The organism is Pedobacter sp. MC2016-24, assembly GCF_015223055.1.
Lineage (GTDB): Bacteria > Bacteroidota > Bacteroidia > Sphingobacteriales > Sphingobacteriaceae > Pedobacter.
Window position 1 is genome coordinate 1 of the sequence record NZ_JADFBX010000018.1, and the last position, 57671, is coordinate 57671.

The window sequence follows — 57671 nt, forward strand, 5'->3', positions numbered from 1 at the left end:
CTTTTTAAAATAACTCTGAACTTGAGGAAGTTCATTACGAGTAACTGGAATTATTGCAATTTTACGCCCAAATTCCTCTTGTAAAGAATCCATTCCGGGAAGCTCTTTTACACAAGGAGCACAGTGGGTATTCCAGAAATCAAGAATAACTAGTTTACCCCTGAAGTCAGAAAACTTAGCTGTTTTTGATTTGTAATTCATTAATTTACCTATCGACATTTCGGCAGGAACAATGTCATTTTTGATAAGCGTTTTTACTTTACTTTGAGCAAATAAAAATTGTGTTATTGCAACCTGGGCAATAAGCAGAAGTAAAAATTTTAGTTTCATTTATGTGTTGTATTTAATACCCCGGATTAGGCGTTAAGTTTGGATTATTATTAAGCTCAATTAATGGTATTGGATATAACGCAGCCGTTGGTTTCCAGGCAGATTTGACTAGACTCAAAATCTGATCAGCTCTTTTTGTTCTTTTGAGATCAAACCAACGATGCCCAAATTCAACACATAATTCTATGCGTTTTTCCTTTTCAATTGCCAGTAATAATTCCTCCTTTGAAACTTGAGTGTTGTCTAGTAAACCCGCGCGTCTTCTTGTTACATTGAGATCATCTCTTCCTTCAGTTAACTTTCCTTGCATTACACGAGCTTCTGCTCTGATTAGATATTGCTCAGCCAAACGAAGAACAATTAGACACTCCGGCTGAAGGTTAACAGATGAACTTAACTTTTTATACTTGTAAGGATAAAAATATGGTGTATTCTTAATTGTTTTTACACTTATCCAATTCATTTTCCTTTGATCACTAGGCTCAAATGCAGATATGAAATCATCTGTAAATGAACAATTAGGCAAACTAACAGGATTAGTATTTGCAATAAAGGTTTGTGCTAAATTTGTATATCCATTAACATTTGCTATTTGAAATATTGTCTCTTTACTAGATTTTAAGAATAAATTGGATAAAGTTTCTATTTGGTATACAGATGCATTATTAATCACATTTGTCGCTTGTATCTCTGCATTTCCGTATTCCTGTTTGTACAAGTAAACTCGCGCGAGTAGAGCATTAGCTGCACTTCTATTCACACGAGAGCGATCAGGCCCAAGATAAGAATCATCCAGTAAAAACTGAGCATCTTTTAGGTCAGTTATAATTTGTTTATAAACTAAATCTATAGAGGTCCTAGCGGCAATTGATGTAATTCTTACATCGGTGGCAGTAATCAAAGGAACATCACCATAAAAATTAACCAGTTCAAAATAATTAAAAGCCCTCATAAACTTGGCCTCCCCCAAAAGCTGATTCTTTTTACCTACACTTAAAAAACTAGTTAATTGTACACCTTCAATGATAGAGTTTGATTGGTAGATCAAATCATATGAATTTTTCCATATAGCTGAATTAAACCCGTCATCAACACCTATCCTATTTGTATTAAAGCTTATAAAACCACCAGCATTATCATTCAATTCATCTGAAGAAAAAGAAGGAAGAAATCCTATACTACCATCAAATTGGTTGCGAAATGTAATATATAGTCCATTAAGTGCCGCATCAACAGAGGCTTCTGAATTAAATACTTTTGATCCGATGATTTCATTAACGGGTGCATCAATTTCTATTAATTTTTTACAGGAATAATTTAAAATAATTAACGCGATTAACATTAGAAATTTCCAAATTTCATTGTTTTTATATAGTTTTTTCATATCGGCAAAAAATTAAAGTGTCAATTGAAGACCTAGAGAGATAACTCTAAGCGTAGGAATATATAGACCTACTCCAGGAATTTCAGGATCGGTTCCTTTATATTTTGTGATCGTAAAAAGGTTCTGACCTTGGGCATAAATTCTCAATTGATTAATCCTTGCCTTTGTCAACCATAAAGATGGAAGGGAGTAACTTAGTGAAAGATTTTTGAGTTTGATATAGGATGCATCGCCCCAAAAGTAATTAGAGGATTTAAAATTGATGTATGCTTCGCCAGCAAGTAAAGATGCTTTAGGAATATCTGTGATGTCTCCTTCCTTTTGCCAACGTTGTAGCGCTTCTTGTGGCATATAGCTATGCAATTCTCCTGGCGCAAAAGCAGGCTTATATCCTTCCTGTTTTACAAATTGAATTAAAAAGGAAAGTTCAAAACTTCCAGTTTTCAAGGTATTAGTTAACGCCCCAAAATAATCTGGCATCGTTTTTCCGATCTTTTGATAGCGATCTTTATAAGAGGTTGGATTCAGAATTTTTTCACCAGTAGAAGAATAGAATAAAAGAGTTCCCGTTTTTGGATCAACTCCTGCAAATAGTGCTCCCTTTTTAATACTTAGCGACTCCCCTACCTGATAAAGGTCTTTATACGATGAAGATTCAAGCCCAGGATATGATATCAATTTATTTTGGATAAATGACAGGTTGAAATTTGTGGACCAAGTAAAGGTTGAACTCTTAATATTTATCGTATTTAGGGAAAATTCTAGTCCTACATTTTGTACAACGGCTGGTAGGTTATAAGTATATTTTGTAAAACCAGTTTGGCTTGGCAGACTATAATTTACCAATTGATTAGCGGTACGATTTCTAAACCAAGAAGTAGTCAGTAGTATCCTGTCTTTAAAAAAGCCAGTCTCTATCCCAAATTCCACTTTCTTATTAAGCTCCCACCTAAAATCAGGATTGGCTAATCTAGCTGGAGTTGTTGAAGTATTTCCGTTATAAGTGCCGTAAAAAGATAGATTATATGACTGTAAATATTGATAGTTACCAGCAGGTTCATTTCCAACTGTTCCGTAACTTGCACGTAATTTACCATAACTTAAAAATGGAAATAGAGAATTTGTAAAAGATTCTTTAGAGAATAACCAGGCTGCACCTACAGCACCGAAATCTCCAAACTGTTTGCCTGGACCGAACCTTGAAGAGCCATCTCGTCGATACGATATATTTAAAATATATTTATCTTGTAAATTATAGTTTAACCTGCCAAAGAGAGAACTATACTTATATTGGCTATAAGTACTTAAATACGTATTGAGAAGTCCTGCCCCAGCCATATTACCAAATAGATTTTCGTCTTTATAATTCTCTCCTTGGATAAAATCACCTTTCGAAATAGTAGATTGGTATGTCCCACCAATTAAAGCTTGCAGTTTCCCACCACCTATGTTTCTATGATAATCGATCTGGGGTTCAATATCAAAAGTAGTCGAAGTATTATTCGCATATTGAGCCTGATTATTGGGATTATTCGCTGGATTTTGGGAAGTTCTCGGATATATACTAAAACCATTTAATGAAATTCTGTTAAAGCCTAAGTTTGTTTCAAAGATTAAATTCTCGAGAATCTTGTAGCCAATGTGACTACTAGCCATAAGCTTATCTGTTTTTGTCGTGCTTTTTTGTTGTAGAAAGGCTAAATAATTAGCCCCTCCATCAAAATTTAACAATCCATTTTCTGTATACAAAGGAAAGTTAGGTAGATTAAAAAATAGGTAAAGGGCGATAGGTTAAATTGTTCCTATCCGAAGTATAATCAGCATTCATCGATATAGAAAGTCTTTCATTAGGCATTTTATGATCTAGATTAAGATGTGCTCCGCCTCTCGTGTATCCTAAATCACCCGGATAAATTGTTCCTTCTTTGTGGTAATTCCCTCCTAACAAAAATGTTGTCCCATCTTTACCACCTGAAATATTACTATTTATATTGGTCATTCTAGCGCTATTGCCTAAAATGATCTTTTGCCAATCTGTATTTTGCTTTTGATCATATTTGAATATTTCTGGTAGAGCATTTTTAATGTCGTTGATGTTATATCCGTCATTTTTGGCTCCTTCTTTTTCCAGCATCACATATTGTTCCGTTGCCAGAAAGTCTTTCATTAAACGGCTGGCTTGTCCAATGCCATAATCAATATTAACATCAAATTTCGTTTTACCTTTCTTTCCTTTTTTCGTGGTAATTAAGACCACTCCGTTTGCCCCTCTAGCACCATATATAGCCGTTGCATCTGCGTCCTTCAACACGTCTATACTTTCAATATCAAACGGAGATATACTATTGAATGGGGTAAAAGATTGAACAGAAGCAGCGTTTAGAAAACTACCTAGTGCTCCCCCAATTTTTACGTCATATAATGCTGTTGCAGAAAAAGGCACCCCATCCACAATATACAATGGATCTCTATTCCCAGCAATCGAATTAATTCCCCTGATCTGAATCTTCGTCTCCGTCCCCGGCAAACCCTGCCCATTCGTCACCAACACTCCCGGCATCCGCCCCTGCAAAGTCTGCAGCGGATTCGCCACCGGCTGTTTTTCAATATCCGCAGCGGTAATCCGACTCGTGTTCCCAGTCGCCAACCTCTGTGTCGTTGTTCCATAACCAATCAACCGTACTTCATCCAGCTGCCCTACAATCTCCTTCAACTTAATATCCCCCTTCTCCGCAGCCTTAACACCAATTTCCAAACTTTCAAAACCAATAAAACTGATTACCAATACATCGTTCTCTTTCAATCCGCTTAAAAAGAAAATACCGCGTTCATTGGTCTTGGTGCTCCGGTTTGTTCCTTTTACGGTTACACTTGCTCCAGCCAGCGGATCGCCATTGTCATTAACCACACGGCCAGAAGCATCATGACGCTGAAATAAATCCAATACAGTTCTAGTTTTGTCCAGAAAGGAAGGCAGTTTCTCCTTTACCACAATTGTTTTTTCCTGGATGTCGAAATTCAGGGGCTGGTTTTCAAATATTTTAGTCAGCACCTCGTTCAGGGCCATGGCGGTAACCTGGATGGTTACGGGTTTAGCCTGGTCTATCATTTTGTCGTTGTACACAAAATCATAACCGGTTTGCTGCCTGATTTCATCAAAAATTGAAGTCAGTTTGGCATTCTGCCTTTTTAAAGTCACCTGCTGCGCAAGGCCTGCCGCGCTAACCTGCAGCAAGGATGCGATTAAGAATACGGTGGTTAAACGCATAATTAGCCATATTTTATGGTATAGCCGTATGGGTATACCAATTGGTGGTATAATATTGTACATTTGTTCGGTTGGTATGGTGCAGTTTGCCTTCTCTTTCCACGGAACAGGCAACTGCGGTTATAAAAACAGTTAATTATTGAATTGGCTGTCGCCAACGTTAACCAGGTCTTATCCGTAAGGTCTGGTTATTTTTTTGATCTGGCTAAGGGCTTCTTCTGTGTTGCATGTTCGTGGTTTTTAAATGGTTTGATGGTATGTGTATTGATAATGGTTTTACCTGGATACATAAATGCGCCTGCCTTCAATTTTAAAATTCAATACTTGTATGGCCTGGAGCACATTGATGACCTGCGAGATGTTCTTAGAACGCGATACTTTACCGGTATAGGTTTCTGTTTGGTCTACATCCGGGGCGTATATGATTTCTACATCGTACCAGCGGGCTACGTTTCTCATGATTTCGGCCAGGGTCTGCCTGGTGAAAACGAAATCTCCGTTTTTCCAGGCGATAGCTTGTTCAATATTTGCCGGACTTACTTTGAGGGTGTTAGCAGTGTTGATGGCTTGTTGGTTTGGGCTTAGCGTTATGGTGTTTTTTCCAGCCGCTACTTTAACCGAACCTTCCAGAAGTGTTGTTCTGGTAGCTGCTTCGTTGGTATAGGCGTTGATATTGAAATGGGTACCCAGCACGGTTACTTGTTGGGTGTTGGTTTCTACGATGAAAGGTTTTGGTGTAGCGAGCGCAAGGTGAGCCACTTCAAAATAAGCTTCTCCGCTAAGCAATATTTTTCGAGTTTTACCAGAAAATTGTTCTGGGAAGGAAATTTTTGAATCGGCGTTTAGCCACACGCGGGTACCATCGGGTAAAGTGAATTGATAGGTACCGCCACGAGGGGTTTGCGCGCTGAGTAATTGATTTTTACCCGCGATGCCTGTAGCCGATGCCTGCTGCTCAGACACTGTGGTTCCATCGGTGTAGGTGAGTTTGGAAGTTGCTATTATTACGCCGGTTTTGGTGTCGCTTAGGGTAATGGTTTTGCCGTTGGCCAGGGTTAAGGTTGCGGTGTTTTTGCCTGGGGCAATGTCTTGAGACCGGGAAACAAGTTCAGGATGATTTTGCAGCTGTCTATTCTTCATATACCGGGCAGAGAAAAACCAGATGCCGAATACAATCGCTGCTACCGCAGCAGCAACTTTCCAGACCATTGGGCTACTGCAAAGGCGAGACCAGAAGTTTGGATTTGGTTTGGTCTGCGCCATAACTTCCTGCCGCATATCGGCTACGAGCTGCTGCAGGTCCAGATCGCTCATTGCTGCGCCTTCCTTGCTGGCTTCATGAATAAACCAATACTGCAGTAAGGCGGCTTCGGCAGGCGAAGCAAGTCCCTGGTTGTATTTGTCTAAAAGTATTTTAGCTTCCTCGTTGGTCATGGCTTAATCAAGGCTTCTTATATTGGCCTGTTTATAAGTAATACCATTGAGATTGACTTTAGTACTATGTCAATTGAAAATATTTTTAATGACGGATATAAATAATCAGCTAGAATCTTCGCAGCAGCGCCATAATGATCAGCGCCCCCGGTGCATGTGGCGCCATTTTTCCCCGTAAAATTTTCAAGGCGCTACTTACCTGGTTCTTTACTGTTTGTTCTGAAATTGCAAGTTGTGCAGCAATTTCCTGGTAAGACATTTCCTGGTTACGGCTCAGCTCAAACACCTCGCGCATTTTTGGTGGCAGTTCTTTGATGTAATGATCTATAAGTAGGTGTAATTCTTTTTCATCCAGCAGTTCAATCGTACTGTTGCTGAGTTCTGTACTAAACTCAGCCAGCGATTTCAGGTAACTGTCCTGTAGTTTACTTCTTTGTATATATTTAAAAACGGTGTTCTGCGCCGCAATATATAAATAGCCACCCAGTTTTGCTTCGGCTTTAATATGAGCAGCTTTACTCCAGATTACCATAAACAACTCCTGCACCAGATCTTTAGATATCTCTGTATCACGCAGCATTTGGTTAACCTGGTAAAATATGATAGATGCATAGCGGTCATAAATAGCCGTAAACGCAGCATGATCACGCTGCTTAAGTAAAACAATTAGTTCCTGGTCGGTATATCCGCTGTAAGCAGCCATAGTAATTGTATATCTGGTTTTATAAAAGTACAGATTATTTTTTATATGTACATATATATAATTACATATATCATAGTTGGTCATGCGTTTACTACCTGATCACTTCTACGGTCTGTTCTCTAGCAGCCAATCAGATTCAGGAGACAAATATCGATATTTTTAAAATGCTAATTTAAAATTATCCGATATTTTTAAAATACTAACTTAAAATTATCGGATATTTTTAAAATAGGACGGTAATTGTGAGAGTTAATGATGAATACGGTATACATGAAACTTTTCCTGTTTTCCAATAAAGTATACGGTATACATGAAACTTTTTGTATTTTTGACTAAAGTATACGATATACATGAAACTTCTTGATAGACCAATATATACAAATAGGGTAATTCCTTTTATAGACAAACAAGTCATTAAAGTACTTATCGGGCAAAGACGTGTAGGAAAAAGCTATGTGATGCTGCAATTGATGAACCACATCAAAAACGCAAATAAAGACGCGAACATCGTATATATCAATATGGAATTAGATGATTATGCCCATATTAAAAGCCACATAGAGTTGAGCGCATATCTGGCAGATCAGTTTATAGAAGGTAAAAGCAATTATTTATTTATCGATGAAGTGCAGGAAATACATGAGTTTGAACGAACGTTACGCAGTTTGTTTGCCAAGGGAACCTGTGACATTTACTGCACCGGTAGTAATGCAAAAATGCTATCTGGAGAATTGGCTACTTTTTTATCAGGCAGATATATCGTATTTCATATTCATAGCTTAAGTTATCTGGAGTTTTTACAATTTCATCAACTCGAAAAATCATTAGATTCTTTATTACTGTACCTAAAATATGGTGGTATGCCTTTCTTGCCCAATATTGGATTGAAAGAAGATTTACCCTATGAATACCTCAGAAATGTTTATTCCACGATTTTGTTAAAAGACGTGGTGGCAAGGGAAAACATCAGGAATATATCCTTCCTGGAAAATCTCGTAACCTATCTTGCAGACAATACTGGCAGCCTATTTTCAGCTGCTAATATTAGCAAATACCTGAAGTCTCAAAAAGTGGATATCTCAACCCAGCTCACCATTAACTACCTGAAAGCTTTGAGTAATACCTTCTTTATCCATAAAGCGGTCAGGTCTGAAATTGGAGGCCTAAAAATATTTGAGATTGGAGAGAAATACTACTTTGAAGATTTAGGATTGCGAAACGCAATTGTTGGCTTTAATCAGCGTGCTGACATACATAAACTGATGGAGAATGCTGTTTACTTATATCTGAGACAACAGAATTATCAGGTTTTTGTTGGAAAATTAGATGACAAAGAGATTGATTTTGTTGCAGATAAAAACGGAAAAAAAGTATATGTACAAGTTTGCCTAACAGCGATGGATGAAAACACAGCCAATAGAGAATTTGGTAATCTGTTGAAAATTGAAGACAATTATCCAAAATATGTAGTTACCCTAAATGATATATTTATAGGCGAAAATAATGGTGGCGTTATTCAAAAAAACTTAGTCGACTTTTTGACGCTTGAACTTTAATGAATAGCTGCCCCAACAATCAGCCTGGCAGTACGCGCTGATGCACCAGCAGTACCCATTTTCATAGAAAGTTCTTTATAATCCTCCAACATCTGATCTCTGCCCCTACCAGATAAAACAGCCTGAAGTTCGGCCGTGATTTTTTCTGTATTGCAATCCTGCTGGATCAGTTCAGTAACTACCTTTTTATCCATAATTAAATTGACCAGCGAAATAAACCTGATTTTAACCAGGGCCCTGGCAATGGCTACGGAGATGGCCCCGCCGCGGTAAACCACCACCTGTGGCACATGAAACAAAGCGGTTTCCAGCGTAGCTGTTCCTGAAGCAACGATAGCGGCTTTAGCAATGTAAAGCAGGTTATAAGTCTGTGCAAAAACCAGGGTTACATTCTCTGTTTTAATAAACTGCCTGTAATAAGCCTCATCAAAAGTGGGCGCTGCGGCAACGATAAAATGATAATTTGGAAAGGCGGCAGTAACACTCAGCATATCGGGCAACAGGCGCTCAATCTCCTGCTTCCTGCTGCCGGGCAATAGCGCAATCACGTCCTTTTCCAAATGATAGGTTACTTTAAATTCAGGATCTGGCCGGAACAGGGCAATCTCATCCAATAAAGGATTGCCCACATAATCGACATCCATACCCCATGTTTTATAGAAATCGACCTCGAAAGGTAGAATGCAATACATGTGGTCAACCACACGTTTGATTTTGAGCACGCGTTTTTGATTCCAGGCCCAAACTTTTGGAGAAATGTAATAACAGACTTTAATGCCCTGTGCCTTGGCAAATTCGGCAATTTTTAAGTTGAAACCAGGAAAATCGATCAGCACCAGTACATCAGGCCGGTAAGCCAGGATGGCGGCCTTGCAGGCTTTCATGTTTTTAAATATCGTGCGCAAATTGAGTACAACTTCTGTAAAGCCCATAAAAGCCATTTCAGCATAGTGTTTGTCCAAAACCCCGCCTTCTGCTTTCATTTTATCGCCACCATAATACCGGAATCCGGCATTGGAGTCTTCCAGTTTAAGTGCCTTCATCAAATTGGCACCATGTAAATCGCCCGAAGCCTCGCCGGCTACTAAATAATATCTCATTATTGATTAATCTTATAAAAAAAGAACGCAAAGGCCCAGATAAAAGTAGCACTTATAATCCCCCTTCCTACGTTTTCTTTATTTAATTTAAAGAAGTAATGTAATAAAACGGCATTTACCGCTATACAGCCGATCAACAGCAGGTCGGCCTTGGCCAAAAAAGCAAATTGATGCATCAGGTACCAGGCAGCACAAAGCAATACCCCAGGTATAAGCATACCCAATCCCAATCCGGCAAATACCGAATTTCCAACACGCGCCAGCGGATTCTGCATCTGTATTAACCCAATGAAGGCCCATCGGGACCCGCGGTTTTACCTAAATTAACGCTTTCAGCATCTGCGCCCCCTAAAGCACCAAAATCCCAGGTATTCAATTGGGTAATGGCATGGTGGGCGGTAAGGTCAAACTGAACGGGTACAACAGATACGAAACCATGATCTAAAGCCCATACATCGGTATCTTGTCCTTTATCGTTATTTTGAAAAACACCGGTTAACCAGTAATAAGGACGGCCATGAGGATCAGTCCGCTGGTCAAATTCTTCAGCCCATTTGGCATTTGCCTGCCTGCATATTTTGATGCCTTTTATATCGGCACCCTTAGGGAAATTTACATTCAACAGGGTTGCCTGTGGTAAACCATGGGCCAATACCTGTTCAGAAATGAGTTTAATGAATTTTTTACAATGGCTGAAATCTGCTTCCTGGGAGAAATCATCCAGTGAAAAACCAATGGAAGGAATGCCTTCAATGGCACCTTCAACAGCGGCCGACATGGTACCTGAATAAATCACATTGATGGAATTGTTCAACCCATGATTGATACCAGAAACACATAAATCAGGCTTTTTGCCTTTAAAGATTTTGTTTACCGCCAGCTTTACACAATCTACCGGGGTACCGGAACATTTGTACATTTCTACACCTGCATAAAGTTCCACTTTGTCAAAACGCAAAGGTTTTCCAATGGTAATGGCATGTCCCATTCCGGATTGAGGCCCGTCAGGAGCAACAACCACTACGTTGCCAAGCGTTTGCATCACTTCGATCAGGTTTTTAATTCCGGGAGCGGTAATACCATCATCATTTACGACTAAAATGCTGGGTTTTGAATCTGCTTTCTTCATAACGGTAAAAATACAAGAATTCGGATAGAAAGTTTAGCATTCAGCTTATATTTGGCTGTAACTTATTGGTCATGTAAGCGTCTTAGTATCGCCTAAGCTGCTTGGCTTCTGGCTCATAGCTTACAACTAACAAAATAATTATTCTAATGAAACAAAAATTACTGCTGTTCGCCTGCCTGTTAATTGCAGGTTCGAGCTTAATGGCTCAGTCCACCTATCAGTGGAAAACGGCGTCTTCAGGTGGTTATACGTACAAGTATGTCACCAACGACCCGACCAAATCCCGCTTTTATACATTGAAAAACGGACTTACTGTGGTTTTATCACAGAACACCAAGGAACCGATTATTGAATACCGCATGGCCGTAAGGGCTGGTAGCAATACGGATCCGAAAACGGCTACAGGACTGGCGCATTACCTGGAGCACCTGCTGTTTAAAGGAACCGATAAATTTGGTACCCTGAACTATGCCAAAGAGAAACCGTTACTGGATAAAATTGAGGCTTTATATGAGCAGTACCATGATACCACTGACCCGGTAAAACGTAAGGAAATTTATGCGCAGATTGACAAAACCTCTGGCGAAGCGTCAAACTACTCGATTGCCAATGAGTACGACAAAATGATGAAATCTATTGGTGGCCAGTCTACCAATGCGCATACCTGGTACGAAGAAACGGTATACAATGAAGATTTTCCTTCCAATGCAACAGACCAGTTCCTAGCCTTGCAGGCCGAACGTTTCCGCAATCCGGTATTCCGTATTTTCCATACCGAACTGGAAGCTGTTTATGAAGAAAAAAACCGTGGTTTAGATAACGATACCTGGAAGGTTGAAGAGCTGAGTTCGGCTAAATTGTTCCCGACTCACAACTACGGTCAGCAAACCACCATCGGTACCATTGAACACCTGAAAAATCCTTCGCTGGTAGAAATCAGAAAATACTACAACAAGTATTATGTGCCAAATAACATGATTTTGGCTTTTGCCGGTGATTTAAATCCGGATGAAATGATTAAAAAAGTGGACCAGTCTTTCGCTTATATGAAAGCAAAACCGCTTGAATTGTACAATCCGGCCCCGGAAAAACCGTTAACGGCCATTCAGAAAATTGATGTATACGGACCAAGTGCAGAAAGTGTAAAAATTTCGTACCGCGGTTATGCAGAAAGTACCAGCCAAAGTATGCTGCTGGATTTGATTTCAAGCATCCTCTCTAACGGTAAAGCGGGTTTAATTGACATCAACTTAAAGCAACAGCAAAAAGTACAGGGTGCTGGTGCAGGTTATCAGCAAATGAAAGATTACGGCGTTTTCTATTTGTATGCACAGCCTAAACAAGGACAGAGTTTGGAACAGGCACAACAATTATTGCTGGATCAGATTGCCATCCTTAAAAAAGGAAATTTTGATGAAAGCCTGATTAAAGCGACTGTAGCCAATAGTAAGCTGGGTTTACTGGAAGCGTTTGATAAAAACAGTTTCCGTGTAGAAGCCATTACCAATGAGTTCATTTTAAACCGTGGTGTAAACTGGGACAAAAGTTTAAATGGTCCGGATGCCATGGCTAAAATCACCAAGAAACAAATTGTAGATTTTGCCAATCAGTTTTTTAAAGAAAACTATGTAGCAACCTACAAGCATAAAGGTGAAGACAAAAGTATTGCTAAAGTGGAAAAACCGGCCATTACACCGGTAAACACCAATGCTTCTGAAACCTCTGATTTTGCTAAAAATTTATATGGCATGCCGGTAAAACCAATTGCGCCTAAGTTTTTAGATTATAAAAAAGACCTGAACTTTGGTAAAGAAGGGATTGCTGATGTGATTACTGTTCAAAACAAAGACAACAGCATTTTTAACCTGACTTACAAATTTGATGTCGGCACCTGGAATTCGCAGTTACTGCCTTATGCAGCGCAATACCTGACTTTCCTGAGTACCGATAAATACAGTGCGGAAGACATCAACAAACAGTTTTACAACATTGCCTGTAACTATAGCTTTAATGTAGGCAATGAGGTGGCAACGATTTCGGTAAGTGGCTTACAGGAAAATTTTGACAAGGCGGTAAATTTAGTGGAGCATATTTTTGCCAACTGCAAACCGAATGAACAGGCTTTATCGGATCTTAAAACCCGTATTCTGAAAGGCAGAGAGAACAGTAAGTTAAATAAAGCGACCATTTTGAGCGGCGTAACTACGTATGCACAATATGGCCCTAACAATCCGTTCAATTACAACCTGAGCAATGATGCGGTTAAAAACATCACTTCGGAGCAATTGCTGTACATCATCCACAACATCAACAATTACAAACACACCATTACGTATTATGGCCCGAAAACTTTAGGCGACTTTACTGCTGATATCAGCAAATTACACAGATTGCCCAAAGAATTTACACCGGAAACTCCGGCTAAAAAATTCAGCTATACCAGCACCAATACCAACCAGGTATTTTTTGCCGACTATGACATGGTACAGTCTGAAGTGCGTTGGTTGCGCAACAGCGGAACTTATGAACCGGGTTTAGCGGCTAAAGTAACTTTGTTTAACAGTTATTTTGGCGGTGGTATGGGTTCTATTGTTTTCCAGACCATCAGGGAGTCTAAAGCTTTGGCTTATTCTACTTTTGCAGTGTTCTCTGCCCCGGATAAGAAAGATAAAGAATATGCCATGGTAGCTTATGTAGGTAGCCAGGCGGATAAAATGAATGAGGCGGTTAAAGGCATGAACGAATTGCTGAACGACCTGCCTAAAGCGGATAAGTCTTTCGAAGTATCTAAAGGCAATGCCTTAAATTCCATTGAAACCAACAGGATTACCAAGGAAGGTATCATTGCTGCCTATTTTGCAGATAAAAAACTGGGCTTTGACCACGATTCCAGAATTGATGAGTATGTTGGCCTGAAACCTTTGAGCTTTGCTGACATTAAAACATTCCATGAGCAAAAAGTAGCGAACAAGCCTTACAGTTATTGTATTGTAGCTTCGGAAAAAAATGTAAAAATGGAAGATATGCAGAAGTTTGGAACAGTGACGAAACTGACACTGGAGCAGATTTTTGGGTATTAAATCTTTTGATCGTGCTTAGCATGATCAAAGCCAAATGGGTTATATCTTGAGTGATATAACCCATTTTTTTATTTAAATTTCCTTACTTCCCTTTAACCTCAAAGGTATAATCGCCATACAGCAGGCCCTTATTCGAAATGCCTTGCACAATGAGTCTGAACTTGCCCGTGATGTCCCCGGTGTAAAAGCTGATCTGCCGTCCTTTGGCATCAATCAGTATCCCATGGTTCCAGTATAAGGTTGAAACGAAAGCCGGCTCCTGCAAATCGGCATAATCATTCTTATAAAACTCCCTTTGGGTGTAAATGCCATCTAAGGGGATCATTTTTTTATTTTCTTCAGTTACCTCACAAGCCTGGTACCTGACCGGGCCGCCCCTCGACTGATACGTATGGCCGGGAATGGGCTGTGTATTGCCAAAATCGCCAAAGTGGTTTGGACAATTTAAAATGTTGTAACTGCATACATAATCCCCGCAGGCATTTGAGCCTGAAGGTCCCCGGCCAAAAAAGCCATTGTCCTTTTTACTGTTAATTACCACCTCCTTAAGTCTGATGGCAGTTTCATTGTCCTTCAGCGCAAGTACCCGGTTGTTTTGTACCGTTGACGGCACAACTTGAGGTTCAAGCGGGACCAACTTCAGATAACCTTTATTAAACCGTTCATAGGGATCATTTTTTCGAATGGCCAGATCTGCAGTGGTATTCAGGATGTGCATTTTTTTTCCCGATTCCAGCAGCAGCTCATCCAGTTTAAAATGGTATTCGCCATTGGCAGCTGTAGTTAAAAGGACTACACTTTTGCCTTTTAACATGCCCAGTTGAACAGGCTTTTTTACTTTATCTATTTTAATGCTCAGGTCCGTATCGTCGTAAACTTTTCCGGTGTCCGGAGCCCTGGCTTTCCACAAGTCCTGCCATGAATATCTGCTCCAACCTCTGACCAGGAGCAAATCTTCCATAAAATCCAGATTTTCTATACCCCTTCCCTCGCTTACCGGAACCTGGCTTAATTCCCTGCCCAGTAAGGTATAGCTTTCAATATCGGTACTTTGTTTATCGGCCATCCGGTTGGCCTGTACACAAGCAACAGAAACAATGGCAATCGAATCTGCGCCGGTAAGCTGGAGATTAAGGTTCAGCTTTTGCCGTTGGTTATAGACATTTTGTGCTGCGGTAATGCCGATCTTTCTTGTGGGATTGTAGTGGGCAAAAAACAGGCGTTCGGCATACGGCCTATCCAGGGTATCTGAGATTGTAATGGTGTTCAATCCTGCCGGAATAGCTGTCATTGGGATTTTAAAGCCGTTGTAAGGTCCATGAATCTGGACGCTGGCATAGGTAAAGGTTTCCCGGAAATTGTGGATACGGATCCATAACCGCTGATTCGGCAGGTTATTCTTCAGCACCAGCACAAGGGTATCTTTCACCGCGCCATTGCGCATAAACAAAACCAGACCTTGATCTTGTGCAGGAGGGAGCAGGTAAGCGCTATCTGCAAAACCGCTATGAATTAACTTTAGTGCGTATGTTTTACCCTTTTCAGGGGCCAGCATGAACTTTCCAATCCCATATTTATTGGTCTCTACGGTATCAACAACTTCCTGGTCTTTAAACAATACCGCCTTCACACTCAATACCGCACCCTGCTGGTCTTTAGCCTCCCAGGCAACCCTGCCCGGTAAACCGGTTACCATGTTTCCACCTTCGGGGTAAAAACGTATAATCGCATGACGCCTGGTTACAGGCATATTCATATTGAGATAACTGCTGTCCTTGCCGTATTTAAGTTTCAGGTAAAGGTTTGGATCGGGAAGATTTACCTGCTCATCCAGACTCAACAGCAATTCGCCGGAAGCATTGGTTTTGGCCAGTTTGCTGAGCTTACCGTACTGGTACTGTATGTCGACAGGTTTGGGTAAAAACCGGGAATCCTTAGTGGTTACAGAAACGACCAGCTGACTGGGTTTCTGACCAGCAATGCCTGCCTCCAATAGCTTGACATTGGCATTAAAAGCAGGCTGAAGATTTGTTTTGATCGTAATTTGCTGGATAAAAACCACATCCGGTACGCCTTTGCTTACCCTATTGGTTGTGGCCATAAAATGATAATTGCCAGCTTGCATAGAATCGGGCAATACCATATCGCCGAAGGACAAACCCTTGCCCATCAGAAATTTTTGTTGTTTAATGATGGCACTGTCTGCATTTCTGATCAAAGCCAACGAAAGTACACGGTGATTTTCCATCGCGGAAACATTGGCATTGGTCAGGTAGCCCGTAAACCAGGCTGTTTCATTGTTGGTGTAAATGTTTTTATCGAAATGGACAAAAAGTGAGGGCGCTTCTTTTTGCGCTTTGTATAGCTGCATTTGCCGACTTACGGAGTCTGTTAATCCCTTATCGTTGCCTTGTGCAAAACCGAATTTGACCAGAAGTAAAATCAGTACAAAGGTTATTAAACAGCGCATTGCTAAAGTTAGGATTCGGGATTGAATTCTGCAAATGTGCTTTTTACAAACATTTTTAGCCCCCCTTTGTTATTTAATTAACTGACAATTTTAAAACAAAATCATGTACTATGGATAAGTTAGAGTTAAAAGGAAAATGGAACGAGATTAAAGGAAAAGTGAAGCAGGCTTATGGCGACTTAACAGAAGACGATCTGACACACGAAGAGGGTAAGGATGATGAATTGTTGGGTAAGTTACAGCAAAAAACAGGTAAGACCAGAGATGAAGTGGTAACCTGGCTTAAATCACTATAATCATAACCATTAAAAAAGAAAGGGCTTTATCTTATGTGATAAAGCCCTTCCTTTTTTAATGCGATTGATTACTTTTTGTCAAGTCCTGCCTTTTCCACAATTTCTGCTACGACAGCCGGATCGAGCAAGGTACTGGTATCACCCAGGCTATTGACATCGCCTTCGGCAATTTTACGTAAAATGCGGCGCATGATTTTTCCGGACCTGGTTTTAGGTAAACCGGAAACAAACAAGATTTTATCTGGTTTGGCAATGGCACCAATAACGCGGGTAACCGTTTGTAAAATATCTTTGCGGGTCAGGTCCTCATCAGAGTGTACATTCGGATTGATGACAAAGGCGTAAATACCCTGGCCTTTGACGTCGTGCGGATAGCCTACGACAGCGCTTTCTACCACACCGGCATGCATGTTAATCGCATTTTCAACCTCGGCAGTTCCAATGCGGTGTCCGGATACGTTGATCACATCATCTACCCTGCCGGTGATCCTGTAATAGCCATCTTCATCGCGCAAGCAACCGTCGCCGGTAAAATACAGGTCTTTATAAGTAGAGAAGTACGTGAGCCTGCAACGTTCATGGTCTTTGTACAAGGTACGCAACATACCCGGCCATGGGAACTTGATGCACAGGTTTCCGCTAACTTCATTGCCTTCAATGACATTGCCCTGCTCATCAACCAATACCGGCTGTATGCCCGGCAAAGGCAAAGTTGCAAAACTTGGTTTGGTAGGCGTAACAAAAGCAATTGGCGAAATCATAATTCCCCCGGTTTCTGTCTGCCACCAGGTATCGGCAATCGGACATTTACTTTTACCGATGTTTTCATCAAACCAGTGCCATGCCTCTTCATTGATCGGCTCCCCTACGGATCCTAAAACCCTTAAAGAACTTAAATCGACACCTTCCAGCGGCTCCTGCCCAAAGCTCATCAAAGAACGGATGGCCGTAGGTGCGGTATATAAAATATTGACTTGATGTTTTTCGACCACCTGCCACATGCGTGAGGCATCCGGAAATGTAGGAATCCCTTCAAACATCAATGTGGTTGCGCCTTGCGAAAGCGGGCCATATACAATATAGGAGTGACCGGTGATCCAGCCGATATCGGCAGTGCAGAAAAACACCTCATCTGGCTGGTAATTGAATACATTGCTGAACGTGTAACCGGCATAAACCATGTAACCGCCAACAGTATGTGCCACACCTTTAGGTTTTCCGGTAGAACCGGAAGTATATAAAATGAACAGCAAATCTTCTGCGTCCATTTCTTCGGCAGGGCAAACGGTATCGACCAGTTTGATTTCATCTTCCCACCATACATCGCGGCCTTTTAACATGGAAACGGCCATGCGGGTATGGGTTAAAACGATCACACGTTCTACCGTAGGGCAGCCAATTAAAGCATCGTCAATCACTTCTTTCAATTGAATCTGCTTGTTTCCCCTGAAGGCGCCATCGGCAGTGATGACCACTTTACACTCGGCATCATTGATCCGGTCGGCAATAGATTTGGCAGAAAAACCACCAAAAACTACAGAGTGTACCGCGCCGATCCGGGCACAGGCCAATACAGCAACGGCAAGTTCCGGTACCATTGGCATATATATACATACACGGTCGCCTTTTTTTACCCCATTCTTTTTAAGCACGTTGGCAAAACGGCAAACCTGCTCATGTAAAATTTTATAACTTAAGGTAATGCTTTCTTTTTGAGGATCATTTGGTTCCCAGATGATGGCCGGTTTATCTCCATTCTGGGCCAGGTGGCGGTCTAAACAGTTTTCAGTAATGTTTAGTTTGGCACCTTCAAACCATTTTACGTTGGGCTCAGAGAAATTCCACGACAACACTTTATCCCACTTCTTCCTCCATTGAAAATTATTGGCAATCCCTTCCCAAAACTGTTCAGGGTAATCTACACTGTACTGATATGTTTTTTGATATTCTTCAAATGTTTTAATTTGCATGATTTGGTTGAGTTCAATACTAAAACTCAAACTTAGAGAAAACTGCTTAAGAACACAATTAAAATAAATACAAAAAAGATATTGCCTTACCGGGCGTTTTGCAGGACTTAAATACAACGCTCTGGAAATAAATTAAAAATATTTGTGGGAGCACTTGATGATTACAAATATTTTAATGATATTTGCACACTCTTAAAAAAATTAAGAAAACATATTTAACACTATAAATAAAGGCATGTCTAGAGTTTGTGATTTAACCGGAAAAATGGCAATGACAGGTTTTAATGTTTCTCACTCAAACGTTAAAACTAAGCGTAAGTTTTATCCCAACTTACAACTTCAGAAATTTTATATTCCTGATGAGGATCGTTGGATAACACTGAAAGTATCTACTTCAGCTATCAAAACCATCAATAAAATTGGTATTACTGAAGCGATTAATCGTTTCATGAAAAAAGGATATTTGTAAATAACATTGGTTGATGTGAATCGACCTTAAGATTAATAAAATGGCAAAAAAAGGTAACAGAGTACAAGTTATTCTAGAGTGTACAGAGCATAAAACTAGCGGCATGCCTGGTATGTCTAGATATATCTCTACTAAAAACCGTAAAAACACTACTGAGCGTTTAGAGTTGAAAAAATTCAACCCAGTATTGAAAAAGGTAACTGTACATAAAGAAATTAAGTAATACATTTATTTAGCGTTTGGCTAGATATAATCCATTAAATCATGGCAAAAAAGGTAGTTGCAACCCTTAAAACGGGTAAAGGAAAAGAATATTCGAAAGTTATTACAATGGTTAAGTCTGACAAAGGATCTTATTCTTTCAAAGAATCTATTGTTCACAACGATCACGTTCAAGATGCTATTTCTGCATCTAAAAAGTAATTTTAATATTTTATAATATTAAAGCCGTCCCTTTAATCTGGGAGGGCTTTTTTTGTTTTGTTATACATTCTTATGGGTTTATTCGATTTTTTCAAGAAAAAAGAAACTGCGCCTGAAGCGCAAGAAGCTCTGGATAAGGGATTAGAGAAAACTAAAACAGGTTTTTTCAACAAGATCACCAAAGCTGTTGCCGGAAAGTCAACCATTGATGATGATGTACTCGATAACCTGGAAGAGGTATTGGTTACTTCGGACGTGGGGGTGAGTACGACATTGAAGATTATTGAGCGCATTGAGCAACGTGTAGCTAAAGATAAATACTTATCCACTTCCGAACTGCAACACTTATTGCGTGAGGAGATCCAATTGCTGCTTGCCGAAAACAACAGCAACGATTTCAGGCAATTTGAATACGGACAGCATAAACCTTACGTGATTATGGTGGTTGGTGTTAATGGCGTGGGCAAAACCACTACCATTGGTAAACTGGCACATAAATTAAAAGCTGAAGGATTAAAAGTTGTTTTAGGTGCGGCAGATACATTTAGAGCTGCGGCCGTAGAACAGATCAAATTGTGGGGCGAACGCGTTGGTGTTCGTGTAGTGGCACAGGCCATGGGCTCTGACCCGGCTTCTGTTGCTTTTGATACCCTGCAATCGGCTGTCGCCAATGGTGAAGATGTTGTGATTATTGATACTGCCGGCCGTTTGCACAATAAAATTGGTTTAATGAACGAGCTGGGTAAAATTAAAAATGTAATGCAAAAGGTAATTCCCAATGCACCGCATGAGATTTTACTGGTATTGGATGGATCAACCGGACAAAATGCTTTTGAGCAATGTAAACAATTTACCGAAGCCACTGATGTAAATGCACTGGCCATTACCAAACTGGATGGAACGGCCAAAGGTGGTGTGGTGATCGGAATTTCTGATCAGTTCAAAATCCCTGTAAAATACATAGGCGTTGGCGAAAGCATGAACGACCTGCAATTATTTGATAAAAAAGCGTTTGTGGACAGTCTGTTTAAATAACATCTGCCCGGTAAACGTCATAAATATAACACATGAATACAAAAATCGCATCTAAGATTATCCCTGTTAAAAAACCTAAAATCAATGTCATCACTTTGGGTTGTTCTAAAAACACCTATGACTCTGAAGTTTTAATGGGACAGTTGCGTGGAAATAGCCTGGACGTTGTGCATGAATCAAACCAGATGGGGAAAGACGACATCGTTGTCATCAATACCTGCGGTTTTATTGACAATGCCAAACAGGAATCGATTGATACCATTCTGCAGTACAGCGAGCTGAAAGATGCCGGAAAAATAGGAAAGGTATTTGTAACCGGATGTTTATCTGAACGCTACAAGCCTGAACTGGAAGCTGAAATTACCAACGTGGATGCTTATTTCGGCACCAACGACCTGAATAATTTATTGCACTCCCTGGGTGCCAATTATAAACATGAACTGATTGGTGAGCGTTTGCTTACTACTCCTTCGCACTTTGCCTATTTTAAAATTGCTGAAGGTTGCAACCGCCCCTGCTCTTTTTGCGCCATCCCTTTGATGCGCGGTAAACACGTATCCCGGGATATGAATGAGCTGGTGAACGAAGCCAAAATACTGGCAGCAAACGGCACCAAAGAACTGATTTTGATTGCACAGGACTTAACCTATTACGGTTTAGACATTTATGGTAAACGTAACCTGGATGAATTGCTGCGCAGGATTTCTGATGTACCGGGGATTGAATGGATCAGGTTGCAATACGCCTACCCTTCTGGTTTCCCGATGGAAATTCTGGACGCCATGAACGAAAGGGAAAACATTTGCAAATACCTGGACATGCCTTTACAGCACATTACCGACAATATGTTGAAGTCAATGCGCCGTGGCATCACCAAACAGAAAACCATTGACATTGTCAACCAGATCCGCGATAAAGTTCCGGGCATCGCCATGCGTACCACACTGATTTGTGGTTATCCAGGTGAAACGGAGCAGGATTTTGAAGAGATGATGGATTGGGTAGAAGAAACCCGTTTTGACCGTTTGGGTTGTTTTACGTATTCTCATGAGGAAAAAACCCATGCGCACAACCTGGTAGATGATGTACCTGATGAAGTGAAACAAGAACGTGTGGATGCGATCATGGAGCTACAACAAGGTATTTCGTTTGACATCAACCAGGAAAAAGTAGGCAAAACCTATAAAGTTCTGGTGGACAGAAAAGAAGGGGATTTCTTTATCGGCCGTACCGAATTTGACTCTCCGGAGGTGGATAACGAGGTATTGATTGACGCCAGCACAGGTTATGCAGCGAACGGCTCTTTTGTACAGGTTAAAATTGACCGTGCTGAAGACTTCGATCTATATGGACAAATTGTAAAATAAAAGTTGCCCCATAAGTTTTATACTTTATTAGCTTAAATTCGTAGCAATGCAGGCTAAATATATCTCTTACCCGGAAACGCAAGCCTTTTCTGCTATTGTACTCGATTACATCAGCGGAAAAGCGCAGCTCAATTCATTTTACAAATACAAGCCTGGTTTTGAGGGCTTTGCTGAAGCCATTAAAAACCGTAATTTTAAAGGTGACCGAACCATTTTAACAACAGTGATCAAACAGCAATATGCTGGTTTGGACACCACGGAACTGGTTCATGAACATATCAATTTATTAGCGGATGGCCGGACTTTTACCATTACGACCGGCCATCAACTGAACATCTTTACCGGCCCGCTTTATTTTATTTATAAAATAGTTACCGCGATTAACCTGGCCAAAGAACTGAAACAACAGTTTCCCGATTATAATTTTGTCCCGGTGTACTGGATGGCTACCGAAGATCATGACTTTGAGGAAATCAACCATGTGAAAATTGAGGATAAAATGCTGACCTGGGCAAAAGCTGCTGCTGGTGCTACCGGTAGATTAAATGTGGCAGATATTGCGGAGACCCTACTGGCTTATAAAGGATATCTGGGCATCAGCGAAAACGGACTTAAATTTTCGGAACTGGTAGACAAAGCCTATACAAGCCATGAGAAATTAAGCGATGCCACCAGAGATCTGGTCAATGCCCTATTTGGCAAGTATGGCCTGGTTTGCATCGATGCAGATGAGCACCTGCTTAAAAAGCAGTTTGCGGATATTGTGGCTGCCGACATCACCAGCGAACAGAGCTTTAAACTCATCAATGAAAGCAGCAGTAAACTGGAAGAACTGGGCTATAAGCCACAGGTAAATCCGAGAGAAATCAACTTCTTTTACATGATTGATGGTGTGAGGGAACGTATTGTAGCTGAACATGGCATTTACCAGGTGATGAACTCCCCCATCCGTTTTACCGAAGACGAACTTAAAAAAGAAATATCGGATTTTCCGGAAAGGTTTAGCCCCAATGTGGTGATGCGACCAGTTTACCAGGAAGTGATTTTACCCAACCTGGCTTATATTGGTGGCGGTGCCGAAGTGACTTACTGGCTGCAACTCAAAGCCAATTTTGACCATTACGGCGTAGATTTCCCTGTATTGTTGCTGCGCAACTCGGCCATGGTTGTAGACCAGAGAAGTGAAGCCAGAATGCACATCCTGGGGATTAGCCCGAAAGAGATTTTCCAGAAAAGCGAGTCGCTCAAAAATGGCTGGATCAAATCGCACGTGAACCTCCAGCTTACTCTTGGTGATGAAGAACGCGCCATTAATGCCATTTTTGATCAGATTAAGCTCAATGCTTATAAAATAGACAAAACCTTGTCGCAATCGGCTGATGCCGCAAAAACCAAGGCGCTGAAATTGATCAGCCGACTGGAGAAAAAGATGCTCAGCGCAGAAAAACGCAAACACAGCACCTCCTTAGCCCAAATTGATCATTTAAAGGAAAAGCTGTTTCCTACAGGTGTATTACAGGAACGGGTGCTGAATATTGCGCCGATGATCGTTTTGTATGGCGATGATTTCATTGCTGCCCTGGTGGACCATTTTAAACCATTAGACCATCAGTTTACCGTATTATTTGCTTAAAACCATGACCTTTTATACTTTTTCCGAGCAGCAGCTGCGTGACTTTACCGAACGTGTTTTTTTAACAATGGGCTGTCCGCAGGTTGATGCCCAACTGGCTGCTGATGTGTTGCTGCGTTCAGATTTAAGAGGAATCGACTCTCATGGCGTGGCCCGCCTGAGTGGTTATGTGAGACTTTGGGAAAAAGAAAGGATCAATGCGACACCAACAGTAAAGGTGGTTCATGAAACAGCGACGACTGCCACCGTGGACGGCGATGGTGGATTGGGTTTGGTTGTGGCACCTTTTGCCATGAAAGTAGCGATAGAGAAGGCAAAAACCTATGGTAGCGGATGGGTAGCCGTAAAAAACTCCAACCATTTTGGTATTGCAGGTTACCATGCTTTGCTGGCCGTTGAACAGGATATGATCGGGATCAGCATGACCAATGCCAGTCCGCTGGTTGCCCCTACCTATGCCAATGAGCGCTTATTGGGCACCAACCCGATGTGTTACGCTTTTCCGGCCGGTCAGTACCCGCCAGTAGTGGTGGATATGGCGACCGCCGCAGCTGCCAACGGCAAGCTGGAAATTGCCCAAAGGGCAAACCAGGCAATCCCTGAAGGCTGGGTTCAGGACAAAGATGGCCATACGGCAACGGATCCGCATGAATTGAAAAAAGGAGGTTCTTTGCTGCCCCTGGGGAGCGATAAAGATCATGGCAGCCATAAAGGGTACGGACTTAGCGCCACAGTAGACATTTTATCGGCAGTGCTTTCCGGAGCAAACTACGGCCCATGGGTACCGCCATTTGTGGCATTTCTGGAACCGCCAACTGATCCTGTAGGTGCAGGCATAGGTCACTTTTTTGGCGCCATGCGCGTTGACGGCTTCCGTCCGGCACAAGATTTTAAAGACCATCTGGACAATTGGATTACCCGTTTTAAAAGTGCAGCAACCGTAGATCCTGAAAAAAAGGTGATTATTCCTGGTGAACCAGAATATGCTTTTGAAAATGAGCGCAAAAAAAACGGCATCCCTTTAATAGATGCCGTTGTCAATGATTTAAATGAGCTTGCCCTTAAATTGGGGATCGCTGGTTTATCTTAATGAATTCCGCGGAATAAGCGGTTCCACCTGATTTTATGGAAGAATGAACCGTTGGTATCGTAGCTCATCCAGATGAACAAGGCTTTACCCACAATGTGGTCTTCCGGAACAAATCCCCAGTAGCGTGAATCTGCAGAGCGGTGCCTGTTGTCACCCATCATCCAGTAATAGTTCATTTTAAAGGTATAGCTGTCTGCCGGTTTTCCGTTGATTAACCAGCCTTTACCAGATTTCTCCAGTTTATTTCCTTCATAAATGCGGATTGCCCTTTCATAAAGTGGCATCGTTGCACTGTCTAATTTCACCGTCCAGCCTGTTTTAGGAATGATGATCGGGCCGAAATTGTCTACGTTCCAGTTTCTGTTCGGATCGAAAGGGAAAATATCGGGCTCACGGTCGTTGGCCTGTGCCGTTAATTCTCTGACAGACTGTACAAAATCCAGTTTACGTACTTCAGCCATCATCGGAGCGGTACCTATAAAGCGATATACATTAGGTGTTTCTGTTGAAATGATCTCATCACTTACATTGAAGCCCATGTTCTGGAACACATCCGGATTAAAATCGGTTGTTTTAAAGGTCACTTCATAAGTGATCTGTCCCGTATTTTTCAACTGCTCAGGCTTGCCATTGATGGTAACCAGGCCAGCTTTCATGCTGATCGTATCACCTGCAATCCCGATACAACGTTTGATGTAATTTTCTCTTTTATCTACCGGCCTGCTTACAATGGTATACTGGCTATTGATTTGTCGCCAGCCCGCTGAGCGCACCATTTGATAATAATCTACATCCTGTTGCTCCAGGGCAACGGTGTCTCCTTGCGGATAGTTGAAAACCACTACGTCATTTCTCTTAATGTCTGACAAACCTGGCAACCTGCGGTATTTCCATTGTACGCCATCCCAATAGGCTTTTGTACCGGTAATGGGCATGGTATGGTGTGCAAAAGGGAAAGCAACAGGTGTCATCGGAACCCTGGCGCCGTAATTCATTTTACTCACGAACAGGAAATCGCCGATGAGCAATGACCTTTCCATGGATCCGGTAGGAATGGTATAGGCCTCAATAAAAAACACCCTGATGATGGTAGCCGCAACTACCGCAAATATAATGGCATCTGTCCACTCCCTGGCCTTGCTTTTCTTCTTTTTAGGCTGATCGTCAGGAGTTTCTACCTTATCCTTTTGCCGGAATTTCCAATTCATATGATCTTGTTATTTAAAATTAAAGATATCGGCTATATTGTAAAAGCCTTGTTTATTTTGCAACCACTCTGCCGCCACTACAGCGCCCAATGCAAAACCTGAGCGGTTATGCGCAGTGTGTTTCAATTCAATTTCATCCACTTCCGAGCTGTAAACCACGGTATGCGTACCGGGTACATGCTCAATGCGGTGCGATTCGATCAATACCTGCTCTTTTTTCAGGATGTCTTCAAAAGGCGTACCGACCAATTCGTTAACCCATTCTTTTTTACGGTCCATGTTGTCAATGATCCCTTCGGCTATCGTCATTGCAGTTCCGCTTGGCGAATCGAGTTTTTGCGTGTGGTGAATTTCTTCAACCTGCACTTCATAAGCCGGGTAATCATTCATGAGTTTAGCCAGGATTTCATTCATGTGAAAAAACAAATTAACACCTATACTAAAGTTTGACCCATAAAGTAAGGTGTTGTTACGGCTAAGGCACTCATTTTTTACTTCCTGCAGTTGCCCGTACCAACCTGTGGTACCTACTACCACCGGTAAGTTGGCATCAAAGCAAGCATAAATATTGCTGAGCGCAGCATCAGGTGCACTAAAATCGATGGCTACATCGGCCTTTGACAGATTACTGGTGGTTAAATCGTCAACATTATCAATATTGATTTTCAAGACAACCTCATGTCCCCGCTCCAGGGCAAAGCGTTCGATAATCTGCCCCATTTTACCATAACCAAGTAATGCTATCTTCATTCCTTTATAATTTTATATGCGTTTGTTAATGATCTATCTGTATTTAAAAGTTCAATGTAAGCTTAACACCCGGTGTAATGGCATTGAAACCATACATTTGTGCAGGGGGCATCACCGTTGGCGCGACTTTAAATGAAGCGACATCACCAACATCAAAATTTGCCAGACGGGCGTCAATATACGCTTCAACAATGTTGAGCAGATATAAACCCGCAAAGGACAAAATGATTACCTGTTTATTTCTTCTGTAAATGTCTTTGGCTGAGATCAGTCCCGATGTGGGATAACTGGCGTAGAGACTTGCAGGATCAGGTTTGTCATTGTTTTTAGCCCGATATTCAATCTCATTCTGAAAAGTGTTGAAATTCTTCGAGTTGTCGATATAAGACAAGGCCAGCAAAGTAAAACCGGTATAAATACCACCTACTTTAGCCAAACGATATACCGTTACCCCGTTTCTGATTTGCCCGAGGCCAGGTAACATGGCCGAGCGGATTGCTGCCCTTCTACCTGCAATTTTACCCACATTGACATAGGGCTTTACCGTATCTACAGGTTTGTTGCTGTAATTCGTTGTATCTTTTTTGACACCCGCAGGCTGTTGCGCTGTTGCTGTGAAAACAGCAAAACATAAGAGAACCGGCAACAGTAATAATTTGTACATTACCAATCTAATAACCCTAAAATACGATTGAGATCGTCATCAGATACAAAAGGAATTTCGATCGCTCCTTTACCATTGTCATTGACTTTCAGTTTCACCTTGGTGGCAAATTTAGAGGTCAGGTCTTTTTGAAGTTTTTGATATTCAAAAGAAACACCTTTGGGCTGACGCTGGAATTTTGGTTTAACTTCTACACTATTGATGCTTCTGACCAGTTCTTCTACTTTACGTACAGAAAGACCTTTATCAATGATTTCCTGGTGCAGGAACAATTGCTTATCGGCCTGATCCACATTGATCAGCGCGCGGGCATGACCCATTGAGATTTTCTGATCGCGTATAGAGATCTGGATCGCAGGTGGTAATTTAAGCAGGCGCAGGTAATTGGTTACAGTGCTCCGGTTTTTACCCACACGCTCTCCCAATTGCTCCTGTTTCAGATTACATTCTTCCAGCATGCGCTGAAAACTCAGGGCAACTTCAATGGCATTCAGGTTTTCACGCTGGATGTTTTCAATCAGGGCCATCTCCAGCATTTGCTGATCATTGGCGCTACGCACATAAGCAGGAATCTGGGTCAGTCCGGCCAGTCTGGATGCCCTCAGCCTGCGCTCTCCCGAGATCAGCTGATATTGATTCGCTGCATTTTTTCTAACGGTAATTGGCTGGATCAATCCCTGAACACGGATGGATTCGGCCAGTTCATTTAAAGCGACCTGATCAAACTCTGTACGGGGTTGATAAGGATTGGTCTGAATGTCACTGATGTTGATTAATCCGATTGGATTAATGTTATTCGTGCCTTCTTGTCTGGTTTCACTTACCGGATTTACGCCTTGATTTTTTGGCGGATTAATCGATTCGCTGTCATCTAAGAGCGCACTTAATCCTTTACCTAAACCTGTTTTTCGCTGAAAAGATGTCATTAAAATAATTTTAAATATTTGCTGTTGTTACATCCTGCACTTCTTTAACCAATCCGTTTTTACGGACAATCTCGCGCGCCAGGTTCAAATAGTTGATGGCTCCCTTACAATTGGCATCGTGCATGATGACCGAGATACCATAACTTGGTGCTTCACTTAAACGGGTATTCCGCTGAATGATCGTTTCAAAAACAAGATCCTGGAAATGGGTTTTCACTTCTTCTACAACCTGGTTTGACAAGCGTAAACGCACATCATACATGGTCAGTAAAATACCTTCTATTTCCAGTTCCGGGTTTAAGCGGTTCTGCACAATTTTGATGGTATTTAAGAGTTTACCCAATCCTTCCAGTGCGAAGTACTCGCATTGTACCGGGATAATAACAGAATCGGCTGCTGTTAAAGCATTGATCGTAATTAAACCTAAGGACGGAGAGCAGTCAACAATAATGAAATCATACTGGTCTTTTACCTTTTCCAGTACGGCCTTCATTTTATATTCTCTGTTGCTGAGATTGATCATTTCGATTTCGGCACCTACCAGGTCGATGTGTGCAGGAAGCAGGTCCAGGTTTGGCGTCTCTGTTTTCTGTATCGCTTCTGATGGTTCGATATCGTTGATGATACATTCGTAAATACTATTCTTGATGTTTCGTGGATCAAAACCAATACCGGAGGTAGAATTTGCCTGAGGATCTGCGTCAACCAATAAGGTCCTGTATTCCAGTACGGCTAAACTTGCAGCTAAGTTTATAGATGATGTTGTTTTACCTACGCCACCTTTTTGATTTGCCAATGCAATAATTTTACTCATTTATGTTTTTAATAATTAACCGATTATTTCCTTTTAGGCTTTGTTTACATTGAAGTAAATCTATAAAAAATGCTATTTTTGTACTGATTTAGGCACATTTTAACGATTAGCTAAGATACAAACTAAATGGCAAAGTTAGTACTTATGCCATAAGTGTTTTACACATCTTATTAACAATTAATACATGGTAACCATCATATCCGGAACAAACAGAGCTTCAAGTAATACGCTTAAAGTTGCAAAATATTATCAGAAAACATTGGCTGAAAAAGGATTACAAACCAATCTGCTGAATTTAGAGGAGCTGCCGGACGATTTAATCTCCTCCGACCTGTACGGGAAAAGAAGCGCCGACTTCACAGCAATACAGGAGCTTATGACCAAAACAGATAAGTTTTTGTTCGTGATTCCGGAGTATAACGGGAGCTTTCCGGGGGTATTAAAAACCTTTATTGATGCCTGTACTTTTCCCGATAGTTTTTACGATAAAAAAGCTGCACTGGTGGGGATATCATCCGGGAAGTATGGTAACATCCGTGGGATTGATCACTTTGGTGGTGTCTGCAGTTATTTACATCTGCATGTATTGCCTTTAAGAATCCACATCCCGGCCATCCGTTTGGAGTTAAACGAAGACAATGCACTGTTTAAAGAAGATACGCTGAAATTTACCAACCAGCAGATGGATAAGTTTATTGCGTTTTAAAACTGATCCAGTTGATGCCTTCATTGCCAAAAACAAAATAACCAGGATACAACATTTCTGCAAGGTCTTCCAAAGCAGTAACCAGGGTCAGCGGGTCTTCATCAGCCAGGGCTGCCCCATCCATTAAATAGACGCGGTTGTATGTTACAGCCGGCCATTCGGGCTCCAGCAGTGCCGGTACAGCAGCCATCAGCTCGGCAATGGTTTTGTCTTTTTGCAGGTAAATGACCACCCTGGCCCCATCTGCAAATGGATGAAAAATACCTCCGGCATCTAAGGCCACACCTTCAAGTGCATAATTTAATTGATTGTGGGTATCCAGACAAACGAGGGGTACCGCGTCCATAAATTTGATTTTATGCTGAATTATATCCAATCTATCCTGAAGTTCTTCACGAAGTTCTCCCTCCTTAATCCCGTTTATAATCGCATTTAAAAAAGACATATCAATATATTTATTACTTTGTGCAAAATTAGTATTCCTAAACCGATGCATCGTATTATAATCAATATTTTTTGTGCGCTTTTGATCTTTTGTGCAGTCAGTTGCAAAAACGACACTTCAAATGCTGAAAAAACAGTGTTCAATATGAACATGGATCAAAATGTCACTTCATTGGATCCGGCTTTTGCAAGAAATCAAAATGCAACCTGGATGGTCAACCAGATTTTTAACGGCCTGGTGCAGATTGACAGTGCCCTGAACACCAAACCATGCATTGCCAGGACCTGGCAAATTTCTGATGACGGACTGGTGTATACCTTTAACCTGCGCAACGATGTTCATTTTCATGACGATGCCCTTTTTCCCGGCGGAAAGGGCCGGAAGGTCATTGCCTCAGATTTTGTATACAGTTTCAACAGGCTGATCGATCCAAAAGTGGCTTCTTCCGGCACCTGGATTTTTAGCGACAAAGTCAAAGACATCCACAATTTTATCGCCATCAACGATTCAACCTTCCAGGTAAAACTGGTGAAGCCTTTTCCCGCCTTCATCAAATTGCTGACCACACAGTATTGCTCGGTGGTACCGAAAGAGGTTGTAGAGCATTACGGTAAAGATTTCAGAAGTCACCCGATTGGCACCGGCCCCTTTAAGTTCAAATACTGGAAAGAGGACGAAATCCTGGTAATGCTTAAAAATGAGCATTACTGGGAATACAAAGACGGCGTACAACTTCCCCATCTGGATGCGGTAAAAGTGACTTTTATTAGTGATAAGCAGAGTGCCTTTATGAATTTCATCAAAAAAGACCTGGACTTTTTTGACAAGGTAGACGGTAGCTACCGCGATGATGTATTGACCAAAAGCGGAAAAATGACCCGCAAATACCGGGGGAAATTTCAACTTAAAAAAAGTCCGTATTTATGTACAGAATACGTAGGTATTTTGGTAGACACCTCTAAATCTATTGTAAGAAATTCTCCGCTCAGGTTAAAAAAAGTGCGGCAGGCAATCAACTATGCGATAGACAAACCCAAATTGATTAAATACCTCAGGAACAGTGTGGGTATACCGGCAACTTCAGGTTTTATTCCGCAGGGAATGCCGGGCTTCGATAGTACCGCTGTAAAAGGATATCATTATGAACCCGAAAAAGCGGCCCGTTTATTGGCTGAAGCTGGCTTTCCAGACGGAAAAGGCATGCCAATGATTACCCTGAGTACCTCAACGACCTATAAGGACATGATCGAATTTATACAAGGCGAGCTCAATGCCGTTGGCATTAAAGTTAAGGTGGATGTGAGTCCGGCGGCGAGTTTACGGGACATGATGTCGAAAAATGGTGTGAATTTTTTCAGAGGTTCCTGGATTGCAGATTATCCGGACGGAGAGAATTACCTGGCAGTATTTTATTCGAGAAACAAAGTACCTGACGGGCCGAATTATACGGGTTATTTCAATAAAGATTTTGACCGCTTATTTGAACAAAGCTATTACGAAAGTGATGCTGAAAAACGATACCTGCTTTACCAGAAAATGGATAGGATGGTCATAGAAAATGGAAATATTGTCCCGATTTTATATGACCAGTCTATTGTGATGATGCAAAATAACATTAGCGGGTATGTGCTAAACCCGCTAAGTCTGATGATATTAAAGTATGTGAAAAAGAAAAACAGGTGATGTAGTTAAGGGCTGCTTAATTGCCTCCCCCTACGCCACCGATTCCGCCGCCAAGGCCACCACCACCTTGCTGTTCTTCTTTTTTCAGGTCGTCATTGTTGACGCCTTTTTTCTTTTTAGCCGGACCATTAAAATTCATTTTACCGAATTTATAGCTAAAGTTCAGACCGAATGAACGTAAAGGATAGTGAATATCGGTACTTTGAACAGAATTAGCCGTGGTATTTAAGGTTTTGATGTTCAGGTCCCGGTTAAATGGATTGAGTGCATTGATGCCAATGGTGGCATTTTTCTTCAGGATCTCTTTTTTTACAGCCGCTCCGTAAAAATACATTTTGTCGGTTTTACCCTGCGATGTACGTTTTGGTGAGTTTAACACGCCCCACAATTCCGTACTCCATCCGCCTGACAATGCATAGGCCGAGCGGGCGAAAGCGGTGTAGTTTAAAAAGGTTCCTGTATTCAGGTTACGCTCCGCATTTTTCACTTCGTAAGTGTTCAGTCCCAGGTTGGCCATCAGTGTCCATTTGGGCTTTGGATTGTAAGATCCGAATATGTTTACGCCGTAAGACTGGCTTCTGCCCACGTTACGGTAAGTGGTTAAATTTTTTGCAATGCCATCTTCAATCCTCGGGTCGATGAAACTTTCAATGACATCCTTGGTTGTGCGGTAAAAAACAGAGGCATTGATCATGGATCCTTTAATAAAAGTAGAATACCCCAACTCCATATTATCCGTCAGTTCCGGATCCAGTTTTGGATTTCCTTCGATCGGGTTAAACACGTCGCTTTCATTTCTGAAAGGGTTTAAATAAAACAAACTCGGACGTTGTACCCTGCGGTTATAGCTTAATTTCAGGGTAGTTCCTGCTTTTAAATTCTGAGACAGTACGACACTTGGGAACAGGTTAAAATAATCGTTGTCAAAATTGGTTGTATTTCCTGCCAGTCCGTTGATTTTGGTGTACTCAGCCCTTAAGCCAGCTTTCACCAGGATCTTTTTGCTCAGTTTAAATCCCATCACACCATAAGCCGCAGCGACATTCTGATCGTAGTCAAAATCTTGCTGGGCAACATCGTAATCACTCTTGATATTTCTGAATATCCCCTTGAGCCCGGTTTCTAAAGTGGTGGTTTTGCTGAATGGGTAGGTATAATCGGTTTGTAAAGTATACTCATTGTTCTTGCCGGTATTGTGTCCGGTAATTACCTGATCATCAAAGCCTGGTATGATAAACCGGTTGGAGAAATCACTACCGTTCCTGCCTGTGGACAATTGGGCTGAAGCGCTGAACTCCTCCCCTTCCTTTTTACTGGTTTTACGGTAATCTACATTCCAGTCCAGGTTGTTGAAACTCATGTCCATATCCCTGATATTGGTTGAAGAGACGCCATTTCTGGTGATGTCTGAGCGACCTGGCCCCCCATTTGAAAAGCGGTTCAGTTTAACTGTGGTACTGATGTTGTTGTAACCATTGATGTCGTAGTCGAGTCCGCCGCCACCATTGTAGCCCACACGTGACCATTTCGAAAATCCGTTTTGGAAAGTTTCATTGGTGACACCCCCAATGGTTGAGGTATTGAAAGTAACCACTTTAGAATTTTGCGGATAGGCTTGATTTACGCCAAGGTTACCGGTGACAGACAAGCGGCCTGTTTTGGCGCTGATGTTAAAGGCCCCATTGTTAGAACGCGTACCAGTAGTACCGTTTATGCTTCCATTGATGCCTTCGGCAGTTTTTTTCTTGGTGATGATGTTGATGATACCGCCGGATCCTTCTGCGTCATATTTTGCGGACGGGCTGGTGATGACTTCCACACTTTTGATCTGCTCGGCAGGGATCATTTTAAGGGCATCAGCTACGCTGTTGGCCATGGTGCCCGAAGGCTTACCGTTGATCAGCACCCGGACCGCAGCTCCCCTCAATTGGACGTTGCCATTGATGTCAACCGAAAGCATAGGCACTTTACGCATCACATCAGTTGCGTCGCCACCTGCGTTGGTGATGTCCTGTTCTGCATTGTAAACGATTTTGTCTACTTTATTTTCAATTAAGGCTTTTTGTCCGCTGATTTCCACCTCTTTCAGATTGCTGGAAGTTGGGCTCAGATAAATGGTACCCAGGTTGTGGTCTGGTTTTTCTAAAGTCGTGCTCAGCGTTATGGTTTTAGACTTATAGCCCATAAAGCCGATGGAAAGCTGATAAGCATCGGGACTCACGTTTTGCAGGACGACCTTCCCTTTGGGATCGGTCACTGCGCCGTTCACATTTTTATTGTCTTTTGCTTTCGCCAGGGCTACACTGGCATAGTCGATCGGTTTCCTGGTGATCGAATCTGCAATAACAGCAGTGATCCGGCCAGTAACGGTCACCTTTGTGGATGCGCCGCCTAAAGTAAATTGTGCATTTGCTGTCAGGCCTATGCAACATATCAGTATCAATACAGGTAAAATTCTTTTCATTTTCGTTCTTATACCACAATTAGTAGGATAAAGGTAGAAAATGTTACAGGTTGATTGAACAGAATTTAACCCAGCTGTCTGAATACCGCGGTAAAGCGACCTTTTTTACCGGTAAAATTACTAGCCTAAAACCCGTTTGAACCTGCCCAGACTTAATCTGAACTCCCCGAATCTTTTGCTGATCAGTGCAGGTAGGTAATTTGCGCTGGTTTTGTCGGCTGCTTTTCTTTTATGAAGGATCTCCATACAGGTAAATGCAAAAATATATTTGTTCAGGGATTCGATCTGGTGTTCGGCCCTTAGTTCCCAAAGGTGTAAAAATACAGCAGCCACCACATCTTCCGTTTTATCTTTATCATTTAAAGCGATGTGAACCAAATTATAAACCCGCCCAAAGTATTTATGATAAAGTTCATCGAAAGCTTTGACATCATCATTTTTTAACAATTCTAACAATTCCGAATCCCTGTCGTCCAATAAATTAAAATCTACCCTGTCCATATAAATTACAAATTAAATAAGCTACTCCCCTTTTGGATGATATGGAACAAAGGTAAAACAAAATCTACCAATTTAATAGACTTTATTTAAAAACAATAAAAAAAGGCCTGATACGAGTTGTATCAAGCCTTTTTAGTGCAAAATATTTACAAAACGATATTGACGATCCTGCCTTTTACGACAATTACCTTTTTCGGGGTATTGCCTTCCAGGTATTTCTGAACATTTTCGTCAGCCAGGACGGTTTCTTCAATTTCTTTAGCTTCTAAAGTGAGGCTTAAGCTCATGTTTAACCTTGTTTTTCCATTCACAGAGATCGGGTAACTGAACTCGTCTTCTACCAGGTATGCCGGGTTAAATGTTGGATAGCTGGCCGCTGAAAGACTGTCTTCATGGCCCAGCAATGCCCAAAGCTCTTCAGTAATGTGCGGTGCATAAGGGGAAAGTACCACAACCAGATCTTCCAGAATTTGTCTGTTTTTGCATTTCAATTCTGTCAGCTCATTTACTGCAATCATAAAGCTGGAAACAGAGGTATTGAATGAGAAGCGCTCTACATCATCCTGTACCTTTTTAATGATCTTATGCAAAGCCTTCAGTTCTGCCTTAGCCGGAACAGAATCACTGACATGGAAAACACCGGTTTCATTGTGGAATAAACGCCAGAATTTACGCAGGAACTTGAATACACCTTCTATACCATTGGTGTTCCATGGTTTACTTTGCTCTAACGGGCCGAGGAACATCTCGTACATCCGGAGTGTATCAGCGCCATAACTTTCAATCAGAACATCAGGGTTAACGACGTTGAATTTCGATTTTGACATCTTTTCAACCTCAACACCACAGATGTATCTGCCATTTTCCAGGATAAATTCGGCCTCAGCAAATTCAGGTCGGAACAATTTGAATTGCGGGATATTGAGGATTTCATTTTCCACAATGTTCACATCCACATGTAATGCAGAAGTTTTATATTCTTTTCTTAAGCCGTAAGACACCAGTGTATTCGTACCTCTGCCTTCTTCATCAATAACGCGGTATACAAAATTACTGCGTCCCTGGATCATCCCCTGGTTGATGAGTTTTTTGAACGGTTCTTCTTCCTGTACGTGGCCGATATCTTTTAAAAATTTATTCCAGAAACGGCTGTACAACAAGTGTCCGGTAGCATGTTCTGCACCACCTATGTACAAGTCAACATCTTTCCAGTAGGCAATCGCCTCTTCAGAAGCAAATTCAGATTCATTCTGAGCATCCATGTAACGGTACCAGTACCAGCTTGAACCAGCCCAGCCCGGCATGGTACTCAATTCATACTCATACTGATCTTCGTACTTCCAGCCCTCGGCCCTGCCCAATGGCGGTTCACCGGTTTCTGTTGGTAAGTATTTGTCAATTTCAGGAAGCATCAAAGGCAGCTCTTCTTCTTTAATTAAATACGGAAGTCCGTCTTTAAAATAAACCGGAATGGGTTCACCCCAATAACGCTGGCGACCAAAAATGGCGTCACGCATGCGGTAATTCACTTTTGCTTTTCCAACTGCTTTTTCTTCCAGCCAGGTATTTAAAGTCTGAACCGCTTCGGTGTAATTCATGCCGTTGATGAATCCGGAATTGATGTATTTTCCTTCTTTAGTGGCATCGGCCTGAGTTTCGATATCTAGCTGTGCATCTAAGATCTGAACAATCGGCAGATTGAAATGTCTGGCAAATAGCCAGTCGCGCTGATCGCCGCTTGGCACACCCATTACTGCGCCGGTTCCATAACCTGCCAATACATAATCTGCAATCCAAAGCTGTACGCGCTCACCGCTTACCGGGTTAACGACATAGCTGCCGGTAAATGCACCGGAAACTGTTTTGGTATCGGCCATACGATCCAGTTCAGACTTTTTCTTGGTCTGCGCGATGTAATTGCTGATGTCATTTTGCTGAGCAGGCGTTGTTAAAGCAGCAACAAGTTCGTGCTCTGGTGCCAATACCAGGTAAGACACACCAAAAATGGTATCTACTCTTGTGGTAAAGACCTCGATGTAATTTTGCGATAAGGTACTGATGTCGTTGCTGGTTTCAATGTCGAACCTGACACTTGCCCCAACACTTTTACCAATCCAGTTGCGCTGCATTTCTTTAACCGGCTCTGGCCAGTCTATGGTATTCAGGCCTTGAAGCAGGCGTTCTGCATAAGCGGAAATGCGCATGCTCCATTGCATCATTTTCTTTTGTTCAACCGGATGGCCTCCACGCTCAGAATATCCGTCTTTAACTTCATCATTAGCCAATACGGTACCCAAAGCGGCACACCAGTTCACGGTGCTCTCTTTAAGGTAGGTCAGGCGATATTTTAAAAGCTCTTCCTGTTTCTGTTCCGGGGTCATGGTTGCCCAGTCGCTTGGCATAAAGCTTTTCACATCCTCATCACAAACCGCCTTAACATCTGCACTACCGGCAGTATTGAATTTATCAATTAAAGTAGAAATGTCTTCTGCACGGTCAGTTTCCAGGTTATACCAGGAATTGAAAAGCTGCATGAAGATCCACTGTGTCCATTTGTAATATTCAGGCTCGCTGGTACGTACTTCACGGCTCCAGTCGAAAGAGAAACCGATGCGATCCAGCTGCTTGCGATAGGTATTGATGTTCGCTTCGGTAGTTAAAGCAGGATGCTGACCGGTTTGAATGGCATATTGCTCTGCAGGTAAACCAAATGAATCATAGCCCATCGGGTGCAAAACATTAAATCCTTTCAGGCGCTTGTATCTTGCAAATACATCAGAAGCGATGTAACCCAGCGGATGACCTACGTGCAGGCCTGCCCCGGAGGGATATGGAAACATATCCAGCACATAAAATTTAGGTTTATTACTGTCTTTTTCAGCCTTGAACGTTTGGTTTTCCGCCCAAAACTTTTGCCACTTCTGTTCTATTTCTTTAAATTGGTAATCCATTAAGCTATTCCTTTTTATAGCGCGAAAATAAAGAAATAAAGGTTGTTAGCGAAAAGTTTAGCAGTTTAATGATTTGCCTGAATCGGCGGACTGGATTTAGCAGGGCAATTCAGGCAAATTCAAATGCAGTAAATTATCGGTAGAGTTCGTATTTTTTTGAAGTATTGCCGGTGCTTTTGCTGATGGTTCCCGAAAACTCCAGCAGGTTATCGTTCACATTGCTGACCGTGCAAAAGGTAACCTCTCCGGAAATGTTCAGATTGAAGGTCTGGTTGATCAGTACCGCGTAGTTGCCACTGAGCCGGTTTCCGGCGAGATTTACTTCAAGCTCATCGTTGTCATTGTTCCTGAAGTCGAGGTAATCGGCATCCACACCTGTATAGGTGGTGGTTGGCGTACTACCCACCGTAGTTTCGATCTTTTTAACCTTCCATTTACCGATCATCCTGCTTTTTAATGATTTTCCATCCACGGAATCTTTTTTACACGCAGTGATTCCGCAAATGATTAAAAATAATAGGCTTACTAAAGTTAACTGTTTCTTCATTGGGTATAGGTTTTTGAATTAGGGAATGATTTTTTGATTACTTATTGAAACGAATCAATTCCGGTTTTGGTACAGAAATGTTACAAAAAGACAGGTCTGGAAATTTGAAACTATAAAATAACGATGTGAGCGGCCGGATTGGCTAAGCCCATTTTGGGATAAAAATAGCACCGATTCCCATTTCTTAAACTAATTAAACAGAAATTACGTTGTAGGTTTGTACTTTAGTGGCTTATATTTTTTATTTTCGCAAAACATAAAAACGATTACATGGAAGAATTTGAAGTTAGCGATGCTTCTAAGAAGACAAAAACCATATACATTTCTACTATTTTTAGCATAGCATTGGTTTTGTTGATGCTTGGAATGCTGGGATTGATATTGGTGCATGCAAAGAACCTTTCTAACTACGTGAAGGAAAATATTGTATTGAATATTATTGTAGACGAAGGTGCTAAGGAGACTGCTGTTTTGGCTTTTCAAAAAGAGCTGAATGCCAATGCCGCTGTAAAAAACACCGTTTATGTAAATAAAGAAATGGCTGCAAAGAACCTGACCACCGATTTGGGCGAGGACTTTGTAAACTTTTTAGGCTATAACCCATTGCTATCTACCATTGATGTTTACCTGAAAGCAGACTATGCCAATAACAAAAGTATAGATGCACTGAAAGCTGCCATTGCAAAAAATCCGATTGTCAAAGAGGTGATCTACCAAAGCTCGCTGATTGATATGGTGAATAAAAACATCAATACAATTGGGCTGATCATTCTGGGATTTGCAGCAATTTTGCTCATCATCTCTGTTGCCCTGATTAACAATACCATTAGACTGGCCATTTATTCTCAGCGGTTCCTGATCAAAAGTATGCAACTGGTTGGCGCGACCAAGAACTTCATCCGCAAACCCTTCATTCTGATTGCGGCCTTGCATGGTTTGATTGCGGCATTTATTGCCATCCTGATCTTATTGGGGATCCTGTATTATGCCCAACGCGAAATTCCTGAAATGATCATTTTAAGGAATTACACAGAATTTGGAATCGTATTGTTGAGTTTGATTGGTGTGGGTATTTTCATTACCGCCATCAGTACCTCTTTTGCAGTAAGCAAATATTTGAATCTAAAAATTTACGACCTTTATAGATAATGTTAGAAAAAAAAACAGCACCTGTACACCAGGAAAACAAAAGTGAATTGGTTTTCACTAAAAAGAACTACCAGTTACTATTGATCAGCATTGCAATTGTTGTAGCAGGCTTTATCTTAATGATGGGCACCACTGATATCTACGACTTTAGAAAAACCCTGCTTGCGCCAATGGTGGTGCTATTTGGGTTTGGGTTTGGTATCTATGCCATCCTAAAAAAGTAAGTTCATGGATTTTTTACAAACCTTGATCCTTTCTATTATAGAAGGGATAACGGAGTTTTTACCCGTTTCTTCAACAGGACATATGATCATTGCTTCATCCGTAATGGGCATAGACAAAGATCCATTTGTTAAATTATTTGAAATTGCGGTACAACTGGGTGCCATACTCTCGGTTATTGTTTTTTACTGGAAGAGATTTTTCCCCCTGAACCACTGGAAGTTTTATTTGAAACTGGTCATAGCCTGTATACCTGCAGCGGTATTGGGTATGCTGCTTCAGAAAAGAATAGATGCCCTGTTGGAAAGCGCAGTAACCGTGGCCATTATGCTGGTTGTAGGTGGTGTAATTCTATTGTTCATTGATCGCTTCTTTAACAAACCAACGGTAAAAACAGAGCCCGAGATTACCAATAAAAGTGCTTTCATCATTGGGATGTGGCAATGTCTGGCCATGATTCCGGGTACGAGCAGAAGTGCGGCCAGTATCATTGGTGGTATGCAGCAAAAATTGACCAGATCGGTTGCTGCAGAATTTTCTTTCTTTCTTGCTGTACCAACTATGGTTGGCGCGACAGGTTTAAAATTGTACAAAGCTTATAAAGAAACACCGGAAATATTGAACAACAAACACAACCTGATGCTTTTGGGCGTTGGTAACCTGGTTGCTTTCATCATTGCCCTGCTGGCCATCAAATTTTTCATTGGTTATGTTCAAAAATATGGCTTCAAGCTTTTTGGCTGGTATAGAATTGTTTTTGGTTTACTATTTTTAGCCTTGTATTATCAAGGTCTTATACAACTTTAATGATTGAATTTAAAGATTTTAATTTTGCTGAAGGTGAATTGTTATTGATCAATAAACCTTACAAGTGGACAAGTTTTGATGTAGTGGGGAAAATTAGAAATTCTTTAAAACCATTGAAATTGAAAGTAGGTCATGCCGGAACATTAGATCCGCTGGCCACAGGATTACTCATTCTCTGTACCGGAAAACTAACCAAGCAGATTGATACTTTTCAGGCGGAAGATAAGGAATATACCGGCACGATGGTACTGGGTGCCACAACACCTTCATTTGACCTGGAAACGGTTGTAGACCAGCAATTCCCGATAGATGGGCTGACTGTAGAAGCCATTCATACCGCCGCCCTTCCTTTCACCGGAAACATCCAGCAGTATCCACCGGCACACTCTGCTGTAAAGGTAAATGGCGAGCGTTTGTATGTGAAAGCACGTCGTGGGGAAGAAACAGAGCTGCGCTTACGCGACGTAACCGTATCTGCTTTTGAAATTACAAGGATTGAGTTGCCGGAAGTAGATTTTAGAATTGTATGCAGTAAAGGCACCTATATCCGCTCACTGGTATCGGATTTTGGGAAACAACTGAACAATGGTGCTTATCTTTCAAAGCTTACCCGTACCCGTAGCGGAAACTTTTTACTGGAAAATGCGTTTGAGGTAAAGGACCTAGTTGATTATCTTCGCAATAAGAGAGAGGCTGCTGCTTCCGGGGAAGAATAAGACTAAAACAGATATATGCATACCCATTTTAAAAATCGGAATATCAGGTACACCAAAGATGTATTTCTGATCACCTGTGGAATCATTTCAGCCTGTTTTGGCTTGAAGAGCTTCCTGATGCCCAATGGTTTTATTGATGGTGGTGTAACGGGGATTTCCCTGTTGGTAAGCAGGATAACCAAGTTTGAATTGTCTTACCTGATCATTGTCATCAACATTCCCTTTGTCATTCTGGGTTTTAAGCAAATTGGAAAAGGTTTTGCAATTAAAACGGCCATTGCGATTTTAACACTGGCGGTAGCACTGGTGGTGATTCCTTTTCAGCCAATTACCCACGACAAACTGTTGATTGCCTTTTTTGGTGGCCTGTTTTTAGGTGGGGGTATCGGCCTGGCCATGCGTGGCGGATGTGTCATTGACGGCACAGAAGTACTTGCACTTTACATCAGCAGGAACAGCATGCTGACTGTCGGGAACATCATTCTGATCCTGAACATCGTCATATTTGCTTTTGCTGCCATTTTTCTGAATATAGAAACGGCCATGTATGCCATACTCACCTACCTATCGGCGTCCAACACCATCGACTTTGTGGTCAATGGCCTGGAGCAATATACCGGGGTAACCATTATCTCTGATAAAAATACCGAGATTAAAGAATTTATCATTGAGCAAATGAAGAGGGGTGTAACTATTTACAAAGGCGAGGGTGGTTACGGCATCAAAAAAGACATTGATATTTTATACACTGTAGTTACGAAACTAGAGATGAGCAGACTGCAAACAGAAATCAGGCAAATAGATCCGGATGCTTTTGTGGTGCAACAACAAATTGCAGACATTAAGGGGGGCGTTGTTAAACGCCAGTCTTTACATTAATTTTATGAAGATATACCATAACTTTTCTGATTTTAAGAAACTGAATAATGCGGTTGTAACCATCGGTACTTTTGATGGGGTTCATTACGGTCACCAGAAAATCATCAACAGACTTTGTGAACTGGCCAGATCTACAGGCGGTGAAAGTGTAATTCTTACCTTTTTTCCGCATCCACGTTTGATTATTGATCCGGAAAACCAAGACCTGAAAATGATCAATACCATTCATGAAAAAGCTAAAATCCTGGAAGGACTGGGTGTAGACCATTTGATTATTACACCTTTTACACGTGATTTTTCCAACCTGAGTCCGGAGGCATACATCAAAAACATTTTGGTTGACACCATTGGCGTAAAATCATTAATTGTGGGTTATGACCACCGCTTTGGAAAAGACAGGGAGGGCGGCATGCGGGAACTGGAAGCAGCTGCACAGACATTTGACTACCAGATTGAGCAGATTCCGGAGCAAGACATCAATGATGTGGCCGTTAGCTCGACTAAAATCCGTAATGCACTACTCCAGGGGGAAGTAGCACTGGCTGCCGAATACCTGGGCTATCATTTTTCGCTCCATGGCAGGGTGATTAAAGGAGATAAAATTGGCCGCACGATCGGCTTTCCGACAGCAAATATTTTTGTGGAAGAAACCTATAAACTGATCCCTTCGGATGGTATATATGCCGTTACAGTTGCCATGGCGGATCAGACTTTTAAAGGGATGGCCTATATCGGGCAGCGCCCGACCATAAATGGCATGACCAGGAATATAGAAGTGAACATCTTTGATTTCAATGCTGAAATTTACGGTCAGGACATCACCATGTATTTTTTAGAGTTCTTAAGACACGATGTCAAATTCACTGGTCTGGAAGCCTTAAAACTGCAGTTGCAAAAAGATAAAGAAGATACCCTGAAGTACTTCAAATCCTTGTCATAACCTGAAATAATTGCCTTTTTTTGATCAAAAAAGGGGCTTTTTTCGTATCTTACGAGAAACCCTTTTTTTCTATGATACATTTACCAGTATTAATTACTGATTTAGGTTTGATACTTGCAGCGGCGGGCATTACCACGTTACTTTTTAAAAGCATAAAACAACCACTTGTTCTGGGCTATATTTTAGCAGGCTTATTGGTTGGGCCACACATTAAATTTATCCCTACGGTTACCGACAATGAAAGCATCCACATCTGGGCAGAGATTGGGGTAATCTTCTTATTATTCAGTCTGGGGCTGGAGTTTAGTTTTAAAAAATTAGTTAAAGTTGGGGGCTCGGCTTCCATCACAGCCATTGTAGAGGTGGTCTTTATGCTGCTGATCGGGTTCATCGCCGGAAAGGCCATGGGCTGGTCTACCATGGACAGTATATTTTTGGGCGGAATCCTATCGGTTTCCTCCACAACCATCATCATCAGGGCTTTTGAAGAGCTTGGCGTAAAACATAAAAAGTTTGCCGGACTGGTATTCGGCGTATTGATTGTCGAAGATCTTGTGGCCATTTTGTTATTGGTCTTGTTATCTACCCTTGCTGTAAGTCAGCAATTTGCAGGCGTAGAAATGTTAACTTCCATTTTAAAACTCTGCTTCTTTTTGGTGCTCTGGTTTATTGGGGGGATATTTTTGGTTCCAACGTTTTTAAAAGCGACCAAAAAGCTCATGAATGATGAGACCATGCTGGTGGTATCTATTGCACTTTGTTTAATTATGGTCTTACTGGCGGTAAAAGTTGGCTTTTCTCCAGCTCTGGGTGCATTTATTATGGGTTCCATTCTGGCAGAAACGACGCAGGCAGAACGCATTGAGCACCTGACCAAATCGGTTAAAGATTTATTTGCAGCCATTTTCTTTGTTTCGGTGGGGATGCTGATTGACCCGAGCATTTTGGTTGATTATGCGGTTCCCATCCTGGTGATCACTGTAGCGACAGTATTGGGTAAGTTTTTAAGTTCGGGACTGGGTGCACTCATTTCCGGTCAGCCATTAAAAACGGCCGTACAAACAGGCTTAAGTCTGGCACAAATCGGGGAATTCTCTTTCATCATCGCGACATTGGGTTTAACGCTGAAAGTGACCAGCGACTTCCTCTACCCTATTGCAGTTGCCGTTTCGGCAATTACCACCTTTACCACCCCTTACCTCATCAAATCTTCAGAACCCTTTTTCCGCTTTTTGGAGCGTAACCTGCCAAAAAAATGGGTTGAAGGCCTGAACCGGTACAGCTCAAGTACAGCGGGGATTACAACTTTGAGCGACTGGAAGGTATTGCTGAAAGCTTATACGTTCAATACCATTATACATGCTGTTATTCTGATTGCCCTGGTGTTTGTGGGTGCACGTTACCTGCAACCTTTCATCACGGCCAATATCATCAACGGGAACAAAGGCATCATCATTAGTCTGGTGGTTACCTTAATCATCATGACACCCTTTCTGTGGGCACTCGCCATCAGAAGGATTGAAAGAAAGGCTTACTCCCATTTGTGGTTAAACAAGAAATATACCCGTGGCCCATTGGTTGCGCTTGAAATTTTACGGATTGCACTGGCCATATGCTTTGTAGGCGTGCTGATTTACCAGTTTTACAGTACCTGGCTGGCGATCAGCATTGGTCTGCTCCTGATCATTTCCGGTATGGTTATCTTTTCAAGGAAATTACAGGGTTTCTACAACAAACTGGAAAGCCGCTTCCTGTTGAACCTGAATGCCAGGGAGGCACAGAATGCACAGCCGGAGATTTTACCCTGGGATACCCACCTGGTAGAGCTTGTTGTGGCCCCGGAATCGAAACTGGTTGGTAAAACCCTGGTTGAATTGTCTGTCAGGGAAAAATTTGGTGTGAACATCGCCCTGATTGAGCGTGGTAAAATTATGATTCCTACGCCAGGAAGAGATGAAAGGCTGTATCCGAACGACAAGGTACTGGTGATTGGAACCGACGACCAGCTGGCTATGATTAAGGAATTATTTGAAGGAAGTGTGGATGAACAGACCGAAGCGAGTTTCCCTAAGAAGGACATGACGCTGCAGAAAATTGTCATCAATACCAATTCACCGGTTTACGCACAAAGCATCCGCAGTTCAGGCATCCGCGAAACCACGCAAGGCCTGGTTGTAGGAATTGAAAGAAATGGCGAACGCATTTTAAACCCGGATTCAAATATGGTATTTGAAAACGGCGATATTGTCTGGATTGTTGGCAACAACAAAAAGGTGCCCGACTTACTCAAATAAGCGCTGTGTTGCCGGTCTATTTGATCAGGTGGATATAAGTAATTTTACCAATGTGATAGGCAGACAGCCCAAAAAACAGCAACGCGATACTTTTATTGACAATGTAACTGCTTAAAGCAAATTTTTCCTGAATGTATTGCGCAAACCGGGCGAAGCCGTAAAGGGCTACAGCAGCACCGATACCAGATCCGATACTAAATACGGTAAGTGACACATAACCAATATCGATCCACTCGTGAGAAATCAGGTAAGTACCTACAAAAAGCCAGTAAGGAATTTGCATCGGGTTGATTACCCCGAGCAACATTCCGTAACGGATGCTGTCTTTTTTTGAATAATCTGCTTTAGGCATTTCTTTACGCGAGCGCCAGGTAATGATCCCCAGAATTCCAAACATAAAGATCATCACCACATCAATGATGTCCCCGATCTTAATTTCGGAGGACAGCCATTGCACAAAACGCATCACACCAAAGGTGAAAAGAATTTCAACACAGGAAAAAGCACAGATGAAATAAATGGCCTGGCGAATTCCACGTGAAATGGTAATCTGCACTACAGTAAGATTGATATTTCCTGGCGGGATATAACCCACCATGTTTAGCACAATCCCTAAAAAGAGTGTTAAAAAAAGCATAGGCGAAGATACAATGATTTCATTTTATTTGACAATTCAAAACAGTTACATATGGTCTTTCAAATATTTCGCTGTATATGAAGCTTTTACTCCCAAAAGATCTTCTGGCGTACCTTCAAAAACTACATGTCCACCCTGATCTCCACCTTCCGGACCGATGTCAATTACCCAATCTGCAGATTTGATCATGTCCATATTGTGTTCAATAACCAGCACACTATTTCCTTGTTCTATTAAGGTGTTCAAGGCAATCAATAATTTTTTGATGTCGTGAAAATGAAGTCCTGTTGTGGGTTCATCAAAAATAAACATCGTTTTATTGGCGTTGTTACCTTTAATCAAAAACGAAGCCAGTTTAATCCGCTGTGCCTCTCCTCCCGATAAAGTATTGGAAGATTGACCCAAATGAACATAGCCTAAACCTACGTCAACCAAAGGTTGAAGTTTGGTCAGGATTTTAGGCTCTTTATTGAAAAATTGAACCGCCTCCTCAATGGTCATGTCTAAAATATCAGCCACGTTTTTATCTTCATAAGTTACGTCCAGTACCTGCTGCTTAAAGCGACGGCCACCACAGGTTTCGCATGGCAGATAAATATCGGCCATAAACTGCATCTCGATCTTCACTTCCCCTTCTCCCTGGCATACATCGCAACGTCCGCCTTCTACGTTAAATGAAAATGCCGCCGGTTTTAAGCCTGCTGCTTTTGAGGCGGGTAATGCAGCAAACAATGCCCTGACATCATCCCATGCTTTCACATAAGTCACCGGATTGGACCGGGAAGAACGTCCGATCGGATTTTGATCCACCATTTCTACCTGACTAACCAGGTCATAGTTACCAAAAATTCCGTCATAGGCGCCAGTTTGCTCACCAGAGTAATTGCCAATTGCTTTCTGCAAGGCCGGATAAAAGATCTTCTTGATTAAACTGGTTTTCCCTGATCCGGAAACTCCGCTCACTACGGTGAATACGCCCAGTGGTATTTTCACATCGATGTTTTTCAGGTTATTTTCGCGTGCTCCTTTAATGAGGACATGGTCCCTCCAGCTCCTTCTGCGCTCAGGAATCGCAATCTTCTCTGCTCCGGAAAGGTAACGTCCGGTTAAACTGCCTTTATCTTTAATAATTTCTTTATAGGTACCGCTGAATACCAGGTTTCCACCATGTGTTCCGGCTTCCGGACCGATATCGATGATGTGATCCGCAGCCTTCATCATTTCTTCCTCATGCTCTACTACCAGTACGGTATTGCCTACATTCCGAAGGGAAATCAATACTTCAATGAGCTTATTGGTATCCCTGGGGTGCAAACCAATACTGGGCTCATCCAATACGTAAATGGAACCGACCAAACTGCTACCCAATGAAGTAGCCAGGTTGATGCGCTGGGATTCACCCCCGGAAAGCGTATTGGATAAACGGTTTAAGGTAAGGTAGCCCAGGCCGACATTGTTCAGGTACAATACCCGGTTTACCACTTCGGCCAGTAAACGTTTGGAGATTTTTTGATCTGTTTCGGATAGTTCCAAACCATCAAAGAAAGCCAGGATTGTTGACAAAGGCATGAGCACGACATCGATGATCGATTTACCGCCTATTTTAACATAAGATGCATCCTTACGCAACCTGGAACCTTTGCAATCCGGACAATTGGTTTTGCCACGGTACCTGGATAACATGACCCGGTACTGGATTTTATACGTTTGTGCTTCCAGTTCTGCAAAGAATTCATTCAATCCCTGGAAGTATTTATTCCCTGTCCAGATCAGTTGCTGTTGTGCTTCTGTCAGTTCATGATAGGGCCTGTGGATCGGAAAATCAAACTTATCTGCACTTTTGATGAGTCTGTTTAGATAATCGCGCATTTTCTCCCCTCTCCAGGGTGCAATGGCGTTGTCATACACACTTTTGCTCTTATCCGGGATGACCAGATCTTCATCGATACCGATGACATTGCCATATCCCTCGCACTTTTTGCAGGCACCATAGGGATTATTGAAGCTAAAGAAATTCGGTGTAGGTTCTTCAAAACGGATTCCGTCCAGTTCAAAACGGTCACAGAAGTGGTTCATCGTTCCATCATGCTCTACGTAACAATCACCTTTTCCTTCAAAAAAGGCCGTTTGAACAGAATCAGCGATCCTGCTTAAGGTTTCTTCCTCCTGATTAACCACAATACGGTCGATCAGGATATTTACAGTCAATTCGTCTTTGAGTTCAAAATCAGTAAAAGATTCGTCTTCCAGGATGGCCTCAATCTTTTGAATTTTGCCTTGATAAGAAATCCTTAAAAAGCCTTTTTGAAGCAATACCGCCAACTCTTCTTTAATAGAACGGTTGTTGTGTGGGAAAAGCGGACAAAAAACGGTGACCACACTTTCATCAGCCAGGGTTGAGATAAAATCTACCACTGTAGAAACCGTATCTTTCTTCACAATTTCACCGGATACCGGAGAATAAGTCTTTCCGATACGGGAGAACAGCAACTTCAGGTAATCATAGATTTCGGTTGAAGTGCCGACTGTAGATCTTGGGTTTGAAGTAATGACCTTTTGTTCAATGGCAATTGCCGGGGCGATACCTTTGATATAATCTACATCAGGTTTGTTCATCCGGCCCATAAACTGACGGGCGTAAGATGATAAACTCTCTACATACCTCCTTTGCCCTTCGGCATATAAGGTATCAAAGGCCAGAGATGATTTGCCAGAACCAGACATCCCCGTGATAACCACCAGTTTATTTTTGGGTATGGCAACATCTATATTCTTGAGATTGTGAACTCTGGCACCTTTTATGATTATGTTTGTATGTGGATCTTTATTGATTTCCTGATTCATTGATTTATGGCTGGAATAATGCGAATATAACCCAAAAAAGCCAATAAAGTTTTTTTGGGGGGACTACAAAAATAAGGCTCTAAATTTACTTTATATTTTTTTTAACACTTTTTATATTGTTTTGTAATAAAAAAAATGCTTCTTTTGAACTAATTAACTGAAACACCACAATTCATTAACAAACAAACAATAGGAGAATCTATATAGAAAAAACCTCTACTAAGTATTTTTTTAGCAAGCAGCAAGGGAATTTAGTACGAATACTCCTATGAATCTACAACAAGATAGTGACCAAGAATTAGTAAAGTTATACATTAACGGTAATGAAACCGCTTTGGAAGAACTTTTAAAAAGGCACAAGTCCAAAATATACACTTCTATTTATTTGTTGGTCAAAGACCAGTATTTGGCAGAAGATATCTTTCAGGATGCTTTTATTAAGGTAATCAATACCTTACGGTCTGGCCGTTATAATGAGGAAGGCAAGTTTTTACCATGGGTGATGCGTATTGCGCACAATTTGGTCATTGACTATTTCAGGCGGGAAAAGCGGGCTCCGGTTATTACAAGTGCAGATGGTACCGACATTTTAAATATGCTTCAATTTCATGAGGAAAGCGCTGAAGATAAAATGTTAAGGGAACAAACGCATTTTGACCTGAGGGCCATGATCCATCTGTTACCTGATGACCAGAAGGAAGTTTTGATCATGCGCCATTATGCAGACCTGAGCTTTAAAGAAATTGCCGACCTTACTGAAGTAAGCATCAATACTGCCCTGGGCCGTATGCGTTATGCCCTGAATAACCTTCGGAAGATGATGAAGGTCAAGGAAATATCCTGATTTCAGGTGCTGAAAATAAATTATAATTAATTGTTGTAAGGGTTAAAATAAATCCATAACAATAGCGTTTAGTAAATTATACTAATCTGTTTATTTGCTTATGATGGAAACCTTTACTTCAGTTAACAATCAAAATTACTTACAATCAAAACAGGAAAAAGCCCCTGCAGAAGATTTGGAAAGCCTTAATGCATTACACGTCCAAATGAGTGCCCAGTTGGATGTGTTGATCAAAGATCCTTCGAACGAATCGCTTCAAAAGATCTTAAATTACTCAAAGGCGGGTAATTTCAAATGAAACCCAAGCTGCCACACCCTGGCAGCTTTTTTTATGTGCATAGATTAGGACACAGCCATATTGAATATGAAAACAAATTTATCTAAGTTTGCCTATGCTCAAAAAAGAAAGATACCAGCTTTTTGTATCTCATTTTTCGGCTAAGCAGCCGAATGCGGAAACAGAATTACATTACAACAACCCTTTTCAACTACTCATTGCAGTCATACTTTCAGCTCAATGTACGGACAAGCGCATCAATCAGATCACCCCTGCTTTGTTTCAGCGGTTTCCGACACCAAAATCTCTGGCTGAGGTAACACCAGACCTGGTTTTTGATTACATCAGAAGTGTGAGTTACCCCAACAATAAAGCAAAGCACCTGGTTGGTATGGCCAATATGCTCATGAACGATTTCAACAATGAGGTTCCATCTGATATTGATCAATTGCAAAAAATGCCCGGAGTAGGCAGAAAAACAGCCAACGTGATTGCCTCGGTAATTTACAATGCCCCGGCTATGGCAGTAGACACCCATGTTTTTAGGGTAGCCAACCGCATTGGTTTAACCACCGGAAAAACGCCTTTGGCTGTTGAAAAAGATCTGGTTAAAAACCTGCCGGAACACACCATCCATATTGCCCACCACTGGTTAATCCTGCATGGCAGATATGTTTGCGTAGCCAGATCGCCCAAATGCAGCATTTGCGAGATCACATATTTTTGCAAATACTTCCAAAAGAATGAGAAAATAACTAAAATTATTAGCGATAAAAAGCTGTTATAAAAATATCTTTAATAACAATTGACAATTTAATTAAAATAATAATTACATTTGCTAATGTAATTAGCACACAAGATCAGATTAATTTAATGCCCTTCTGGTCTCAATACTGAAAGTTAATCATATGAGCGCAAACGCAGACAAATTAAAAGCATTACAACTTACACTAGATAAGTTAGAAAAATCATACGGTAAAGGTACTGTGATGAAATTGGGAGACAATCCGGTAGAAGCGATTGAGTCGATCTCTACAGGATCTATCAGTTTAGATATTGCTTTAGGTATAGGCGGTGTACCTAAAGGAAGGGTTATTGAAATATACGGACCAGAATCTTCAGGTAAAACAACCCTGGCTACCCACATCATTGCGGAAGCTCAGAAAAAAGGTGGTCTTGCCGCATTTATTGACGCAGAACATGCGTTTGATAAAGGTTATGCAAAAAAACTAGGTGTTGATGTTGACAATTTGTTAATCTCACAACCAGATAATGGCGAGCAGGCACTGGAAATTGCCGATAACCTGATCCGTTCCGGTGCAATCGATGTAATTGTCATTGACTCGGTAGCAGCCCTGGTTCCAAAAGCGGAAATTGAGGGTGAAATGGGCGATTCTAAAATGGGTTTACATGCCCGTTTGATGTCACAGGCACTACGTAAACTGACTGGTACCATCGCCAAAACAGGATGCTGCTGTATTTTCATCAACCAGTTACGTGAAAAAATTGGTGTGATGTTCGGTAACCCTGAAACAACTACCGGTGGTAACGCCTTGAAATTCTATGCTTCAGTACGTTTGGATATCCGCAGAACTTCTCAGATTAAAGATTCTGATGAAGTTGCCGGTAACCGTGTGAAAGTTAAAATTGTAAAAAACAAAGTTGCCCCTCCTTTCCGCCTGGCTGAATTTGACATCATGTTTGGGGAAGGTATTTCTAAAACAGGTGAGATCATCGATCTTGGCGTTGATTTCAACATCATCAAAAAAGCAGGATCATGGTTCTCTTATGGAGAAACCAAACTGGGTCAGGGTAGAGATGCAGTAAAGCAATTGTTAATGGATAATCCTGAATTATCTGATGAAATAGAAGCTAAAATCCGTGCGGAAGTAACCGGAGATAAATTAGAAGAGAAGGTTTAAATTTAGATCATCCAGTATAAAAAAAATGCCGCATCATAAATATGATACGGCATTTTTTTATACTTGTCTCAGCCTAAGCCTGAAAGCAAAGCTATTTTGTCTCTGACCTTTGCATCTGCATCGTTGCACCTGCGCCGGTACTCATAAACTTACCATCGTACTTGATGATGGTAATCAATGCGATGATAATCATGGCAATCAGCATGAACAAACCGATATAGCTTCTGTTTGGGTCTTTTTTAATGAGCCAGATTAAAAAAATAATCAATGGGATCAATAACAATCCAAAAAATATATAGCTCGCTGCATTCATAATTTGTTTATTTAATATTTAAAATTCCATTCTTGATAATGGAGCAACATCCTGCCCTACAAAATCACCATTTAAAAACTTGTGATAACCAGCAATGGCAATCATTGCCGCATTATCGGTACAATATTGAAATGCAGGAATATAGACATTCCAGTTCAGCTCTTCAGCTGCTTTTTGTAATCCTTCACGCAAACCACTGTTGGCAGACACGCCTCCCGCAATGGCGATTTCGCGGATACCATACTGTGCTGCCGCTTTCTTAAGCTTTTGAAGCAAAATTCTCACAATACTATGCTGTACGGAGGCACAAATATCATTTAAATGATCTGCGATAAAATTTGACTGTTCTTTTTCCTGATTTCTGATGAAATACAAAATTGAGGTTTTAAATCCGCTAAAGCTATAATCTAAATCTTTAATCTGCGGATCAGCAAATTTAAAGGCTAAAGGATTTCCCAATTTCGCGTGACGATCAATGAGTGGCCCACCAGGATAAGGCAAATTCAACAGCTTAGCCGTCTTATCGAAAGCCTCACCAGCTGCATCATCCAAAGTTTCACCGACAATCTCCATCTCAAAATAGCTCTTAACCAGTACAATCTGGGTATGCCCACCAGAAACCGTGAGACATAAAAAAGGAAATTCAGGTTTGGGGTCGTCTATGAAATGTGCCAGAATATGTGCATGCATGTGATTTACAGAAATCAAAGGTAAATCTAAAGCCAGCGCAAAAGATTTGGCAAATGAAACACCAACCAATAGCGCCCCCAATAAACCCGGTCCTTGCGTAAAGGCAACAGCATCTAATTCCTTTTTATCTATATTAGCATCAATTAATGCTTGCTGAATAACCGGAACGATATTTTGTTGGTGTACCCTGGAAGCCAATTCAGGAATTACACCACCATAATTTTCATGAATTGTTTGGTTTGCTATAACATTGGCAGTAATTTTGCCGTTGTTACAGATAGCAACCGAAGTTTCATCACAAGAAGATTCTATAGCAAGTATTACAGACACTTTATTATAATTAAGCTACAAAAATATTAAAAAACTATTAAAAATACTTGTTTGGATTGTTGCATCGGTTATATTACTTGTTGCAGTAGTTTTATTTGCCCTTCAATTCAGACCTGTTCAGACCTTTGTAGCGAAGAAAGCAGCGGATTACCTGTCTAAGGAACTCAACACAACCATCTCTTTATCTGGAATTTACATCAAACCATTTAAGTCCGTAGTCATTGAAAACCTACTCGTACTTGATCAGCAAAAAGATACACTGTTAAGTACACCTAAATTTTTGGTTGACATGAATCAATTGTCCCTGGACAAAAGAATCATTGCCGTAAATACCGTACAAATCAACAACGGTTCCTTTTTTCTAAAATCTTATAAAGACACCACAAGCAACCTGGATTTCATTATAGATTATTTCGACTCCGGTCCACCTACCGTAAAGAAAAAGAAAAAACCCTACCAGATCTCCTTTGCGCGGGTAATCTTAAACAACATCAATTTCAAATACAAAAACTATAGAAGAGACACTGTCATGAAAGGTGTCAATTTTGATGATGTGGCCCTAAGTAACCTGAATGGAATATTTGAGCAACTGAATACCAAAGACCACATTCTTCAAACAGATATCAAGAACCTGACTTTTCGTGAAAAAAGTGGTTTCTATCTGAAAAACCTGAGTGCATTCACCACCATAGATACGAACAGTATAGAACTGAAAAAATTATTGTTGGTGACCAACAGAAGCCGATTGTCTGATTATTTTCAGATGCGCTTTAAAAGTTTTAGCGACTTTGACGACTATTTTAATAAAATCAGGATGAAAGCCGTTTTTAAAGACAGCCACGTATCCTCGCATGACGTGTCCTATTTCACCTCGGATCTGGACATGATGAACCTCGACGTTGACGTTACGGGACAAATCACCGGATTGGTCAAGGACCTGAGGTCTAAATCATTGTCTATAAAAGCCGGAAAAGCAACCTACGTAAAGGGCGATTTTGCATTAAAAGGCCTGCCAGAGCTTTCCCAGACTTTCATGGATTTTAAAGTAGAAATGGCCGGAACCAATAAGACTGATCTGGATGAACTGGTTCGGAATATCTCTGGAAAGAAAGGTAAAATTGTACCTGACATTGTGGGCAAATTTGGCAACATCAATTTCAATGGCTCATTCACCGGCTTCCCGAATGATTTCATTGCCTTTGGTGAGTTCAAAACCAAGCTGGGCAGAGTGGTTTCTGATGTCAATATGAAAATTGACAAAAAGGGCATCCCATCCTATACGGGTAACGTAAAAACCTATGATTTTGATATTGGAAACCTGATCAACGAAGGAAGCCTGGGCAGGCTCTCCGCCTCATTATACATCAAAGGGCGCGGCACTGAAGTGAAAAACCTGACTGAAAAACTGGTCGGTGATGTGGAGTATGTGGATTTCAACAATTACCGCTATAGAAATGTTAAAATTGACGGAACATTTGAAAAGAAATATTTTGATGGCCGCTTAACAATTGACGATAAGAATGTGCAGCTCGCATTTGATGGCGGGGTTAACCTGAATCCGGAATTGCCTGAATTTAATTTTAAGGCTACCATCAAAAATGCAAAGTTAAGGGCCCTGAAACTGTATAAAGATTCCCTGAAAATTGACGCTGTTTTCAGCACCAATTTTTCGGGAAATAACCTGAACAATATCCAGGGAAATTTGCTGTTGCAGCACATCGTACTCAACAATGTTAAAGGGATTTACCATGTCGATTCCGTGTTGCTGAAGGCCAATGGACTGGGGAAAGATAGAACGCTTGTGGTAAACTCGGATATATTAGATGCCAGCATCAAAGGCCAGTACGACCTGAACACCATTCCTTCTTATTATAAAGCACTAGCCAAAAAATACATTCCTTCCTTAAAGGCCGAAATCATCAAATATGGCAACCAGGTTTTTCAATTTAACCTGAACATCAAGAGGTTTGAACCGATTGCAGAGCTTCTGGTTCCGGGTCTGGAAATTGAGGATCAGGCCATTTTCATTGGGAATTTCGACTCACCAAATAATACAGCTACATTAAATGGGTACATCAAGAAACTAAAATACAAAGGTGTAGTCATCAACAACATCATTGTCGATGAAAATACAAGTGCCAATCAGCTCCAGGCCATCATCACATCAGACCGGGTAGATCTGAATGACAGTTTGTATATCAAAAATGTCAACATCTCCAACATATTAAGAAATGACAGTCTTTCGCTGAACATCAAAATGGCAGATTCAGACGATGAAAATCAGCTGGATTTAAACGGTTTGATTGAATTTGGCGGAGACACTACCGCCAGAATCAGCGTCTTGCCTTCCATGCTGACCATCAATAAAGAAGACTGGAAAATCCAGGAAAAGGTGAGGATCAATTTCCAGGATGGAAAAACGCAGATCAGCAATTTTGACCTCAATAATGGCAAACAATTGCTGACCCTGGACGGTACACTTTCTAACGATCCAAAAGATGCCTTGATTTTAGGATTTAAAGATTTCAGTTTAAAAACGCTCAATCCTTTTGTGAAGACACTGGGCATCACACTGAGTGGGGACTTAAATGGAAAAACGCGATTGTCGAATATCCTCAAGTCGCCAAGAATTAATGACGACATCACTATTGATTCGCTAACGCTGAACAACACCCATATTGGCGACCTGAGGGACACGTCAGGTTACGACCAAACCAATAAAATGGTCAACATATTTACCAATGTCATCACCAATGGCAAAGAGACACTCAAGGCGACCGGCGAACTGGACTTAGAGAAGAAACAAGTTGACATTGCCCTCAAATTAGATAAAAGTGAACTGGCAATCCTGGGCCCTTTTGTATCAGACCTGGTTTCAAACCTCAAAGGCCGCATTTCTTCTAACCTCACGGTTAAAGGTCCTTTTGAGAAACCTAGCATTGATGGCGACATTACGCTGGACGAGGCCACCATGACGATTAACTACCTGAAAACAACTTACACCATATCAGATCAGGTCGATGTATCGAACAGTACCATTCAAATCAATGACCTGAGGTTGCTTGACATCAATAAAAATGAAGCAATTGCCAATGGAACAGTCAATTTGAACGACCTGAACAATCCAGATCTCGATATCGTTATTGATGCGAAAGAATTTATGGCGTTAAACACCACCGAAAAAGATAACGGACTCTATTTTGGTCAGGCATTTGCCACTGGTACCTTTAAGTTTAAAGGCCCAACCAATCAATTGTACATTGACATTGATGCCAAAACAGAGAAGGGCACTGTCTTTAACTTGCCGCTTAACAACTCTGAGACGGTCTCCAGTAAAGATTTCATCACTTTTGTAGGTAAAGATACCACGGCCAATGAAGCGCTTAAAAAGACCAGCTTTGATGGCCTAACCATGAGCTTAAAATTAAGCGTGGATCAAAACAGCACTGCAAACATCTTTACGTCGCTGGGGAATTTGAGTGGAAAGGGAAATTCTAAAAATTTAGCACTGAAGATCAATACTTTTGGCGATTTTGAAATGTCTGGTGATTACATCATTGAAACCGGAAGCTTTGATTTTACAGCCCAGGAAGTGATCAACAAGAAGTTCAGTATCCGGCAAGGTGGTACCATCCGGTGGACTGGTAACCCGACTACAGCACAAATTAACCTGAAAGCTACTTATGCGGTTCGCGCAAGTACCTCAGATTTGTTTACTGCAGCCAATGTAACAAACTCGCTTACGGAAAGAGTACTCACAGAAGTGGAAATGGGATTAACAGGGCTGCTGTTGAAACCCGATATCAAACTGGATATTTTCTTCCCTTCAAACCCTGCCATTAAGGAGCAGTTGCAAACCTACTTTAATGACGACAACAACAGGAATCTACAAGCCCTGAGTCTCATCATCCGTCGGAGTTTTGCGCCAGGAACAGGAAAAGAAGATTTGGGTAAACAATTACAATCTGGTGTAACCAGTACAGCAACGGAACTTTTGTTCAACCAGCTGAACAATGTATTGTCATCCCTGAATCTGGATTTTGTGGACCTGAACCTGCGTTCATTAAATGATGCCAATGCCTCGTTCCGCTTTTTTAAAGACCGGGTGATTTTAAATGCAGGTATTGTGGACAGGAACAGTACCAATGACCTTGCGCTGATTTCCTCATCCAATGTAGGCGGAGAAGTAGAGGTATTGGGCCTCATTAAGAAAGATGGAACATTGGTGGGCAAACTGGCCAATAAGCCACCGACCCAGCAGAGCTCATTTATTTTGGGTACAGCCCAAAGTACGAATGTGACTTCCTTCGGACTCATATACACGCAGCAGTTTGATACTTTCAGAGAGTTTGTTCAAAAGATTTCGGGTAAATACCGCCGGGAAGAAAGAAAAAAACAGCTTGAACTTGAA

Annotated in this window: 49 protein-coding genes (1 of these 49 running past the window's edge); 24 read left to right on the top strand and 25 right to left on the bottom strand. The window is 41.4% G+C overall.

Annotated elements, in window-relative coordinates; genetic code table 11:
* The 6 genes from IM797_RS24950 to IM797_RS24975 form a co-directional block, all read right to left on the bottom strand.
* Positions 1-330, bottom strand: a 330-nt coding sequence (locus tag IM797_RS24950; RefSeq protein WP_194129949.1) for a TlpA disulfide reductase family protein, incomplete at its 3' end; no start/stop codon positions are given.
* 13 nt (positions 331-343) lie between these two features.
* A complete protein-coding gene (locus tag IM797_RS24955; RefSeq protein WP_194129950.1) occupies positions 344-1714 on the bottom strand; it encodes a RagB/SusD family nutrient uptake outer membrane protein in 1371 nt (456 codons plus the stop codon).
* 12 nt (positions 1715-1726) lie between these two features.
* Positions 1727-3463 carry a TonB-dependent receptor domain-containing protein gene (locus tag IM797_RS24960; RefSeq protein ID WP_194129951.1) on the bottom strand — a complete coding sequence of 579 codons (1737 nt, stop codon included), beginning with the start codon at positions 3461-3463 and terminating at the stop codon, positions 1727-1729.
* Positions 3464-3479: 16 nt separating this feature from the next.
* Entirely contained in the window at positions 3480-4982 is a 1503-nt protein-coding gene (locus IM797_RS24965; RefSeq protein ID WP_194129952.1) for a SusC/RagA family TonB-linked outer membrane protein, read from the bottom strand.
* Between the two features lie 276 nt (positions 4983-5258).
* A complete protein-coding gene (locus IM797_RS24970) occupies positions 5259-6416 on the bottom strand; it encodes a FecR family protein (RefSeq protein ID WP_194129953.1) in 1158 nt (385 codons plus the stop codon).
* A 109-nt stretch (positions 6417-6525) separates the two neighbouring features.
* Entirely contained in the window at positions 6526-7119 is a 594-nt protein-coding gene (locus IM797_RS24975) for an RNA polymerase sigma factor (RefSeq protein WP_194129954.1), read from the bottom strand.
* Positions 7120-7469: 350 nt separating this feature from the next.
* On the opposite strand from IM797_RS24975, the gene IM797_RS24980 reads away from it, so the two are divergent.
* Positions 7470-8675: an ATP-binding protein gene (locus tag IM797_RS24980; RefSeq protein ID WP_194129955.1), complete on the top strand. Its 1206-nt coding sequence runs from the start codon at positions 7470-7472 to the stop codon at positions 8673-8675.
* On the opposite strand, the gene lpxB is transcribed toward IM797_RS24980, so the two are convergent.
* The 3 genes from lpxB to surE are packed head-to-tail and all read right to left on the bottom strand — an operon-like array spanning position 8672 to position 10904.
* Positions 8672-9775, bottom strand: coding sequence for a lipid-A-disaccharide synthase (gene lpxB / locus IM797_RS24985; RefSeq protein ID WP_194129956.1), 1104 nt, complete (start codon positions 9773-9775; stop codon positions 8672-8674). The genes IM797_RS24980 and lpxB overlap by 4 nt on opposite strands.
* Complete coding sequence (locus IM797_RS24990; RefSeq protein ID WP_194129957.1) at positions 9775-10050, bottom strand: stationary phase survival protein SurE; 276 nt, start codon at positions 10048-10050, stop codon at positions 9775-9777. The genes lpxB and IM797_RS24990 overlap by 1 nt, the downstream gene beginning before the upstream one ends.
* Positions 10051-10055: 5 nt before the next feature.
* Positions 10056-10904 (bottom strand): 5'/3'-nucleotidase SurE, encoded by an 849-nt coding sequence (surE, locus tag IM797_RS24995; protein WP_194129958.1) that lies wholly within the window; start codon positions 10902-10904, stop codon positions 10056-10058.
* Positions 10905-11050: 146 nt separating this feature from the next.
* On the opposite strand from surE, the gene IM797_RS25000 reads away from it, so the two are divergent.
* Positions 11051-13984 (top strand): pitrilysin family protein, encoded by a 2934-nt coding sequence (locus IM797_RS25000; RefSeq protein WP_194129959.1) that lies wholly within the window; start codon positions 11051-11053, stop codon positions 13982-13984.
* Positions 13985-14066: 82 nt separating this feature from the next.
* Here IM797_RS25000 and IM797_RS25005 read toward each other — a convergent pair whose 3' ends face one another.
* Positions 14067-16454 carry a hypothetical protein gene (locus tag IM797_RS25005; protein ID WP_194129960.1) on the bottom strand — a complete coding sequence of 796 codons (2388 nt, stop codon included), beginning with the start codon at positions 16452-16454 and terminating at the stop codon, positions 14067-14069.
* A 110-nt stretch (positions 16455-16564) separates the two neighbouring features.
* On the opposite strand from IM797_RS25005, the gene IM797_RS25010 reads away from it, so the two are divergent.
* Entirely contained in the window at positions 16565-16750 is a 186-nt protein-coding gene (locus tag IM797_RS25010; RefSeq protein ID WP_194129961.1) for a CsbD family protein, read from the top strand.
* Positions 16751-16818: 68 nt separating this feature from the next.
* Here the strand turns inward: IM797_RS25010 and acs are convergent, their stop codons facing one another.
* The gene (gene acs, locus IM797_RS25015; protein WP_194129962.1) at positions 16819-18720 is read right to left on the bottom strand and encodes an acetate--CoA ligase; all 1902 of its coding nucleotides are present in this window, start codon (positions 18718-18720) and stop codon (positions 16819-16821) included.
* A gap of 235 nt (positions 18721-18955) precedes the next feature.
* On the opposite strand from acs, the gene rpmB reads away from it, so the two are divergent.
* From rpmB to IM797_RS25050, 7 genes are all read left to right on the top strand, one after another.
* Positions 18956-19189, top strand: a complete 234-nt coding sequence (gene rpmB / locus IM797_RS25020) for a 50S ribosomal protein L28 (RefSeq protein WP_039866682.1) — start codon at positions 18956-18958, stop codon at positions 19187-19189.
* 40 nt (positions 19190-19229) lie between these two features.
* The gene (gene rpmG / locus IM797_RS25025; RefSeq protein ID WP_008242799.1) at positions 19230-19412 is read left to right on the top strand and encodes a 50S ribosomal protein L33; all 183 of its coding nucleotides are present in this window, start codon (positions 19230-19232) and stop codon (positions 19410-19412) included.
* A gap of 41 nt (positions 19413-19453) precedes the next feature.
* Positions 19454-19612, top strand: coding sequence for a DUF4295 domain-containing protein (locus IM797_RS25030; protein WP_194129963.1), 159 nt, complete (start codon positions 19454-19456; stop codon positions 19610-19612).
* Positions 19613-19684: 72 nt separating this feature from the next.
* On the top strand, positions 19685-20647 hold the full coding sequence (ftsY, locus tag IM797_RS25035; protein ID WP_194129964.1) for a signal recognition particle-docking protein FtsY: 963 nt from the start codon (positions 19685-19687) through the stop codon (positions 20645-20647).
* Between the two features lie 32 nt (positions 20648-20679).
* Entirely contained in the window at positions 20680-22014 is a 1335-nt protein-coding gene (gene rimO / locus IM797_RS25040) for a 30S ribosomal protein S12 methylthiotransferase RimO (protein WP_194129965.1), read from the top strand.
* A gap of 46 nt (positions 22015-22060) precedes the next feature.
* The gene (bshC, locus tag IM797_RS25045) at positions 22061-23647 is read left to right on the top strand and encodes a bacillithiol biosynthesis cysteine-adding enzyme BshC (RefSeq protein WP_194129966.1); all 1587 of its coding nucleotides are present in this window, start codon (positions 22061-22063) and stop codon (positions 23645-23647) included.
* Between the two features lie 4 nt (positions 23648-23651).
* Positions 23652-24737: an Ldh family oxidoreductase gene (locus tag IM797_RS25050; protein ID WP_194129967.1), complete on the top strand. Its 1086-nt coding sequence runs from the start codon at positions 23652-23654 to the stop codon at positions 24735-24737.
* On the opposite strand, the gene lepB is transcribed toward IM797_RS25050, so the two are convergent.
* From lepB to IM797_RS25075, 5 genes are read right to left on the bottom strand one after another with little or no spacing between them, the layout of a single operon-like run.
* Complete coding sequence (gene lepB / locus IM797_RS25055; protein ID WP_194129968.1) at positions 24734-25945, bottom strand: signal peptidase I; 1212 nt, start codon at positions 25943-25945, stop codon at positions 24734-24736. The genes IM797_RS25050 and lepB overlap by 4 nt on opposite strands.
* A 9-nt stretch (positions 25946-25954) precedes the next feature.
* Entirely contained in the window at positions 25955-26695 is a 741-nt protein-coding gene (gene dapB, locus IM797_RS25060; protein WP_194129969.1) for a 4-hydroxy-tetrahydrodipicolinate reductase, read from the bottom strand.
* A 43-nt stretch (positions 26696-26738) separates the two neighbouring features.
* Positions 26739-27359, bottom strand: coding sequence for a DUF5683 domain-containing protein (locus IM797_RS25065; RefSeq protein WP_194129970.1), 621 nt, complete (start codon positions 27357-27359; stop codon positions 26739-26741).
* A complete protein-coding gene (locus IM797_RS25070) occupies positions 27359-28285 on the bottom strand; it encodes a ParB/RepB/Spo0J family partition protein (protein ID WP_194129971.1) in 927 nt (308 codons plus the stop codon). Before IM797_RS25070 ends, IM797_RS25065 begins: the two co-directional genes overlap by 1 nt.
* Positions 28286-28295: 10 nt before the next feature.
* Positions 28296-29099 (bottom strand): ParA family protein, encoded by an 804-nt coding sequence (locus IM797_RS25075; RefSeq protein WP_194129972.1) that lies wholly within the window; start codon positions 29097-29099, stop codon positions 28296-28298.
* Positions 29100-29283: 184 nt separating this feature from the next.
* On the opposite strand from IM797_RS25075, the gene IM797_RS25080 reads away from it, so the two are divergent.
* Complete coding sequence (locus tag IM797_RS25080) at positions 29284-29805, top strand: NADPH-dependent FMN reductase (RefSeq protein WP_194129973.1); 522 nt, start codon at positions 29284-29286, stop codon at positions 29803-29805.
* Here the strand turns inward: IM797_RS25080 and IM797_RS25085 are convergent.
* On the bottom strand, positions 29792-30250 hold the full coding sequence (locus IM797_RS25085; RefSeq protein ID WP_194129974.1) for a hypothetical protein: 459 nt from the start codon (positions 30248-30250) through the stop codon (positions 29792-29794). The genes IM797_RS25080 and IM797_RS25085 overlap by 14 nt on opposite strands.
* A gap of 144 nt (positions 30251-30394) precedes the next feature.
* On the opposite strand from IM797_RS25085, the gene IM797_RS25090 reads away from it, so the two are divergent.
* Positions 30395-31933 carry an ABC transporter substrate-binding protein gene (locus IM797_RS25090; RefSeq protein WP_370583122.1) on the top strand — a complete coding sequence of 513 codons (1539 nt, stop codon included), beginning with the start codon at positions 30395-30397 and terminating at the stop codon, positions 31931-31933.
* Between the two features lie 16 nt (positions 31934-31949).
* Here the strand turns inward: IM797_RS25090 and IM797_RS25095 are convergent, their stop codons facing one another.
* The 4 genes from IM797_RS25095 to IM797_RS25110 form a co-directional block, all read right to left on the bottom strand.
* Positions 31950-34397: a TonB-dependent receptor domain-containing protein gene (locus IM797_RS25095; protein ID WP_194129976.1), complete on the bottom strand. Its 2448-nt coding sequence runs from the start codon at positions 34395-34397 to the stop codon at positions 31950-31952.
* 120 nt (positions 34398-34517) lie between these two features.
* Positions 34518-34898 carry an RNA polymerase sigma factor gene (locus IM797_RS25100; protein WP_194129977.1) on the bottom strand — a complete coding sequence of 127 codons (381 nt, stop codon included), beginning with the start codon at positions 34896-34898 and terminating at the stop codon, positions 34518-34520.
* Positions 34899-35044: 146 nt separating this feature from the next.
* Positions 35045-37849 carry a leucine--tRNA ligase gene (gene leuS / locus IM797_RS25105; protein WP_194129978.1) on the bottom strand — a complete coding sequence of 935 codons (2805 nt, stop codon included), beginning with the start codon at positions 37847-37849 and terminating at the stop codon, positions 35045-35047.
* A 133-nt stretch (positions 37850-37982) separates the two neighbouring features.
* Positions 37983-38396, bottom strand: coding sequence for a hypothetical protein (locus IM797_RS25110; RefSeq protein ID WP_194129979.1), 414 nt, complete (start codon positions 38394-38396; stop codon positions 37983-37985).
* A 270-nt stretch (positions 38397-38666) separates the two neighbouring features.
* Here IM797_RS25110 and IM797_RS25115 point away from each other — a divergent pair, with 270 nt between their 5' ends.
* From IM797_RS25115 to IM797_RS25145, 7 genes are all read left to right on the top strand, one after another.
* The gene (locus IM797_RS25115; protein ID WP_194129980.1) at positions 38667-39545 is read left to right on the top strand and encodes an ABC transporter permease; all 879 of its coding nucleotides are present in this window, start codon (positions 38667-38669) and stop codon (positions 39543-39545) included.
* On the top strand, positions 39545-39769 hold the full coding sequence (locus IM797_RS25120; protein ID WP_194129981.1) for a DUF3098 domain-containing protein: 225 nt from the start codon (positions 39545-39547) through the stop codon (positions 39767-39769). The genes IM797_RS25115 and IM797_RS25120 overlap by 1 nt, the downstream gene beginning before the upstream one ends.
* Positions 39770-39773: 4 nt before the next feature.
* On the top strand, positions 39774-40574 hold the full coding sequence (locus tag IM797_RS25125) for an undecaprenyl-diphosphate phosphatase (RefSeq protein WP_194129982.1): 801 nt from the start codon (positions 39774-39776) through the stop codon (positions 40572-40574).
* Positions 40574-41290: a tRNA pseudouridine(55) synthase TruB gene (gene truB / locus IM797_RS25130; RefSeq protein ID WP_194129983.1), complete on the top strand. Its 717-nt coding sequence runs from the start codon at positions 40574-40576 to the stop codon at positions 41288-41290. Before IM797_RS25125 ends, truB begins: the two co-directional genes overlap by 1 nt.
* 15 nt (positions 41291-41305) lie before the next feature.
* Positions 41306-42169 carry a YitT family protein gene (locus tag IM797_RS25135; RefSeq protein ID WP_194129984.1) on the top strand — a complete coding sequence of 288 codons (864 nt, stop codon included), beginning with the start codon at positions 41306-41308 and terminating at the stop codon, positions 42167-42169.
* 4 nt (positions 42170-42173) lie between these two features.
* Entirely contained in the window at positions 42174-43109 is a 936-nt protein-coding gene (locus tag IM797_RS25140; RefSeq protein WP_194129985.1) for a bifunctional riboflavin kinase/FAD synthetase, read from the top strand.
* 71 nt (positions 43110-43180) lie between these two features.
* Positions 43181-45403, top strand: coding sequence for a cation:proton antiporter (locus IM797_RS25145; RefSeq protein ID WP_194129986.1), 2223 nt, complete (start codon positions 43181-43183; stop codon positions 45401-45403).
* A gap of 16 nt (positions 45404-45419) precedes the next feature.
* Here the strand turns inward: IM797_RS25145 and IM797_RS25150 are convergent, their stop codons facing one another.
* The gene (locus IM797_RS25150) at positions 45420-46040 is read right to left on the bottom strand and encodes a LysE family transporter (RefSeq protein WP_194129987.1); all 621 of its coding nucleotides are present in this window, start codon (positions 46038-46040) and stop codon (positions 45420-45422) included.
* A 45-nt stretch (positions 46041-46085) separates the two neighbouring features.
* Positions 46086-48884 carry an excinuclease ABC subunit UvrA gene (gene uvrA, locus IM797_RS25155; RefSeq protein ID WP_194129988.1) on the bottom strand — a complete coding sequence of 933 codons (2799 nt, stop codon included), beginning with the start codon at positions 48882-48884 and terminating at the stop codon, positions 46086-46088.
* A gap of 268 nt (positions 48885-49152) precedes the next feature.
* On the opposite strand from uvrA, the gene IM797_RS25160 reads away from it, so the two are divergent.
* From IM797_RS25160 to recA, 4 genes are all read left to right on the top strand, one after another.
* On the top strand, positions 49153-49728 hold the full coding sequence (locus IM797_RS25160; protein WP_194129989.1) for an RNA polymerase sigma factor: 576 nt from the start codon (positions 49153-49155) through the stop codon (positions 49726-49728).
* 100 nt (positions 49729-49828) lie between these two features.
* A complete protein-coding gene (locus tag IM797_RS25165) occupies positions 49829-50026 on the top strand; it encodes a hypothetical protein (RefSeq protein ID WP_194129990.1) in 198 nt (65 codons plus the stop codon).
* A gap of 94 nt (positions 50027-50120) precedes the next feature.
* Positions 50121-50792, top strand: coding sequence for an endonuclease III (gene nth / locus IM797_RS25170; RefSeq protein WP_194129991.1), 672 nt, complete (start codon positions 50121-50123; stop codon positions 50790-50792).
* Between the two features lie 121 nt (positions 50793-50913).
* Entirely contained in the window at positions 50914-51927 is a 1014-nt protein-coding gene (gene recA / locus IM797_RS25175; RefSeq protein ID WP_194129992.1) for a recombinase RecA, read from the top strand.
* Between the two features lie 91 nt (positions 51928-52018).
* Here the strand turns inward: recA and IM797_RS25180 are convergent, their stop codons facing one another.
* Positions 52019-52240: a hypothetical protein gene (locus IM797_RS25180; RefSeq protein WP_194129993.1), complete on the bottom strand. Its 222-nt coding sequence runs from the start codon at positions 52238-52240 to the stop codon at positions 52019-52021.
* A gap of 18 nt (positions 52241-52258) precedes the next feature.
* A complete protein-coding gene (gene tsaD / locus IM797_RS25185; RefSeq protein WP_194129994.1) occupies positions 52259-53260 on the bottom strand; it encodes a tRNA (adenosine(37)-N6)-threonylcarbamoyltransferase complex transferase subunit TsaD in 1002 nt (333 codons plus the stop codon).
* A gap of 289 nt (positions 53261-53549) precedes the next feature.
* Between tsaD and IM797_RS25190 the strand changes: the two genes are divergently transcribed.
* Positions 53550-57671 carry the 5' portion of a translocation/assembly module TamB domain-containing protein gene (locus IM797_RS25190; RefSeq protein ID WP_228099115.1) on the top strand. It continues 111 nt past the right edge of the window, so the window shows 4122 of its 4233 coding nt (coding positions 1-4122); it begins with the start codon at positions 53550-53552; the stop codon falls past the right edge of the window.

Excerpts from the sequence above, each read along its gene's own strand:
- IM797_RS24955 (WP_194129950.1), bottom strand. The coding sequence starts at position 1,714 with ATGAAAAAACTATATAAAAACAATGAAATTTGGAAATTTCTAATGTTA.
- IM797_RS24965 (WP_194129952.1), bottom strand. The coding sequence starts at position 4,982 with ATGCGTTTAACCACCGTATTCTTAATCGCATCCTTGCTGCAGGTTAGC.
- IM797_RS24970 (WP_194129953.1), bottom strand. The coding sequence starts at position 6,416 with ATGACCAACGAGGAAGCTAAAATACTTTTAGACAAATACAACCAGGGA.
- IM797_RS24975 (WP_194129954.1), bottom strand. The coding sequence starts at position 7,119 with ATGGCTGCTTACAGCGGATATACCGACCAGGAACTAATTGTTTTACTT.
- IM797_RS24980 (WP_194129955.1), top strand. The coding sequence starts at position 7,470 with ATGAAACTTCTTGATAGACCAATATATACAAATAGGGTAATTCCTTTT.
- lpxB (WP_194129956.1), bottom strand. The coding sequence starts at position 9,775 with ATGAGATATTATTTAGTAGCCGGCGAGGCTTCGGGCGATTTACATGGT.
- IM797_RS24990 (WP_194129957.1), bottom strand. The coding sequence starts at position 10,050 with ATGCAGAATCCGCTGGCGCGTGTTGGAAATTCGGTATTTGCCGGATTG.
- surE (WP_194129958.1), bottom strand. The coding sequence starts at position 10,904 with ATGAAGAAAGCAGATTCAAAACCCAGCATTTTAGTCGTAAATGATGAT.
- IM797_RS25000 (WP_194129959.1), top strand. The coding sequence starts at position 11,051 with ATGAAACAAAAATTACTGCTGTTCGCCTGCCTGTTAATTGCAGGTTCG.
- IM797_RS25005 (WP_194129960.1), bottom strand. The coding sequence starts at position 16,454 with ATGCGCTGTTTAATAACCTTTGTACTGATTTTACTTCTGGTCAAATTC.
- IM797_RS25010 (WP_194129961.1), top strand. The coding sequence starts at position 16,565 with ATGGATAAGTTAGAGTTAAAAGGAAAATGGAACGAGATTAAAGGAAAA.
- acs (WP_194129962.1), bottom strand. The coding sequence starts at position 18,720 with ATGCAAATTAAAACATTTGAAGAATATCAAAAAACATATCAGTACAGT.
- rpmB (WP_039866682.1), top strand. The coding sequence starts at position 18,956 with ATGTCTAGAGTTTGTGATTTAACCGGAAAAATGGCAATGACAGGTTTT.
- rpmG (WP_008242799.1), top strand. The coding sequence starts at position 19,230 with ATGGCAAAAAAAGGTAACAGAGTACAAGTTATTCTAGAGTGTACAGAG.
- IM797_RS25030 (WP_194129963.1), top strand. The coding sequence starts at position 19,454 with ATGGCAAAAAAGGTAGTTGCAACCCTTAAAACGGGTAAAGGAAAAGAA.
- ftsY (WP_194129964.1), top strand. The coding sequence starts at position 19,685 with ATGGGTTTATTCGATTTTTTCAAGAAAAAAGAAACTGCGCCTGAAGCG.
- rimO (WP_194129965.1), top strand. The coding sequence starts at position 20,680 with ATGAATACAAAAATCGCATCTAAGATTATCCCTGTTAAAAAACCTAAA.
- bshC (WP_194129966.1), top strand. The coding sequence starts at position 22,061 with ATGCAGGCTAAATATATCTCTTACCCGGAAACGCAAGCCTTTTCTGCT.
- IM797_RS25050 (WP_194129967.1), top strand. The coding sequence starts at position 23,652 with ATGACCTTTTATACTTTTTCCGAGCAGCAGCTGCGTGACTTTACCGAA.
- lepB (WP_194129968.1), bottom strand. The coding sequence starts at position 25,945 with ATGAATTGGAAATTCCGGCAAAAGGATAAGGTAGAAACTCCTGACGAT.
- dapB (WP_194129969.1), bottom strand. The coding sequence starts at position 26,695 with ATGAAGATAGCATTACTTGGTTATGGTAAAATGGGGCAGATTATCGAA.
- IM797_RS25065 (WP_194129970.1), bottom strand. The coding sequence starts at position 27,359 with ATGTACAAATTATTACTGTTGCCGGTTCTCTTATGTTTTGCTGTTTTC.
- IM797_RS25070 (WP_194129971.1), bottom strand. The coding sequence starts at position 28,285 with ATGACATCTTTTCAGCGAAAAACAGGTTTAGGTAAAGGATTAAGTGCG.
- IM797_RS25075 (WP_194129972.1), bottom strand. The coding sequence starts at position 29,099 with ATGAGTAAAATTATTGCATTGGCAAATCAAAAAGGTGGCGTAGGTAAA.
- IM797_RS25080 (WP_194129973.1), top strand. The coding sequence starts at position 29,284 with ATGGTAACCATCATATCCGGAACAAACAGAGCTTCAAGTAATACGCTT.
- IM797_RS25085 (WP_194129974.1), bottom strand. The coding sequence starts at position 30,250 with ATGTCTTTTTTAAATGCGATTATAAACGGGATTAAGGAGGGAGAACTT.
- IM797_RS25090 (WP_370583122.1), top strand. The coding sequence starts at position 30,395 with ATGAACATGGATCAAAATGTCACTTCATTGGATCCGGCTTTTGCAAGA.
- IM797_RS25095 (WP_194129976.1), bottom strand. The coding sequence starts at position 34,397 with ATGAAAAGAATTTTACCTGTATTGATACTGATATGTTGCATAGGCCTG.
- IM797_RS25100 (WP_194129977.1), bottom strand. The coding sequence starts at position 34,898 with ATGGACAGGGTAGATTTTAATTTATTGGACGACAGGGATTCGGAATTG.
- leuS (WP_194129978.1), bottom strand. The coding sequence starts at position 37,849 with ATGGATTACCAATTTAAAGAAATAGAACAGAAGTGGCAAAAGTTTTGG.
- IM797_RS25110 (WP_194129979.1), bottom strand. The coding sequence starts at position 38,396 with ATGAAGAAACAGTTAACTTTAGTAAGCCTATTATTTTTAATCATTTGC.
- IM797_RS25115 (WP_194129980.1), top strand. The coding sequence starts at position 38,667 with ATGGAAGAATTTGAAGTTAGCGATGCTTCTAAGAAGACAAAAACCATA.
- IM797_RS25120 (WP_194129981.1), top strand. The coding sequence starts at position 39,545 with ATGTTAGAAAAAAAAACAGCACCTGTACACCAGGAAAACAAAAGTGAA.
- IM797_RS25125 (WP_194129982.1), top strand. The coding sequence starts at position 39,774 with ATGGATTTTTTACAAACCTTGATCCTTTCTATTATAGAAGGGATAACG.
- truB (WP_194129983.1), top strand. The coding sequence starts at position 40,574 with ATGATTGAATTTAAAGATTTTAATTTTGCTGAAGGTGAATTGTTATTG.
- IM797_RS25135 (WP_194129984.1), top strand. The coding sequence starts at position 41,306 with ATGCATACCCATTTTAAAAATCGGAATATCAGGTACACCAAAGATGTA.
- IM797_RS25140 (WP_194129985.1), top strand. The coding sequence starts at position 42,174 with ATGAAGATATACCATAACTTTTCTGATTTTAAGAAACTGAATAATGCG.
- IM797_RS25145 (WP_194129986.1), top strand. The coding sequence starts at position 43,181 with ATGATACATTTACCAGTATTAATTACTGATTTAGGTTTGATACTTGCA.
- IM797_RS25150 (WP_194129987.1), bottom strand. The coding sequence starts at position 46,040 with ATGCTTTTTTTAACACTCTTTTTAGGGATTGTGCTAAACATGGTGGGT.
- uvrA (WP_194129988.1), bottom strand. The coding sequence starts at position 48,884 with ATGAATCAGGAAATCAATAAAGATCCACATACAAACATAATCATAAAA.
- IM797_RS25160 (WP_194129989.1), top strand. The coding sequence starts at position 49,153 with ATGAATCTACAACAAGATAGTGACCAAGAATTAGTAAAGTTATACATT.
- IM797_RS25165 (WP_194129990.1), top strand. The coding sequence starts at position 49,829 with ATGATGGAAACCTTTACTTCAGTTAACAATCAAAATTACTTACAATCA.
- nth (WP_194129991.1), top strand. The coding sequence starts at position 50,121 with ATGCTCAAAAAAGAAAGATACCAGCTTTTTGTATCTCATTTTTCGGCT.
- recA (WP_194129992.1), top strand. The coding sequence starts at position 50,914 with ATGAGCGCAAACGCAGACAAATTAAAAGCATTACAACTTACACTAGAT.
- IM797_RS25180 (WP_194129993.1), bottom strand. The coding sequence starts at position 52,240 with ATGAATGCAGCGAGCTATATATTTTTTGGATTGTTATTGATCCCATTG.